At 51.8% G+C, this 57,671-nt stretch carries 45 protein-coding genes, 1 tRNA gene and 2 pseudogenes (1 of these 48 running past the window's edge); 32 read left to right on the forward strand and 16 right to left on the reverse strand.

Annotated elements, in window-relative coordinates:
* Positions 1-107: 107 nt before the first annotated feature.
* Positions 108-464, reverse strand: coding sequence for a UPF0489 family protein (locus WG891_RS18015; RefSeq protein ID WP_337263987.1), 357 nt, complete (start codon positions 462-464; stop codon positions 108-110).
* A gap of 654 nt (positions 465-1,118) precedes the next feature.
* Between WG891_RS18015 and WG891_RS18020 the strand changes: the two genes are divergently transcribed.
* The 4 genes from WG891_RS18020 (at position 1,119) to WG891_RS18035 (ending at position 5,233) form a co-directional block, all read left to right on the forward strand.
* Positions 1,119-2,231 (forward strand): amidinotransferase, encoded by a 1,113-nt coding sequence (locus WG891_RS18020; RefSeq protein WP_337263988.1) that lies wholly within the window; start codon positions 1,119-1,121, stop codon positions 2,229-2,231.
* A gap of 11 nt (positions 2,232-2,242) precedes the next feature.
* Positions 2,243-3,208: a fatty acid desaturase family protein gene (locus WG891_RS18025; RefSeq protein WP_337263989.1), complete on the forward strand. Its 966-nt coding sequence runs from the start codon at positions 2,243-2,245 to the stop codon at positions 3,206-3,208.
* Positions 3,209-3,218: 10 nt separating this feature from the next.
* The gene (locus WG891_RS18030) at positions 3,219-4,070 is read left to right on the forward strand and encodes a hypothetical protein (protein ID WP_337263990.1); all 852 of its coding nucleotides are present in this window, start codon (positions 3,219-3,221) and stop codon (positions 4,068-4,070) included.
* Positions 4,071-4,357: 287 nt separating this feature from the next.
* A complete protein-coding gene (locus tag WG891_RS18035; protein WP_443006174.1) occupies positions 4,358-5,233 on the forward strand; it encodes a DMT family transporter in 876 nt (291 codons plus the stop codon).
* Between the two features lie 12 nt (positions 5,234-5,245).
* Here WG891_RS18035 and WG891_RS27075 read toward each other — a convergent pair whose 3' ends face one another.
* Together WG891_RS27075 and WG891_RS18050 are read right to left on the reverse strand one after the other, a co-directional pair.
* Complete coding sequence (locus tag WG891_RS27075; protein WP_443006173.1) at positions 5,246-6,232, reverse strand: phage integrase central domain-containing protein; 987 nt, start codon at positions 6,230-6,232, stop codon at positions 5,246-5,248.
* Positions 6,233-6,737: 505 nt separating this feature from the next.
* Positions 6,738-7,022: pseudogene (locus tag WG891_RS18050) on the reverse strand (tyrosine-type recombinase/integrase); the annotation flags it as partial.
* On the opposite strand from WG891_RS18050, the pseudogene WG891_RS18055 reads away from it, so the two are divergent.
* Positions 7,019-7,438: pseudogene (locus tag WG891_RS18055) on the forward strand (integrase core domain-containing protein); the annotation flags it as partial. The pseudogenes WG891_RS18050 and WG891_RS18055 sit on opposite strands and share 4 nt — an antisense overlap.
* A 266-nt stretch (positions 7,439-7,704) precedes the next feature.
* Here WG891_RS18055 and WG891_RS18060 read toward each other — a convergent pair.
* Positions 7,705-7,780, reverse strand: a tRNA-Asn gene (locus WG891_RS18060).
* Positions 7,781-8,136: 356 nt separating this feature from the next.
* On the opposite strand from WG891_RS18060, the gene WG891_RS18065 reads away from it, so the two are divergent.
* Together WG891_RS18065 and WG891_RS18070 are read left to right on the forward strand one after the other, a co-directional pair.
* A complete protein-coding gene (locus WG891_RS18065; protein ID WP_337263991.1) occupies positions 8,137-8,550 on the forward strand; it encodes a hypothetical protein in 414 nt (137 codons plus the stop codon).
* 227 nt (positions 8,551-8,777) lie between these two features.
* The gene (locus tag WG891_RS18070) at positions 8,778-9,965 is read left to right on the forward strand and encodes a sugar transporter (protein WP_337263992.1); all 1,188 of its coding nucleotides are present in this window, start codon (positions 8,778-8,780) and stop codon (positions 9,963-9,965) included.
* A 37-nt stretch (positions 9,966-10,002) separates the two neighbouring features.
* On the opposite strand, the gene WG891_RS18075 is transcribed toward WG891_RS18070, so the two are convergent.
* From WG891_RS18075 to WG891_RS18100, 6 genes are read right to left on the reverse strand one after another with little or no spacing between them, the layout of a single operon-like run.
* The gene (locus WG891_RS18075; protein WP_337263993.1) at positions 10,003-10,731 is read right to left on the reverse strand and encodes a fimbrial biogenesis chaperone; all 729 of its coding nucleotides are present in this window, start codon (positions 10,729-10,731) and stop codon (positions 10,003-10,005) included.
* Positions 10,731-12,125 carry a fimbrial protein gene (locus tag WG891_RS18080; protein ID WP_337263994.1) on the reverse strand — a complete coding sequence of 465 codons (1,395 nt, stop codon included), beginning with the start codon at positions 12,123-12,125 and terminating at the stop codon, positions 10,731-10,733. The genes WG891_RS18075 and WG891_RS18080 overlap by 1 nt, the downstream gene beginning before the upstream one ends.
* The gene (locus WG891_RS18085) at positions 12,110-14,050 is read right to left on the reverse strand and encodes a fimbria/pilus outer membrane usher protein (protein ID WP_337264061.1); all 1,941 of its coding nucleotides are present in this window, start codon (positions 14,048-14,050) and stop codon (positions 12,110-12,112) included. Before WG891_RS18085 ends, WG891_RS18080 begins: the two co-directional genes overlap by 16 nt.
* A complete protein-coding gene (locus WG891_RS18090) occupies positions 13,933-14,724 on the reverse strand; it encodes a FimD/PapC N-terminal domain-containing protein (protein ID WP_337263995.1) in 792 nt (263 codons plus the stop codon). The genes WG891_RS18085 and WG891_RS18090 overlap by 118 nt, the downstream gene beginning before the upstream one ends.
* 52 nt (positions 14,725-14,776) lie before the next feature.
* Entirely contained in the window at positions 14,777-15,517 is a 741-nt protein-coding gene (locus tag WG891_RS18095) for a fimbrial biogenesis chaperone (protein WP_337263996.1), read from the reverse strand.
* Between the two features lie 53 nt (positions 15,518-15,570).
* Positions 15,571-16,092, reverse strand: a complete 522-nt coding sequence (locus WG891_RS18100) for a fimbrial protein (RefSeq protein ID WP_337264062.1) — start codon at positions 16,090-16,092, stop codon at positions 15,571-15,573.
* 872 nt (positions 16,093-16,964) lie between these two features.
* On the opposite strand from WG891_RS18100, the gene WG891_RS18105 reads away from it, so the two are divergent.
* The 4 genes from WG891_RS18105 (at position 16,965) to WG891_RS18120 (ending at position 21,292) form a co-directional block, all read left to right on the forward strand.
* Positions 16,965-17,267, forward strand: coding sequence for a monooxygenase (locus tag WG891_RS18105; protein WP_337263997.1), 303 nt, complete (start codon positions 16,965-16,967; stop codon positions 17,265-17,267).
* A gap of 226 nt (positions 17,268-17,493) precedes the next feature.
* Positions 17,494-17,703, forward strand: coding sequence for a hypothetical protein (locus WG891_RS18110; protein WP_337263998.1), 210 nt, complete (start codon positions 17,494-17,496; stop codon positions 17,701-17,703).
* A 191-nt stretch (positions 17,704-17,894) separates the two neighbouring features.
* Positions 17,895-18,635 carry a fimbrial biogenesis chaperone gene (locus WG891_RS18115; protein ID WP_337263999.1) on the forward strand — a complete coding sequence of 247 codons (741 nt, stop codon included), beginning with the start codon at positions 17,895-17,897 and terminating at the stop codon, positions 18,633-18,635.
* Positions 18,636-18,694: 59 nt separating this feature from the next.
* Positions 18,695-21,292 (forward strand): fimbria/pilus outer membrane usher protein, encoded by a 2,598-nt coding sequence (locus WG891_RS18120; RefSeq protein WP_337264000.1) that lies wholly within the window; start codon positions 18,695-18,697, stop codon positions 21,290-21,292.
* Between the two features lie 79 nt (positions 21,293-21,371).
* Here the strand turns inward: WG891_RS18120 and pflA are convergent, their stop codons facing one another.
* The 4 genes from pflA to ycaO all read right to left on the reverse strand — a co-directional run bounded on the left by pflA (position 21,372) and on the right by ycaO (position 27,950).
* Positions 21,372-22,112: a pyruvate formate lyase 1-activating protein gene (gene pflA / locus WG891_RS18125; RefSeq protein WP_337264001.1), complete on the reverse strand. Its 741-nt coding sequence runs from the start codon at positions 22,110-22,112 to the stop codon at positions 21,372-21,374.
* A 337-nt stretch (positions 22,113-22,449) separates the two neighbouring features.
* Positions 22,450-24,732 carry a formate C-acetyltransferase gene (gene pflB, locus WG891_RS18130; RefSeq protein ID WP_337264002.1) on the reverse strand — a complete coding sequence of 761 codons (2,283 nt, stop codon included), beginning with the start codon at positions 24,730-24,732 and terminating at the stop codon, positions 22,450-22,452.
* A gap of 60 nt (positions 24,733-24,792) precedes the next feature.
* Positions 24,793-25,653, reverse strand: a complete 861-nt coding sequence (gene focA, locus WG891_RS18135; RefSeq protein WP_337264003.1) for a formate transporter FocA — start codon at positions 25,651-25,653, stop codon at positions 24,793-24,795.
* Positions 25,654-26,192: 539 nt separating this feature from the next.
* Positions 26,193-27,950 (reverse strand): 30S ribosomal protein S12 methylthiotransferase accessory factor YcaO, encoded by a 1,758-nt coding sequence (gene ycaO, locus WG891_RS18140; protein ID WP_337264004.1) that lies wholly within the window; start codon positions 27,948-27,950, stop codon positions 26,193-26,195.
* 149 nt (positions 27,951-28,099) lie between these two features.
* Here ycaO and ansB point away from each other — a divergent pair, with 149 nt between their 5' ends.
* From ansB to lpxK, 9 genes are all read left to right on the forward strand, one after another.
* On the forward strand, positions 28,100-29,146 hold the full coding sequence (gene ansB, locus WG891_RS18145) for an L-asparaginase 2 (protein WP_076942240.1): 1,047 nt from the start codon (positions 28,100-28,102) through the stop codon (positions 29,144-29,146).
* A 284-nt stretch (positions 29,147-29,430) separates the two neighbouring features.
* Entirely contained in the window at positions 29,431-30,516 is a 1,086-nt protein-coding gene (gene serC, locus WG891_RS18150) for a 3-phosphoserine/phosphohydroxythreonine transaminase (RefSeq protein ID WP_337264005.1), read from the forward strand.
* Between the two features lie 109 nt (positions 30,517-30,625).
* Positions 30,626-31,912 carry a 3-phosphoshikimate 1-carboxyvinyltransferase gene (aroA, locus tag WG891_RS18155; RefSeq protein WP_337264006.1) on the forward strand — a complete coding sequence of 429 codons (1,287 nt, stop codon included), beginning with the start codon at positions 30,626-30,628 and terminating at the stop codon, positions 31,910-31,912.
* Between the two features lie 1,001 nt (positions 31,913-32,913).
* Positions 32,914-33,603 (forward strand): (d)CMP kinase, encoded by a 690-nt coding sequence (cmk, locus tag WG891_RS18160; RefSeq protein WP_076942237.1) that lies wholly within the window; start codon positions 32,914-32,916, stop codon positions 33,601-33,603.
* Positions 33,604-33,796: 193 nt separating this feature from the next.
* Positions 33,797-35,473 (forward strand): 30S ribosomal protein S1, encoded by a 1,677-nt coding sequence (rpsA, locus tag WG891_RS18165; RefSeq protein WP_076942236.1) that lies wholly within the window; start codon positions 33,797-33,799, stop codon positions 35,471-35,473.
* Positions 35,474-35,535: 62 nt separating this feature from the next.
* Positions 35,536-35,820, forward strand: coding sequence for an integration host factor subunit beta (gene ihfB / locus WG891_RS18170; RefSeq protein ID WP_004928264.1), 285 nt, complete (start codon positions 35,536-35,538; stop codon positions 35,818-35,820).
* 248 nt (positions 35,821-36,068) lie between these two features.
* Positions 36,069-38,351 (forward strand): ComEC family protein, encoded by a 2,283-nt coding sequence (locus tag WG891_RS18175; protein WP_337264007.1) that lies wholly within the window; start codon positions 36,069-36,071, stop codon positions 38,349-38,351.
* 35 nt (positions 38,352-38,386) lie between these two features.
* Positions 38,387-40,135, forward strand: a complete 1,749-nt coding sequence (gene msbA, locus WG891_RS18180) for a lipid A ABC transporter ATP-binding protein/permease MsbA (protein ID WP_076942234.1) — start codon at positions 38,387-38,389, stop codon at positions 40,133-40,135.
* Positions 40,135-41,112: a tetraacyldisaccharide 4'-kinase gene (lpxK, locus tag WG891_RS18185; protein ID WP_337264008.1), complete on the forward strand. Its 978-nt coding sequence runs from the start codon at positions 40,135-40,137 to the stop codon at positions 41,110-41,112. Before msbA ends, lpxK begins: the two co-directional genes overlap by 1 nt.
* A gap of 1 nt (position 41,113) precedes the next feature.
* Here the strand turns inward: lpxK and hglS are convergent, their stop codons facing one another.
* Positions 41,114-42,520, reverse strand: coding sequence for a 2-oxoadipate dioxygenase/decarboxylase HglS (hglS, locus tag WG891_RS18190; protein WP_337264009.1), 1,407 nt, complete (start codon positions 42,518-42,520; stop codon positions 41,114-41,116).
* Positions 42,521-43,086: 566 nt separating this feature from the next.
* On the opposite strand from hglS, the gene cspE reads away from it, so the two are divergent.
* The 6 genes from cspE (at position 43,087) to WG891_RS18220 (ending at position 47,171) form a co-directional block, all read left to right on the forward strand.
* Entirely contained in the window at positions 43,087-43,296 is a 210-nt protein-coding gene (gene cspE / locus WG891_RS18195) for a transcription antiterminator/RNA stability regulator CspE (RefSeq protein ID WP_037393997.1), read from the forward strand.
* Between the two features lie 224 nt (positions 43,297-43,520).
* Positions 43,521-43,742: a cold-shock protein gene (locus tag WG891_RS18200; protein ID WP_076942230.1), complete on the forward strand. Its 222-nt coding sequence runs from the start codon at positions 43,521-43,523 to the stop codon at positions 43,740-43,742.
* Positions 43,743-43,852: 110 nt separating this feature from the next.
* Complete coding sequence (locus WG891_RS18205; protein WP_337264010.1) at positions 43,853-45,079, forward strand: winged helix-turn-helix domain-containing protein; 1,227 nt, start codon at positions 43,853-43,855, stop codon at positions 45,077-45,079.
* Positions 45,080-45,197: 118 nt separating this feature from the next.
* Entirely contained in the window at positions 45,198-45,380 is a 183-nt protein-coding gene (locus WG891_RS18210) for a Trm112 family protein (RefSeq protein WP_337264011.1), read from the forward strand.
* Positions 45,377-46,126, forward strand: a complete 750-nt coding sequence (kdsB, locus tag WG891_RS18215) for a 3-deoxy-manno-octulosonate cytidylyltransferase (protein WP_337264012.1) — start codon at positions 45,377-45,379, stop codon at positions 46,124-46,126. The genes WG891_RS18210 and kdsB overlap by 4 nt, the downstream gene beginning before the upstream one ends.
* 148 nt (positions 46,127-46,274) lie before the next feature.
* Entirely contained in the window at positions 46,275-47,171 is an 897-nt protein-coding gene (locus WG891_RS18220; protein WP_337264013.1) for a YcbJ family phosphotransferase, read from the forward strand.
* On the opposite strand, the gene elyC is transcribed toward WG891_RS18220, so the two are convergent.
* Positions 47,172-47,951 (reverse strand): envelope biogenesis factor ElyC, encoded by a 780-nt coding sequence (elyC, locus tag WG891_RS18225; RefSeq protein ID WP_337264063.1) that lies wholly within the window; start codon positions 47,949-47,951, stop codon positions 47,172-47,174.
* 151 nt (positions 47,952-48,102) lie between these two features.
* On the opposite strand from elyC, the gene cmoM reads away from it, so the two are divergent.
* The 6 genes from cmoM to WG891_RS18255 all read left to right on the forward strand — a co-directional run.
* A complete protein-coding gene (gene cmoM, locus WG891_RS18230; RefSeq protein ID WP_337264014.1) occupies positions 48,103-48,888 on the forward strand; it encodes a tRNA uridine 5-oxyacetic acid(34) methyltransferase CmoM in 786 nt (261 codons plus the stop codon).
* Positions 48,885-50,207, forward strand: coding sequence for a chromosome partition protein MukF (gene mukF / locus WG891_RS18235; protein WP_076942224.1), 1,323 nt, complete (start codon positions 48,885-48,887; stop codon positions 50,205-50,207). The genes cmoM and mukF overlap by 4 nt, the downstream gene beginning before the upstream one ends.
* Positions 50,188-50,916, forward strand: coding sequence for a chromosome partition protein MukE (gene mukE / locus WG891_RS18240; RefSeq protein WP_337264015.1), 729 nt, complete (start codon positions 50,188-50,190; stop codon positions 50,914-50,916). The genes mukF and mukE overlap by 20 nt, the downstream gene beginning before the upstream one ends.
* The gene (mukB, locus tag WG891_RS18245) at positions 50,913-55,367 is read left to right on the forward strand and encodes a chromosome partition protein MukB (RefSeq protein ID WP_337264016.1); all 4,455 of its coding nucleotides are present in this window, start codon (positions 50,913-50,915) and stop codon (positions 55,365-55,367) included. The genes mukE and mukB overlap by 4 nt, the downstream gene beginning before the upstream one ends.
* Before the next feature lie 272 nt (positions 55,368-55,639).
* Complete coding sequence (ldtD, locus tag WG891_RS18250; protein WP_337264017.1) at positions 55,640-57,487, forward strand: L,D-transpeptidase; 1,848 nt, start codon at positions 55,640-55,642, stop codon at positions 57,485-57,487.
* 180 nt (positions 57,488-57,667) lie between these two features.
* Positions 57,668-57,671: the beginning of a YcbK family protein gene (locus WG891_RS18255; RefSeq protein ID WP_337264018.1), read on the forward strand. It continues 545 nt past the right edge of the window; only the first 4 of its 549 coding nucleotides appear in the window; the start codon lies at positions 57,668-57,670; its stop codon lies beyond the right edge, outside the window.

A 57,671-nucleotide genomic window follows, 5' to 3' on the forward strand; every position in this document is an offset into this window, starting at 1 on the left:
CGAACAGCCGGATCAGCGAGCTATTACCCTACGCCGAAAACAGCTTCAGTTAATGTCTGCTAGCTTATTACATTATTTTAATCACACAACGCGAGTTCGCCGTTCGGTTACGCATGGTCACGTCCCACTGCATCTTCGAAGTGTTCGATGCTTGATTCATTCTGTTTCTGTACTACATGAATATCGTCGATGATGTTTAAATAAGCCGCAGCTAGAATATGACCATCGTTGAAGCTATGTAGTCTGTCCCAGCAGAAAAATGCTACTTCCCGGAAATTATCTGTATTAAGCCCTTTCAGCCAATCGCATTCAAGGCCACATGGGGCTGCGAGATCCTGATGCCAATCGAGTGAAATCAATGTTACAGGTAAGATCAGACTATCTTTCGTCTTTGCCCATTTGAGCCAGTAAAAGAAGGCGAAGCGGTGGTCCTGACCGATGGCGACTTCAACTGACTGCTTCATATTACTTGGGTGTGAAACGATATCCTAACGAGACACCGTGTCATCATGTTGAAGCGGTTTTACGACACGCACCCGTATGAGAATCCAAGACAAGGTGAATGGGCGCATGACTGAAGGATGTTATGGACAGACGATGAGCGCTGTTTGAGTGTGTGAAAATACCTATTAGGGATAGCCCCCATCAGGTCGTCGTCATTAAATTATTTTATTAATGATAATTAATTGTTAATAATTTGTATCAAAATTGAGTAGATGCTTCTATACTAAAATTGAGGAATATCTAATTGCCAAACGACAGACTCGATGAGCAGATTTTCTGATTGCCGAGTGGGGGAGGGCAATAGGGTGAATTGCTTGTGTCAGGATTTTGTCATTCACTGCCATTTTCCTACACACTTTTTCGGCATCAATCACGGGGTGCCAACAGTATCCGATTCCTGAGACGTCATTGTTTATCAATATTCACGCTATTTAGATAATTCCTTGTTCTGGCTTGAATTTTGTAATCAGTTTCACCTTTGTCATTGACCGCGTTCGTCCCGCTGTAAATTTTCTGACATTCCAAGCGTCTGTTCCTTCATCAGAGCAGATAGCGCAGTCAATGGTGTAGACAATCATTGCATAACGCATGCATATTCGACTCAAGGAAGAAACATGAATCCATTTCTGGCTGCTCAAACTCACCCGTCAAGCTTGGCAATCCCACCTTCCCCGGTCTGCTCCTATACCGAATGGGACCCTTTGGAAGAAGTCATTGTCGGTGTCGTCGATTGCGCACGTTTCCCGCCTTGGCATACCGCACTGGAACCTGTTCTGCCTGAAGGCCAGCACCAGAACTTTCAACGTCTGGCGGGGCGTCCTTTCCCGGCTGAACTGGTTGAAAGTGCCCGAAGGGAACTGGAAGAATTCGTGCATATTCTTCAAGGTGAGGGAGTTATCGTTCGCCGTCCGACCCCGCAGGATCAATCTCAGGTTTTTGGTGCGCCAGGCTGGACGAGTACAGGGTTGTATTGCGCCATGCCACGGGATGTCCTGCTCGTGGTCGGGGAGGAGATCATCGAGTGCCCGCTGGCCTGGCGTTCTCGCTACTTCGAGACGTCGGCCTATAAATCCTTGCTGAAAGAATATTTTCACAAGGGCGCACGATGGAGTGCTGGCCCCAAACCGCAATTGACTGACGAACAGTTTGATCCCCATTGGGAAAAAAATGCCTTACCTGGCACAACCCCCCTGGTAGTCACTGAGTTCGAGCCGACATTTGATGCGGCCGATTTTACCCGCTGTGGGCGAGACATCATTGCACAAAAAAGCCATGTGACAAATTCGTTTGGGATTGAATGGCTCAGACGTCATCTTGGTAAGGACTATCGCATCCACGTTCTGGAGTTCAACGACTCGCACCCTATGCACATTGATGCGACATTGGTGCCTCTGGCTCCGGGCAAGCTGCTTGTGAATCCAGAGCGGGTGCTTGAGAAACCTGCCATTTTTAAGGGCTGGGATATGTTCAAGGCACCCACCCCGATCATTCCAGACTCGCATCCACTGTATATGACCAGTAAGTGGATAAACATGAATATCCTGATGCTTGACGAACAGCGTGTCATTGTTGAAGCGCAGGATGAACCGATGATGGCCAGGATGAAGTCCTGGGGTTTCAAGCCCATCCCATGTAATTTCAGGAACTTCAACAGCTTCGGTGGCTCCTTCCATTGCGCCACAGTGGATGTTCGCCGCCGTGGCACCCTCCAGTCCTATCTGTTATAGGAGGCCGGGTCATGAAAATCTGGAAATATTCAAGATGGGATGTGCTCATGCTGATGATGAGTCTGAGCCAGTTTGTTGTGACAATCTGGCTGGCCGTTCAGTGGGGGGAAGCAAGTTGGGGGGCCTGGATTTTGAATGTGATGTTGCTCGTCCTGATGACGACATACAATATCATTGTCATCTCCCATTTCTTCACCCATACACCCTGGTTTTCATCTGCCGCGTTAAACGCGGCCGTATCGGTGCTTAACTCCATCAACATCGGGCAGTCAGTGCAGGCCTATCACCTGACTCATGTGCGCAATCACCATCGCTACAATAACGATCAAGGCAAACAGACTCAGCCACCGCAAGACACCTCCTCCACTTATCTGGAGGGGGAAAATGGCGAGCATATCAGTCTGATGAGCTACACCGTTCGCGGTGCTCTGGGCACGTGGTGGCGTAGCTGGGTCGCGTGTGGCAAAGCCCTCTGTTTTTGGAAGTGCCATAGTGAGGCTGTGGAGCCAGCGCTGTACTACTCACGTTCAGAGGCGGCCAGCGCGCGTGAGAGAGCCCAGTTACGTTGGGATCGTGTGGCACAGGGGGCGATCCTTATCCTGCTGCTTTTTCTGGCATGGGATTGGGTCTTGCTGTGTTACCTGCCCTCGCTTTACCTGGCCTTTGTGCTGGTGAATGTCCAAAACTATTACGAGCACTATGGCGCGAATCCAGACGATCGATTCGCCAATTCAGTGAGCTACTATGGCCGGTTCTACAACTTTATGGCATTCAATGACGGCTATCATCAGGAACATCACCTGGCTCCGTCAGTCCACTGGCGAAAATTACCCCAAACACATCTGCAATACGCCCGGCAATTGACTGAACATCCACGCATTGTCAGCCCGGTTCCCGCCATAGTGGGCTTCCTGCACCGACAGCGTCCGTTGCTTCACACAAGGATAGACACTGGATATGTACTCCAGAGCGACTAAGGAGGTTTCTATGTTGTTAGATGATCTAACCATTACGGGTGTCAAGCTGCCCAGGGATCAATTCAGGGTCCAGGAGTCAAATGGGGTATTGGACGTGAGTTGGGTCAATCAAATGTTTGCAGGCCAATTGGCTGCTTATCGAGTGCGAGGTTTTCTGTCTGAGCGAGATTGCAGTCGGATAGTGAAAAATTTCTGGGGTTCGACAGCCCGGACGCCTCGGTATGGGGAGGGGGAAAGCGGGGTGGAAGGCTACTTTGTCGGGGCCTCGCATATAGAAAAAACAACACAGGCGTATCTTGACCAGGTACAGCACTACAGGCAGTCGGTAGAAGCCCTGTACCAAGACTCTACAGATCCTCTGGGGCGGATGCGCGATGAATTTACACATCTTTCACTCAATGCTCGGGCTGCTACCCATGCGGGACGAGTAGCCGGGGATGCCAAAGCCGTCTATTGGAATAATACGGGAGAGTTTCTGCTACTGCCGCACGATGATCTGGCGCAATTAAGTGATCCTCGCCAGAGTGGTTTTGAAATTCAGCAAATCGAGCGTGTCATCGCTGCGAATTTTTATGCAGAGATGCCACCGACGGGGGGCCAACTGAAGGTGTGGAACATCGAGCCGGATAACCGTTCCCGGCAACGATTGGGGCTTGCACACAGCGGTTTTCCTTACCCCGCAGGGCTCTTGCATGACCACGACAGTCTGGTGCTCGACGTGGCGGCAGGGGATCTGGTCTTGCTCAATGGAAATCTTATCCATGCGGTGCTGGGTGGGAAGGGAACCTCCGCACAGCGGCGTTTGCTGGTCACGTGTTTCACGGGGCGATTACCCTTGGGAGAAATTGTCTGGTGGACTTGATGCGATGCGTTTTCCCTGGTTTGACTTTGAAAAGACAAGGGCATAAATTCAATGCAAATACATTATCCAGTGATACGCTCATGAACCAGAACGCCCAGACCCGCAGAATGGGGGCTGACCAATTGCCAGCCCGTTCTGCTGTGCGCGCTTTCAGCGTGTCACCGCCGCCGCCCAATAGCCCGTCAAAGTAACCGTTCCGCTACTTGCGTCCGATATTCACCATCCTGCCATCTGGTCTGAATGGTTTGTCTGGACGTCGTTCAACGACAACGATTTAGACAGGTTAAATGATGATATTTACAAAAAATGCCTGGGCTTCCTACGGCTCAACCACACTTTTCGTTCTGCTCTGGGGCAGTGGTGCCATCTTTTCACGCTGGGGGCTCGACCACAGTTCAGCGTTTGCCATTCTCACCTTGCGCTTTGCACTGGCCTTATCTGCACTGGTCGGCATTGCGCTCCTGAGTGGCCGTTTGCTGCCTCGTCCAGGGACGCGCTGGCAGGTGGCGCTGGCAGGCATCCTGTTTATTGGGGGGTACTCGATCTGCTACTTCCTGGCTCTGGAGCATGGCATCACACCGGGTGTGCTCGCTACCGTGCTGGGCGCTCAGCCGATTCTGACACTGGTCCTGGTGGAACGCCGTTTCTCGCTGAGCCGCCTGTTCGGTTTATTACTGGCGCTGTGCGGTTTGATACTGGTGGTGTTTCAGGGGCTGACTTTTGCCAGTGCCTCGATGCTGGGCATTGTTTTTGCGTTATTGGCACTGATCAGTATGACCGCCGGTGCCCTTCTGCAAAAACGTGTGCAACAGTCGCCCCAGGATGTGCTGCCGCTTCAGTACCTGGTCAGCTTGATACTCTGCCTGCTGTTTGTCCCTTTCAAGCCTTTCGAGCTGGAATGGCGTGTCGGGTTTATCCTGCCTCTGCTGTGGCTGGGACTGGTCATCTCTGTCGGGGCGCAACTGCTGCTGTATCGGCTGATCCGGGCGGGAAATCTGGTCAATGTGACCAGCCTCTTCTACCTGGTGCCTGTCGTGACGGCTATTATGGATTATCTGTTTCTGGGTAACGTTTTGCCGATGCTCAGCCTGTTGGGGATGGTGGCTATTCTGACCGGTCTGATGCTGGTTTTTCACTTCGGACAGCAACGTCAGTTGGCCTGAATTCAGGAGGCTTTAACCATCGCTTGAGAGGTGGCGTGCCAGTTCTGCTTGCGATACGGCCCGACCCAACTCCTGTTCATAAAGATTACGGGCTCTCTCAATGCCCAGTGCGCGTTCGATAAATGTCAGACGGCTATGCAGTTCACCTTCGGCCAGATGCCCGGTCAGCGCGACAATCTCGCCCTGTTCAGGCCAGGGATGGAAAATGCACAGCAGGCGGAAAAAGCGCTCATCCCGTGTCTCGCTCCACAGCTCACGCAGGATCGCCAGTCGGGTAGTAGTGTGTATGATCTGGCCGCTGGTCGTGCGGTCTAGCATCTTGAGAAAATCGGGAAGTTCAGGCTCAAGTAGATGTGGATAGGGTTTAATGTCAGGCATTGGAAGTGCAATGGACTTAAGCTCAGAAGCCACATTGTTTTCGCAACGGCCTTTAGCAATGGCATAACTAAAGATTTCGCTGAGATACTGGCGAACTATTCTGGATATGCTAAGTGCGCCGCGGTTTTCTACGCGTTCTTGAATCTCTGCACAGTCAGCACGAGATATGCTTGTTAGGCTTTTATCACCAAGCAATGACAGAATATCTCTATCCAGATAAGTTCTTATCTTGCTGAGAGTTTTTTCTGTTCGCCCGGCTTTAATCTTGCTTTGATACCACTCCTCGGCAGTTACACGAAATGTGTTGGTTTGATTCTCAATGATTTTGAGTTTGTCCTGTTTCCTTTTTTGTCTGGGATCTATGTCCCGAGCGAGGAGTGCGCGTGCTTCAGCAGCGCGCTCACGAGCCAGTTGAAGAGACATACTTGGGTATGATCCCAATGAAATACGATGTTGTCCTAGATTAAAGCTGAATCTGAAGTGCCAGTATTTGTGTCCGTTGGTGTTTATCCACAAGAATAGCCCCCTCCATCGGCTAGGCCATAAGGTTTGGCTCGGGGTTTTGAATTGATTATTTCTCGGGAGGTTAACATGGTAGTACACCTTTCGACTAACGATCATTGATGTACTAAAAATTGTACTAGATTGCTACTGGCTTGTGGTGGGAGTGACTAGAAGTTAATGGAAGCAAAAACTTAAGTTTTGTTATATTAATTTATATTATTCAATGTATTAAATACAAAATTGGATTTCTTTGGATGTGTTTGGATGAATAAGTGGTCGAACATGACGTTCTTCCTTATTTTTAAATAAATAATTGAAATTTAATGAAAATTTATTTGGATATAATTTTAATGTACTAATTCATGTACTACTTTTATCTGAGCAACAACATGTGCTTATTCAATAAAGGCTACAGACTTCCATTGAATTGCAGGAAGGTTTTAGTTGAACTGAATTTTTTTAAGAAGATCAGCAAGAAAAGAATTGAATTCAACCAATCATGGGATCTTCTGGAAAGTGATAAAGCCGGGACGTTGTTTCTCTATACTCATTGAACATCAGATATGCCCAATTATGTAACATTTCGCATAATTGGGCATAAATAGGTATTTGTCATTAATGCCTAACACGGAAGGAGGTGTTTGATACTTTTCTTTCTCTGCAGCTTTTGAAAGAAATGGTAGGGAGCAACATATGCTGACTGATTCTCATCGAGATAATCAGCCCACCATTGCATCATCTGGTATCTGACCTCAAGATGCTCAGCCAGATGGTTGTAGGCCGCTCTGACCGAGTTTCTTTCCTGATGGCTCATCTGAAGTTCAATGGCATCCCGCGACCACCTTCCTGACTCGATGAGGGCACTGCAGGCCATGGCTCGGATGCCATGCGCACATATTTCAGTGCGGGCGGCGGTTTAGATTATTTAACGTCGTCGATGATTTTAATCGGGAAGTACTGGCCATAGAAGCTGACTTGAATGTACCGGCTCATCGTGTTGTTCGCATACTGGAACGACTCAGTGTAGAAAGAGGTTATCCCGCTTTTATACGAAGTGATAAGGGACCAGAACTCACGGCAACAGCCTTAGGCGAATGGGCAGAACGCCACGGCGTGATACTTGATTTTATTCAGCCTGGCAAACCGATGCAGAATGGATTTATTGAGCGATTTAACAAAACTTTGCGAACAGAGATACTTGATATGTATCTGTTTCGAACGCTTTCAGAAGTGCGAGAGTTAACAGAAAACTGGCGAACAGAATATAACGAGGAACGCCCGCATAGAATGTGCCGCCAGTTATCTATGCGAGGCAAAAACTGAACGGAGATCCTCATTGGCGGTGGTACTAAAAACTGGAGGGACTACAAAATGAAGGCTGGTGCATAATGAACATGTTGCCCGCGGGAACACGTATCTGGATCGTGGTACCAAGGATATAAACCTTGCCGATTCGAGTCCTTGTGAAGCCCCCAAAAATGCTGGATGCCAGTATACTAATATGGAACAGAGTGTAATTTGAACTGCAAGAAGGGGATTTTACTTTGAGACACCATGGACAATAGTGGCTATCCATGGTGTTAAATTTATGGCTCCTCTGACTGGACTCGAACCAGTGACATACGGATTAACAGTCCGCCGTTCTACCGACTGAACTACAGAGGAATCGTGTGAACGGGGCGCATGATAGCGATGGACTATGGGTTTGTCAAAGCACTAAAGTGAGAAAAAAGTGTGTTTGCTGGCAGATTGAACATCTTGGCTCGTTTTTCAGCACTTTTCATCGGTTAACCCTTTTTTAACGTGATGATATTTATCAATACAATGGTGCGGCTCTTTGTATTTTGAATGGATTATTTCTTAAGATTATTCTATGCTAGCGTAGAGAGTGTTTGGTGGTAGGCATGGTCTTGGGGTGTTGGCGGGCCTTGTCAAGGTTGTATTTATTACTCTATGCTACGCAAAGTCATTTTTATAGCGGTAAACTACACCGTTCCTTTGTTTTCCGGAGTTTCTCAGTAATGAAAAAAGCAATCGCGGTAGCCGCACTGTGTGTGTTGTTGGCAGGGTGTCAAAATATAAACAATCGTCCTAAAGCCAAAACAACCCCGGTGGTAACGCCGCGCACGACCACCACGGTGACTCAACCGGCACCTCGGCCAGTGATTTCTGAAAGCACGGAGACGGTGATGCAATCCTGCATGAAAGAATTGAATGCCTTGCAGCAGGTTAATCAGGCGATGTACCAGACTCGCAGCCTCGAATTGAACCATATCGTGTCGGAAGCTAAATTGTATATGCGGGTTCGTGACAACGTGAGTACCGATATCCACCAAATCATGGATGCCGCTTACCAATTCCGGATTTCAAAAACCTGCAACCAGATTCGTACCGACCTGACCAAGGCTCTGGTTGAACGCGTTGTTGGTGCGTAAAACCTCGCTCTAGGGTTAACCGCGCGTATTCATATAACCGTGAATACGTGGCGCTACAGCAAAACGCTCTCATTTGGGGGCGTTTTTGTTTTTTATCTGCCACATTATGCAGTTACCGCTAAAACCTACGGTTGAAGAGGTAGTAAATTAAAATGTGATCTGCATCGCATTTTATTCGTCGATTGGATAATATATCGCCATCACCAGCCCTGTAATGGATCATCTTAATGGAAGAAACCACACCTTCCCGTTCAACCGCTTGGATGCGCGTTGTTGTGCTCGCCGTTTCGGCATTTATCTTTAATACCACCGAGTTTATACCGGTCGGATTATTGAGCGATATTGCCCAAAGCTTTGAGATGCAAACCGAGCAGGTCGGCCTGATCATCACCATTTATGCCTGGATCGTTGCCACTGCATCGCTGATCTGTATGTTGCTGACCAGCAAGATTGAGCGGCGCAAATTGCTGATCGGCGTATTTGCCCTGTTTATTGCCAGCCATGTGCTCACGGCAGTGGCATGGAACTTCACGACGTTGGTTATTTCCCGTGCGGGGGTGGCGCTTGCGCACTCGGTGTTCTGGTCGATTACCGCATCGTTGGCGATCCGCGTTGCTCCCGCAGGCAAAAAGGCTCAGGCATTGAGTATGCTGGCGGGAGGCACCGCGTTGGCGATGGTGCTCGGGTTGCCGTTAGGCCGAGTGGTTGGGCAACTGCTTGGCTGGCGTATGACCTTTATCGGTATCGCCATTTGTGCCACCTTGGCGCTGATAATGTTGTGGCGCTTACTGCCGGTACTGAAAAGCGAGCATTCTGGCTCGTTCTCCAGCGTACCGCTGCTGTTCAAGCGCCCTGCGTTGGTCAGCCTGTATATGCTGACGATCGTGGTGGTGACGGCGCACTTTACCGCCTACAGCTATATCGAACCCTTTATTCAGAATGTGGCAGCGCTGGCGGCAAACTTTACCACTTTGATGCTGCTGTTATTTGGGGCGGCGGGGATTCTCGGCAGCCTGCTGTTTAGCCGCTACAGCGAACGTTTCCCATCAGGTTTCTTTATTGGCGCGATTGGCTTGCTGGCCGTGAGCCTGCTGTTATTGTTGCCTGCTTCGGGCAGTGAAACGTCGTTGACGCTGCTGTGCATCGTGTGGGGCATGGCGATTATGGCGATTGGCCTTTCCATGCAGGCTAAAGTATTGCATCTGGCACCGGATGCGACCGATGTGGCCATGTCAATTTATTCCGGCCTATATAACTTTGGTATCGGGGCGGGGGCGCTGTTGGGGAATCAGGTCAGCCTGCATCTTGGGATGCCGAATATTGGTTTTGTCGGTGCGCCGTTGGCACTGATCGCATTAGGCTGGTGTGTGCTGAGTTTTTACCGCAGCGAGCGTTTGCAGCAGCAACGGGTTTGATAAAGGCGACGTAGCCCCGCCTTGGGGCTACACGGGTTTATTGCCGCTTGAGTGACTTTTTGCCTTCGACACCATTACCATCATCATTGACCAAAATATAACTGATGCTATCGGGTTGCCAGTTGGCTTCGCCACCGATCTCCAGCGTTTTACTGGAGAAGGGGGCCAGCATACCAATGTCTGCCAGAGAGGATTTACCCCCGCCCGTGAGTTTGGCTGCACTGAAAGTGGCGTAGTAAGGTGAAGCATTTTCAACTTTGAGTTTCAATACACCGGGTAGCCTGATCAGGCTGAATTGCTGCTGTGCAGTCAGTTGATCGACATCTATTTTCAGGTGCTGCGGGCGATAGAAGGTCTTCAACTGCAGGCGCACCGCGACTTTCACCGCTGAAACCCCTGGCGGCAGTTTGGCATCGGTAGGGGGGATCTCGTAAATATTCAGCCAATACAAGGATTCACGATCCTGTGGCTGCTTTATCTGCGTGGCCAGCAGGCGCAGGTTCTTCTTTTCCCCCGGCTCCAACCGGAAAAGCCCCGGGAGGGGCAGTACCGGGACGTCTCCCGCAGTTTCTGGCGTTCCTTCCGGTGACCCATCATCAATCCAGGCCTGCACAATGACCGGATAAGGATTACCGTTCGACAACATCAGTGAGCGTTCGCGATCGGCAGCGGAAAACACCACGCGCGATGATTCTACAATCACGCCTGCCTGCGCCCAACTGCTGAGTAATAACCCGCCAAGACATAATCCGATTAATTTTCGCATCATTGCACCTGAATAATCACCTGCGCCGTCGCGCTCACTTTGCCCGCGGTAACCGTTTTGCCAGGCAGGGCTTTTAGCGTCGCATTAAGGGTTTTAGTATAGGTTGTCACACCGTTCACAACTCCCCCTGAAACGGCATCATCCAATACCGGGTACCAACCCGCGTTATTGCCGCCCAATACGGTGCCGCTCAACGTACTGAGCAAGTTCATAACCGTGCCGTTAGTGCGCGAAATCTGAATGCCCACGCCGCTGGCGACATTAGGATCGGTGCCATAGCCGTCTGACAGCAGATAGCTGACGCCGGAACCGGCGGTGCCAAACCCGGCTGATACTGCCGCTGCCGCGTTGGCGGGGTTGACCAGGATCCCCATCGCAGTCTGGTTAGCGGCGACACCACTGGCAATGGCCGTTACGCCGGTATTGGCTGGGGCTCCTGTCTGGCAGGCAAACTGGATGGTAATTGGCCGTTGACGCGTTACTCCAGATTTCAGCTCTGCTACCGTGATAATCGGGAAGATCACCATCGGTGTCACGTTAGTAACCGAGCAGGTGGCTGAACGACGGATATAAATGCGGTTATACAGGTTGACCGCACCTGGCCATTGATCGGCCCAGCCGTTGAAGTAATAGGCCGAATCTGCACCAACAGTGAGATTCGGCGCGTTGGTACTGCTTTTAAAAGCGATGTAGGTGGCAGGCTGTGCCTCTGGGTAAATCCCTGCAGTTGTCCGCGGGCCATTAGCGTTGGTCAGTCTGAATAATTCTACCTTGGTATCGCTGAAATTCTTGGCCTTGACTAATATCCACCCTTGCGAATCTGTATCCAGATTGGTCAACGGGCGGGCCTTCCAGTAGCGGGAGTAGTATTCGCCCGTGACCAGATTGGTTGCCCGCAGGGCCATGCCGTTGATATAAGTCCGGTAAGACTCTGGTAAACCATAGGCAGCCCCGACCTCGTAATTCCCCGCGTAAGCTGAGTCACCGTTGGTCGCGTAATATTCATACAGCTTACCTGCTTCATCAGCGGTACAGCGGAACAGAATCTGGTCAGGGGTATAGGTTGCGGAGCCAGCTTGGAGGAAGCTGACGATACCGCTGGCAATCAAGGTGCCATTTGGCTGGAAGGTGGTGTTGTTGATGTTGACCACTGTTGGTAAGGTGCCTGCGGAACCTGTCGTGTCGCCTGCTCCACTCCAGGCAGCTGCAGTACCTTTGCCTGCTTCAGTATAATAGTTTGAGCTGGGTGTATTGGTGATCGTAGTGATTCTGTAACATGACGCCCAACTGGGCGTTGCCAGCGTGACACCCGCCAACGCCAGCAATGCAGCAGAAAAAGTTTTGCTCATGGTTGTTATCTCACGTTGTGCGTTGAGCATCAGTGGCTGTTGCATGGTAACTCCAGACGATACAATGACTGCGTCATGTCCTGACCGCGTAAATCGTAATTCAGCGTGCATTGCTCGCTGGCAGACTCACCCCACTTCACCTGCAATGTTCCTTGCTTGCCTGAAGCGCGGGCATAAATCTGGTTGCCTTGGCCCACTAGACCGATAACGGTGTTATTGCTGTCATACACGTTGCTGCCCAACGGCAGATTGCCACTTTGTGTGCCCAACAGCTTGATCAGCAAAGCATAGCCTTCCAGCGTTTTGAAGCGGACTTTGACTACCGAACCGGCATAAGGCGCTATGCGCTGCTGGTTCTCGGTGAGTTCGGCACTGGCGTTTTCGATCCCCTTGGCATCGAGGCTGATATCGTTGTAACGATAAGGTACCAGTGAGGGGACAATGGCATAACCGGAATTATTGATTTTTGCTCCCATACCGTTAATGACTTCCGCGCCTTTAACGCCATCGGCTTCAACCAGGGCAAAGGTATCGCCCAGATAAGGGCCCAATGTGACGCCGCCACTGTGCAACACCGCGGCACCACGTACGCTGGCGCCACCTTGGGTATAACTCCTGCCTTGTGAGAAGCTGCCACCGAAGGTAGCCAGCGACGTCTGTTTGGTCACGTTGGTACCAAAGCTGGCCCCTGAACCACTGGAGTCGAAAGCACCATTAACAGTATAGCTTAAGCTTTGGTCTTCCCCGAGAGTCCCGGCTAATGCGCTCTGGTAGTTGGTATTGCCGTTCTTACCATTGGTGTGGCTTACACCAGACGACAGGAGCGGCGAGCGTGAACCGGCACCTAACGGAATGGATACCGAGAACATGACAACATTCTGTGAACTGCCGTTGGTGGTATCTCCCGCCGACTGGACACCCGAGCGTATGCTGCCCGTCTGCTGGCGGCTGAGCGACAGGTTATAGCTGATATTTTTATAACTGTTCGAATAGGCCATCTGATACTGAGTATCTCGCCCACGGCCACCGCGGTAGCTGCTGGTTGAGCCGGAGAAATAGAGCTGGCCATACTCCCCCAGGCTTTGGCTGACGGTAGCGACAAACTGGTTGCTTTGCTGGTAAGTGCTGGATGACCAGACGTTATTGTTATCATACGCATCGCGTAACCCCAAAACGTCGCTCAAATCGCGATAGCCCTGGGTAGAATAACGGTAACCTGCCAGCGCCAGCGTGGTTGCCGTTGGGGTAAAGGTACGGCTGTACGTGGTGCCCAGACGCCAGCCGTCAAGCGTATCACCCCACATGTCTGCCCGTGAATACACCGCATTAACGCCCACCGCCCCAAGCCGACTGCTGAATACCGCCCCACCGAGTAACGCCTGATAGCCGTCAGAAACGCGGATACCCGAATTGGCGGTGATGGCATTGGTTAAGCCAGCCTGATAGGTCAAATCGGCAAAGGCTGCATTGCTGTTACCAATGTTGCGCACCTGCCCGGCAGCGATGCCCAGGTTCGAATGCCCAGGCCGCATCGAGTCTGGAACGGCAGAGAACGGTACGGTAAAGGAAGAAACGCGGCCGTCGGCTTCCTGCACTTCCACCACCAGGTCGCCCTGGAAACTGGTGGGATATAGATCATCAATGATGAACGCACCGGGGGCGACGGTGGTCTGATAAATCTGTACGCCCGACTGGCGCACGCTGACCTTGGCGGTGGTGGATGCCACGCCACGAATGGTAGGTGCATAACCACGCTGCGACTCTGGCAACATACGATCGTCAGTTTCAAACAAGATACCGCGAAAGCCCAGGCTGCTGAACAAGCTGCCTGAGGTGAAACTTTCACCCAGCGTTAACTGCCCCCTGACTGATGGCAGTGGGCGTTGTACATAGGTACGTATCGAGTTCCATTGGCTGCTGCTGGTGCCTTGGTCGCTGTTATACCGGGTAAAGCTCGACTGTTGGCGCAGTTGCCACAGGCCAGGTTGAGACCTGAATTCAGGCCTAAAAAGGTGGAGTCTGTGGTGTTACCCGACGCTCTGGTTCGGTAATAGTTGGTGTCGTAGTTGGCAAATGCCACGGTTTCACCGGCCGAGAGATCGCTGAGCGGCACGGAGCCGCGCGCTTCACGCTTCATCAAGAGCTGCGGAACGGAGAGTTCGAGGCGTAGACGGGCAAAATCAAAACGGCTTGAAGCCCCATCAACCTGTTGTTCCAGACTCAGGCAATTGGCGGCCTCATCGGCCTTGGTTTTTATCGCACTGGGTAAAATACCGGCGTCAAGCAACATCTCGCGTGACAGACAGGCGGAGACATGCCCTTGCTCTCCGGCGGCGAACACCAGTGATTTGCGGCTAAAGAAATCACCGTTGATAAAGATATCAACTTGATAAGTGCCGGGTTCGATAGCATTCGCCTGATTAAAACGGGCGATGCTTTTCTGTTCTTTGGCGCTGCCGACCAGCATGCTGTCATCGAATTCAAATTGACCGTTGGTCGTGGCGGCGAAGGCTTGCGGGATCAGTAACCCCAACAAGAGCGCCAATGGCTTGAGGCGAGCCCCGTTTATCGGCGAATTGACCAACACTGCCTTCCTTTGGCGAATATCGGAATAGCGTGGGGAAATGGTTATTTTTGCGTGCATTCCTTTAGTCCCTAAAACGCGAAATCCTGGTACTGCAAATGAATACGGTCGATCAGTTCAGACGGCTTTCTTGGTTGGTATGGCCACCGTAATCGTTGATCAGCGTAAATTTAATCTTCTGTGCACCTGCAGGGGACTGGGTATTTTTTTCCAACTTCCAGCTTGCCTGAGATTTTGGTGCAATCATCTCCGTTTTGAACGGTATTTCTTTATCGCCCACCACGGCGACTGCTTTGATAACGGAAGCGTGATAGCCGGAATCGTTATCCACGTTCAACACCCATTGCCCGGCTTGCTGTTTCAGTGAGAAGCGAAGTTGTTCTGCGACTTTATCTGGGCTACCGACAATATTCTTAGGGCGATAGAAAATTTTGAGCCGGTTACGCAGCACCACCAGCATCTGGTTTTCTGCATTATTGGCCACGTTCTTCGGTGGGATCTGCACACTGTTCAGGTAAAACACCGATTCACGATCCTGCGGCAGATCCTTACCGGTAAAGACCAAGCGTACCGATTGGCCGGTTTTAGGCTCAACACGGAACAGTGCGGGCACGACGACAAAGGGCCCATCCGCATTGTCAGGCGTTGAGGCAGGATTGTTGATGTCTGACCACATCTGCATCACATACGGAATAGTGTCATTATTGGTGAGCTGTACCGTTTGTGATTGTACATCCGCTGGGTAGATGATCCTGGTGTTGAGCATGACTACGCTGGCGGTCAGAGGGGCAGAAAGCACCATAAGAAAAGCGGAGAACGCGCCAAGCACGATCCCTGGATATTTGATCGTCACAGGAGTATCCTCTCGGAATCCCCCTTCCACCGCAGTGGAAGGGGAAACAGGCATTACTGATAAGATACGGCGTATTGCACGCTGCCCAGTACAGAACCGGCTTCAGCGGCGTCTTCAGCAAAGTAGCGCACGGCAAAATCGTGAGATGCAGAAGTTGCACCGTTAGCCAGCGACAGGCCAGCAGCACCGTTTTGGCCAGTCAAATCCAGCGGAGTAGCTGGTGCTGCAGGGTCAACCAACTGCAGAGACACATTTTTAGCGGTGCCGGTGTTACCCATATTGCCGGTTGCAGTCAGGTTGTTACCTACGAACACGGTTTTAATCGCGGTGGTGCCCACAGAAGCGGCGCAACCAGTCAGGCTGATGGTGAACGGCGTTTGGCCTGCACTAGCACCGGTGGTAGCCAGTGAGCTAGCGGCAACGGTTGGCAGCAGGATCAGTGGTGTTGAGGCGTTGCCATTGATGCTGATATCACAAGTCTGATCGGCCACTTCACCCTGGAACTTAATGGTGTTGTCAGCCAGTGCAGCGGTGGATAAAACCAGGCCGGCAGCAACGATCGCGATTTTGTTCATTTTCATGTTAGAGATTTCCCTTAGGTTAAGTCGTTGGCGAAAAACTTACTGACTTCGCCGTTTCCTGTGTTTACAGCACTACGTTTTTTATTGACCTGATTCTCAGATGTTTCTTGCAATCAACAAGCAGTAAAAAAGAAGCTTATATTATTTACTTGAGAACATTCTGATCACACTGTCTCCATGTGTCAGCCAGGCAATCTATGAAAATGCGCTAAATGCGTTTACTGATTAGCCCGTTGTTGACGAGAGATATTCTACATACCCCGGCTTACATTGGAATCATTAACTATTAAATGATGGATCTTAAGTTTTTTATTCTTAATTTAATGTTTTTAAAAATGAATTTAATGATAAAGTAGCGATGTGTCTCATGTGGCAGGATATTTCACTAAGTATTTTCCTAGTGCGATAACCTGAGAATCATCCTAATTTGAGTGAGGAAGGGATAGTGATAATGAGCAACTATTTTATTGGTGGTGTTGCAGATGTTTCTTAGTGGGTTATTTTGAGTCGGCATTGCCTTTGCTAAAAATACGTTTTTTCGGGTTACACTAAGCCATAGCGCGAAAAACTGTCTTGGTATCTTTAGGCCTTTACAAGACATCATTACGATAGTTGATGCCCATTTTTTCAAAGAGATAGCGTATTTCGTGCGATTTATCCGTCCAATGCGGGCTGGATAGTTTCTGTGATTTCAGGTTAATGAGGGAGAACGTCAAATACCCTGTCAACAAAGCCTATTACTCGTTTGGAGAGGTGGCTGTTGCTTGGATAGATGATGCTGAGTTGCCTGGGAGGAAAGCTACATTCTGGCAAAACGGGGAGCCGTTTGCTTGATCTCGTTTAGATAAGCTTCCGGAGGATTACTGATGTATTACATTCTTCAAGTCGATTTTCCCTACTCAGGGCCATGGGGAGAGGCAATGTATCCCGCGATGGAGGAACTTGCGCGCTCGATTTCTGCCGAGCCCGGTTTTATCTGGAAATACTGGACTGAGAACCAGGAAAACAGTGAAGCGGGGGGTATTTATCTCTTTAGTGACGAGAGCGCTGCGGCTGCGTATCTGAAAAAACATACCAGCAGGCTAAAAAGCTTCGGTATCCCCAGGGTCAATGGCAAGATTTTCGCGGTTAACGAAGCCTTGTCACGGCTCAATCACTGCTCTTTTTAGTGAGGGGGCGGTGAGATAAGGGGCCTTTTCTCGTTCACCTCAAGATGACTTCCATGTGTTTTACTGGGAATTATCTTGGGGTGCTATCTTGTCTCAGTAGACATCCTAGATTTTCATCATTAAATCAAGCCATTAAAGCATTTTCCTTAGATTTTAATCCTTAATTATAGTCATTTTCAGGATGTGCGGAGTGCCATAGTGCTATGGCATCAAAGTATCCTGATGGTTGGAATATGCCCGTGCTAGTGGGTTGAGTATAAATAGTGAAGATGGGATTTTTCTTATTAAAAGAGAGTTGATATCCTTTGGGTTGAGAAAAAATCTGGTAATGAAATCAAAAGTAAAACCTATTAACGCTGTCGTGGGTGAAGAGAAACGCTGGATTAAACAATTCGCCTATACTGAATTTGAAGGTAAATACAGCGTAGGAAAATGAACAAAGCTGTGCGTATGGTGACGAGGTTGGCTTGGTCTACTGTTGCCAGCGCGGGTACAGCGATAACACCAGGATCGTTAGTTCTGTGATGGAGAGCGTGCAGTACTCTGTGTCTCATCAGTAATAAGGCATCCCCCTCCTGTGGCGATGGAGAGGGGATTCAGTCAAGGCATTAAACGAGGATGTTTCGTGTGAAAACCAAATGTTCCGGTATCATAACTAGCGCTTTATCTCTTCTGTTGTTGTTCATCTCTGAGCAGGCGTTAGCCAGCGTGGTTATGCTCAATACTCGGGTGATTTATCCGTCAGGCTCGCAATCGCAAACTGTCCAACTCACCAATAATGACACTATTCCGTATGTGATGCAGATGTGGTCAGACATCAACAATCCTGCCTCAACGCCTGACAAGGCGGATGGGCCCTTTGTCGTGGTGCCAGCCTTATTCCGTATTGAGCCCAAAACCGGCCAGTCCGTCCGCCTGGTCTTTACCGGCAAGGATTTGCCGCAGGATCGCGAATCGGTGTTTTACCTGAATAGCGTACAAATCCCGCCCAAAAATGTGGCGGGTTCAGCAGAAAACCAGATGCTGGTGGTGCTGCGTAACCGGATAAAAATTTTCTATCGCCCTAAAGGGCTTGTGGGTGGGCCTGAAAAAATAGCCGAGCAACTGCATTTTTCCCTGAAACAGCAGGCTGGGCAATGGGTGCTGACGGCGAAAAATGATTCCCCTTTTTATGCATCCATTATTAAAGCTGCCGCTGTGGTGGGCAATAAAGAAGTGCCATTCAACGCGGATATGGTGGCACCAAAATCTCAGGCAAGCTGGAAATTAGAGAAAGGGGCTTCGTCGCCTGCGGGTGCACAGAAAGTGACATTTACTTTGGTCAATGACTATGGCGGACATACGCGTGCCGAAGCCAGTTTGAATTGACCGGGAAGCTGTATTCGTTGGCAGTCAGTATCCCTCAGTAAGGGACTGAAAGAATGCTTATGAACATCACTTCAAACGTATCAGGCCATCGCCAGCGAATGGTGGAGACCGGCAGCCTACCAGTAAGCATTGTGCGCTTAAAGGCGCTGGCGGTGTTGCTATGGTTGCTTGTTCCGCAGGTTTACGCAGATGCGACCAAAAATGCGTTTGAATTTGATGACAGCATGCTGGTTGGCAGCGCCAAGGAACAAAAGAGTATTGCGCGGTTTAACCAGGCTAACGCCGTAGAACCCGGTACTTATCAGGTTGATATCTTTATCAACGGTGATTTCCTTTCCCGGCAGTCACTGGCGTTTGCCGCCGGGGAACGCGGTGTGATTGCTGCCTGTTTGTCACGGGAAAGCTTGCTTGATTACGGGGTTTTACCGTCCGCCATCAAAGCAAAGGCTGATGATGAAACACAGTGTCTGAGCTTAGAGGAGCGGGTTGACGGGGCCTCCAGCCGCTTCGATTTTGCCCGGCTGCGCCTTGACCTGTTTGTTCCACAAGCCTTGATGCAACGTCAGGCGCGTGGCGCGGTGTCCGCCAGCGATCTCTCGGCCGGTGAAACCGTGGCGTTTGTCAATTACGACACCAACTATTATCGGACACAGGCTTCCGGTAATACCACGGAATCCACTTACTTTGGGCTTAACTCTGGCCTTAATCTGGGGCTGTGGCAGTTTCGTCAGCAATCCACTTTTACCCGTTACAACAGTAACTCCAGCCCGAGTAATAGCCAATGGAACTCAATTCGTAATTATGTGCAGCGCCCGTTGCCGTCGATCGGCAGCCAATTAACGCTGGGTGACAGCTTTACCTCGGGCAGCCTGTTCAGCAGCCTGGGTTTTCGCGGTATCCAGTTGGAAACTGACGAGCGCATGCTGCCGGAATCGCAGCGTGGTTACGCACCCACCATCCGTGGCGTGGCGGCGACGACGGCCAAAGTCAGCGTGCGTCAGTCGGGTGTGCAGATTTATCAGACCACGGTGGCACCTGGGGCATTTGTTATCGACGATCTGTATCCCACCAGTTTCCAGGGCGACCTGGTGGTGGAAGTGCAAGAAGCCGATGGCCGCATCTCCTCTTTTACCGTGCCGTTTTCTGCTGTGTCTGATTCGATGCGCCCTGGGCATGCGCGCCTGAGTTTTTCTGCCGGACAAGTGCGCAATATCGGCAACAGCGATGCCTTGTTCACCGATCTCACCTATCAGGCCGGGGTGACCAATGCCATTACGGCCAATACAGGGGTACGTATTTCTGACGGCTATCAGGCGCTGCTGGGCGGGGCCGTACTGGCCAGCGGGTTTGGTGCCTTGGGGGTGAATGCGACCTATTCACGGGCGGATATGTGGGGAAAGAATCTTAATGGATGGCGCGTCGGAGCGACTTACAGCCGCACTTTCACACCCACCGCCACCACGCTGGCGCTGGCGGGCTACCGTTATTCTACCCAGGGTTACCGCGATCTGAGCGATGTGTTAGGCCTGCGCGAAGCTCACGATAGCAACGAGTTATGGTTATCCAACACCTATCAGCAGAGTAATCAGCTGGTTGCTACTGTTAGCCAGAGTTTGGGGGAATATGGCCAGATCTATTTCTCCGGCTCAACCAGCACTTACCACGGTGGCCGTGGGCGAGATACGCAATACCAGATGGCGTATTCGCACAGTTATAAAGGTGTTAGCTATAACCTGTCGCTTGGCCGACAGCAGACGGGGCGCACTCCAACAGGGGTGGTGGCAGAAGACGAGGTGAATACCGGGCGTACGCAGAACATCATTATGTTTTCGCTCTCTTTCCCATGGGGAGCCGGGTCACGTTCGCCGCTCATCTCTGCGGGTGTCACCCATGAAACCGGTGGCAATACGAATTACCAGACGGCACTGGCCGGTACTCTTGGAGAAAACCAGAGCCTGAGTTATACCGTTAATGGCGCTTTCAATTCCGGCGGTGAGGGAGCCAGTGCCGGGGTAAACGTGACTAAGCAACTGCCGGTGGTTACGCTGGGGGGTAGCTTTTCGCAAGGCAGGAATTATACCCAAGGTGGCGCCAGCGCTCGTGGTGCCGTGGTGCTGCACGGTGGTGGTGTAACATTCGGGCCTTATCTGGGGGATACCTTTGGGCTCATCGAGGCTAAAGGAGTCAAAGGGGCGGAGGTGATGAACGGAACCGGAGCGAAAGTGAACCGCTTTGGTTATGCCATCATCCCCTCATTGGTACCTTATCGTTATAACGATATCAGCCTGAACGCCAAGGGCATCGAGAATGCGAGTGCTGAACTCACCGAGAACCAGCAGCGTGTGGCACCTTATGCCGGCTCTGTGGTAAAAGTGCGTTTTAACACGCTGGAAGGTTATGCGTTGCTGATTAAGGTACGGGATGAGCCGAATGGCGGATTACCGCTGGGCAGCAATGTTTATGACAGCAATAACACCGTTGTAGGCCTGGTTGGCCAGGGGAACCAGGTCTATGTTCGTGCGAGTGGGATGCAGGGGCAATTGCAGGTGAAATGGGGGGATTCTGCCAACGAACAGTGTCTCCTGAGCTATGACTTACGCGGCCAGGATAGGAAACAATCGCTGCACCGTCTGGAGTTGCCCTGTGGTAAGCTGTGACACCAAACCAAATCGCCATGGGTTGCCATGGCGCTGAGTTTGACGGTTTTGCATAAAGGAACGTAGCAATTCAGGGTGATTAATAGATCACTTTATGGCCGTAACTTTCTAGGATCCCTTTCACGCGATCCATGGTGTCGGCTTTGGGGGGATGGACGCCATCGAGCTTGTACTCTTCCCCCATTGCTACCCATTTATGCTTGCCTAACTCATGGTAAGGCAGCAACTCGATCTTCTCGATATTGCTCATCTCTTTGGTGAACTCACCGAGCAGATGTGCGGATTGATCATCGTCTGACCAACCTGGAACGACCACGTAACGGATCCAGGTACGTTGATTGCGCTTGGCCAGATAGCGGGCAAACTCCAGCGTGCGATGGTTGGAAACGCCCACCAGAATCTGATGTATTTCATCGTTCATCTGTTTCAGATCGAGCATCACCAGATCGGTAGCATCCAGAAGCTCATCGATCACCGGGTCGTAACGGCGTACAAAGCCGTTGGTGTCCAGGCAGGTGCTGATGCCTTCCTGGTGGCAGGCGCGGAACCAGTCACGGACGAACTCCGCCTGTAAAATGGCCTCGCCGCCGGAGGCTGTCACACCGCCGCCGGAAGCGTTCATAAAATGACGATAAGCGACGGTGTCTTTCATCAGTTCTTCTACGGTCACTTCTTTCCCGCCGTGCGTATCCCAGGTATCGCGGTTATGGCAATACAGGCAACGCATCAGGCAACCCTGGAAGAAAACAATAAAGCGGATACCAGGGCCATCAACGGTGCCACAGGATTCGAAAGAGTGGATGCGGCCTTTTAACGACATTGCGGGGGGTTCTCCAATAGTGACTGTCAAACGCAGTCTAAAATTAGGCTGCTAACCGCCAGACAGGGATCAGCGATGCGGCAACAGGGCAAACCCGGCACCGGAGTGAAACGATTCCTGTTGGCCAGTTATTGCGCCGGATAACTGTTTTGCGAGATATCCATCAGTATACCCCTTCCGTCAGCAAGCGGCATGCGCTTGAGGTTATGGGGGGAGATATCTGGCAAAACAGACTCACACTCAGAGTCAGGCCGAACGTGATATTAAAAAGGCCGGAATATCCGGCCTGGGTCTGTTTCCAGTGGGCAGGGGTGACCCGGCCCACTGGCAATCTGGATTACATCGTCTGAGTGAAAGTACGGGTAATCACATCTTGTTGCTGTTCTTTCGTCAGCGAGTTGAAACGCACTGCATAACCGGAAACGCGGATGGTCAACTGCGGGTATTTCTCAGGGTGTTCCATCGCGTCCAGCAGCATTTCACGGTTCATCACGTTAACGTTCAGATGCTGACCCCCCTCGATAGAGGCTTCGTGGTGGAAGTAACCGTCCATCAGGCCTGCCAGGTTGGCCTTACGTACATCGTCATCTTTACCCAGCGCGTTAGGCACGATAGAGAAGGTGTAAGAGATACCATCTTTCGCGTAGGCAAACGGCAGCTTGGCGACGGAAGTCAGGGAAGCAACTGCCCCTTTCTGATCGCGGCCATGCATTGGGTTAGCACCCGGGCCGAATGGAGCACCTGCACGGCGGCCATCTGGGGTGTTACCGGTTTTCTTACCATAAACCACGTTTGAGGTGATGGTCAGCACTGACTGAGTTGGCACCGCATTACGGTAGGTACGCAGTTTCTGAATTTTCTTCATGAAACGTTCTACCAGATCGCAAGCGATGTCATCAACGCGCGAGTCGTTGTTACCGAACTGTGGATATTCGCCTTCGATCTTGAAGTCGACCGCCAGGCCGTCTTCGTCACGAATGGTGGTGACTTTGGCATACTTGATGGCAGACAGGGAGTCGGCGGCCACAGACAGGCCAGCGATACCACACGCCATGGTGCGGTAAACGTCACGGTCATGCAGTGCCATCAGCGCAGCTTCATAGCTGTACTTGTCATGCATGTAGTGAATGATATTCAGCGAGGTCACATACTGCATGGCCAGCCAGTCCATAAAGTGGTCCATGCGATCCATGACTTTGTCATAGTCCAGCACGTCGTCCATCATTGGCGCTTCTTTCGGGCCAACCTGGATTTTCAGTTTCTCATCAACGCCGCCGTTGATGGCGTACAACATGGTTTTTGCCAGGTTGGCACGCGCACCGAAGAACTGCATTTGCTTACCGACCACCATTGGGCTGACGCAACAGGCGATGGCATAGTCATCGTTGTTGAAGTCTGGGCGCATCAGATCGTCGTTTTCATACTGCAGGGAAGAGGTATCAATAGACACTTTCGCAGCGAACTTTTTGAAGTTCAACGGCAGTTTTTCAGACCACAGAATGGTCATGTTTGGTTCTGGTGACGGCCCCATGGTGTACAGGGTGTTCAGGAAACGGAAGCTATTTTTGGTTACCAGCGTACGGCCATCAACGCCCATACCTGCCAGGGATTCGGTTGCCCAGATTGGGTCGCCGGAGAACAGCTCATCGTATTCTGGGGTACGCAGGAAGCGCACCATACGCAGTTTCATCACCAGGTGGTCGATCAGTTCCTGCGCCTGTGCTTCGCTCAGTTTACCGGCCTTGATGTCGCGCTCGATGAAGATATCCAGGAAGGTGGATACGCGGCCAAAGGACATGGCGGCACCGTTCTGGGATTTCACTGCGGCCAGATAGCCGAAGTAGGTCCACTGTACGGCTTCTTGTGCGGTTTTCGCTGGAGCAGAAATGTCATAGCCGTATTTGGCCGCCATTTCTTTCATCTGGCCCAGTGCGCGGTGTTGTTCAGCAATCTCTTCGCGCAGCTGGATGGTCATTTCCAGGTCTTCGCCTTTTTCCAGACGGCTCTGCAGCGATTTGAACTGGTTCAGCTTGTCGGCCATCAGGAAGTCGATGCCGTACAGCGCAACGCGGCGGTAGTCACCGATGATACGGCCACGGCCATAAGCATCTGGCAGGCCAGTCAGCACGCCAGATTTACGGCAGTTCAGGATGTCTTTGGTGTAAACATCGAATACGCCCTGGTTATGGGTTTTACGGTATTCGGTGAACACTTTTTTGATTTGTGGATCCAGTTCACGGCCATAAACTTTGCATGAACCTTCAACCATCTTGATGCCACCGAAGGGGATCAGTGCGCGTTTCAGAGGGGCATCGGTCTGCAAACCGACGATGGTTTCCAGATCTTTATCGATATAGCCCGCATCATGAGAAGTTACGGTAGATACAACGTTGGTATCGAAATCAACTGGCGCATGGGTGCGGTTCTCCAGTTTGATCCCTTCCATAACCTTATCCCACAGGGTGGTAGTCGCCTGACTTGCGCCAGCCAGGAAGGATTCATCACCCTCGTAAGGAGTGTAGTTTTTCTGGATAAAGTCACGCACGTTGACTTCTTTCTGCCAGTCACCTTCGCTGAAACCTTGCCAAGCGTTAGCTAACTTCTCGTTGAGTTCGGTCATTATACACCTACCTTCTAATGTGGATTTCTTTGTAAACCCGGCGCGCGCCAGCGAACAGAATCAGTGCTTCTGATCGCCATCACGCAGATAAATTACCCAATAAGTCAACCCAACCAGCAGACCACCACCAATGATGTTGCCAATGGTAACGGGAATCAGGTTGTCGATGATGAAGTTGCTTACGGTCAGATGAGCAAATTGCTCAGGAGCGACCCCTACGGCTTGCCAAAACTCTGGCGCGGCAAAGTGTTTGACCACAATACCCATAGGGATCATAAACATATTGGCGATGCTGTGTTCGAAACCGCTGGCAACAAACATGGCTACCGGCAGGATCATGGCGAACATCTTGTCCATCAGACTACGGCCGGAGTAGCTCATCCAGACGGCCAGACAGACCATCAGGTTAGCCAGAATGCCGAGGCATACGGCTTCAACAAAAGTGTGATGCAGTTTATGGTCGGCGGTTTGCAAAACATTCAGGCCCCACAGGCCATTGGCTGCCATATATTGGCCAGAGAACCAGATCAGGGTGACAAAAATCAGCGCGCCGAACAGGTTGCCAACATAAACATTCAGCCAGTTGATCGCTAATTGCTGCCAGGTGATGCGCCCACTGGCTTTGGCAACCACGGTCAGTACGGTGGAAGTGAACAGGTCTGCACCGCAGACCACAACCAGCATTAACCCCATGGAGAAGCAAATCCCCCCCACCAGTTTGGCCAAGCCAAAAGGAACGGCAGCGGTGCCGGTGGTGGCGGTGATATAGAAAACAAAGGCGATAGAAATGAACACACCGGCAGTGATCGCCAAATAAAAGGTCTTCAGCGGATGCTTGGTGGCTTTATATACCCCCGCATCTTCGGCGATTTTCGCCATTGCGGCAGGTAACAGCATATCGAAGGGGTTGTCAGCTCTCACACTAACTCTCACTTTTAAGGGTTAAGACAATGCAATGAGATACTAGCAAAGCAGTATAGGGTAAAAATTGACTTGGATCATGGCGCGGGGAAGTAGAAGGGCAAAAAACCGCAAAATTAACAGGGTTAATACGATTAATTTATTGATTTATAAAAGGAAAATAATTTTTAATCTTTGCAAAAAATTTTGAAACTATAACGATTTACCACCGCTTCAGAGTTAATTTTTTGTATTTATTGTCTATTTTTTATAAATAACACTTAATCTATGGTTAATTATTATTTTACCTTTACGTAACAATCATAAAATTATATACCCAAAATAATTCGAGTTGCTTGTAGGCGGCAACGGAGTGAAGCCCCAGGAGCTTACTTAAGTAAGTGACTGGGGTGAACGAAGGCAGCCAACACCCAAGCAACTTGAAGTATGACGGGTATATGTCAATTCCCTGAAAAGTGCCCATTAAGCGAAGTCAATAAACTGTGATGCAGCGTAATTAACGCTCAAAACTGACCGGGAAATGAAGGCGTGCTAACATCTTATGCCCAGTGGCGGCGCTTCGCTTTTTGCAGCTTTTCGTAAGCTGCCAGCAGTGCCTGATGAGCCGGTAACGCTTTCAAGTCGTCGTCGATGGCAAACAAACCGTTGAAGCGCTCTTCACCGCTCAGCGCGGCCGAAGCGGCATCGACCGCGTCCTGGCCGTACATCTTCACAAACGCAGTGTGATATTGAGCCGGATCGCGTTCTGGTTCCAATGCCAACAGCAGCAGCGTTTGCAGACAACGATAGTAGTTGCTGCGTTCTGGGGTAAAGATCGATGCATTAAACTCCTGCGTCCATTCAGCCCAGATCAGCGCTTGTTCGAGATCGCCACCCGCCAAGGCCAGCATCGACTTCAGTTCACCCACGCGCAGGGTATACCAGGCGTTATCTTTACCAGAGGCGATACCCAGCAGTTCGCGTACGCGGGTAAAATCATCCAGGCCTTCGTCATCCAATTGCTGAATCAGCGCCAGATACGCTTCAGGCTCCCATTCGCTACCTGGCAACTGCAGCAGCGTTTCGCGCAGGTGTGCGCCCATGCTGTTATTGGCCAACAGCAGATCTTCTGCCGGATAAATATCCGACATCCCCGGTACGATGATGCGGCAGGCATAAACGTCCAAGTGCTCGTAATCTGCGATGTACACTTCAGCGCCTTCTTTATCGAAGATGCTCATCAAGGTAGCGAACTCTTCCTGCGTGCTGCCGCTGAAGCTCCAGTCCACAAACGGGTAGTCGGCATCCTGTTTGAACATGTCCCAGGAGATCAGACCACTGGAATCGATGAAGTGGGTTTCTAGGTTGGCATGTTCAGCCACTTCTTCATCATCGAAGGTGGGCGCGGTAAACACGTCCAGATCTTTCAGGCTACGGCCTTGCAGCAGTTCCGTCACGGTGCGTTCCAGCGCTACGCCGAAATCAGGGTGAGCACCGAACGAGGCAAAACAGGTGCCGTTGGCCGGATTGAACAGCACCACGCAGATCACCGGATAATTGCCGCCCAATGAGGCATCGTAAGAGAGGATCGGGAAACCTTCGGCTTCCAGTTTGGCGATAGCTTCAACCACGCCGGGGTAGCGGTTCAGCACGTCGGCCGGGATCTCCGGCAGGCTGATGGATTCGGCAATGATGCGGTTTTTCACATAACGTTCAAATACCTCAGAAAGGCCTTGCACCCGCGCTTCGTTAGCGGTGTTACCGGCGGACATACCGTTGGACACATACAGGTTGCCAATGATATTCATCGGAATATAAACGGTTTGCTGGTCAGACTGCCGGGAGAACGGCAGGGCACAGATGCCACGCTCACCGTTACCCGATTGCAGATCGATGAGATCGCTGGCGCTCAACTCTTGTTCCGGATCATAGAAGGCGTGCAGACGTTCATCGAGGATCCCCTGTGGCAAGCTGTTGTCTGCCGGGATCGGGAACCATTTCTCGTTCGGATAGTGTACAAAGTCGCCTTCGGCAATCTGTTTACCCAGATAGAAATCGGCAAAGAAATAGTTGGTGGACAGGCGCTCGAAATATTCACCCAGCGCAGATGCCAACGCCGCTTTTTTGCTGGCACCTTTACCGTTGGTAAAGCACAGCGGGCAATCGCGATCGCGAATATGCACCGACCAGACGTGCGGGACCGGATTCAGCCAGGAGGCCTCTTCGATATTGAACCCCAGGTCGGTTAATTTCTGCTGAAAACGGGCGATGGAGTCTTCCAGCGCAGCATCTTTGCCAGGAATAAAAGTTTGCGTCATTGTCTTCACTTATTTGGGCGTACTAAAAACGCGCAATGATACGGGGTTTTCCCTTTAAGCTCCACGTATTCCTAAAGTTGTGCAAATATCACAGTTTTTACAGGGATAAAGTCCATAATTCAGCAAGTTATCAATCGTGGAGAAACGTAATGAAATCAGTGAAACTCAGTGTACTGGCACTTCTGCTTGCCGGGGCGAGCGGTTCCGCCTTGGCTTTACCCTCGATCACGCTGCTGGCGACCGGTGGCACTATCGCGGGTGGAGGGGAATCAGCCACGCAGTCTAACTATACTGCCGGTAAATTGGGGGTAGAAGCCTTGGTCAAGGCGGTGCCAGAGCTGAAAAATGTGGCTAATGTGCAGGGCGAGCAGGTGGTGAATATTGGCTCGCAGGATATGAATGATGACGTATGGCTCAAGCTGGTAAAGAAAATTAATGCCGATTGTGGCAAAACCGACGGCTTCGTGATCACGCATGGCACCGATACGCTGGAAGAAACCGCCTATTTCCTCGATCTGACGGTCAAATGTGACAAGCCGGTGGTGATTGTCGGTGCTATGCGCCCGGCAACCGCCATGAGCGCCGATGGCCCGTTCAATCTGTACAATGCCGTTGTGGTGGCCGCAGACCCGCAGTCGGCCAAGCGTGGTGTGCTGGTGGCCATGAATGACACCGTGCTGGATGGCCGCGATGTGACCAAAACTAACACGACCGCTGTGCAAACCTTCCAGTCACCGAACTTTGGCCCGTTGGGGTACATCCATAACGGTAAGGTGGATTATCAACGTTCACCGCAGCGTAAACACACCACGGAGACGCCGTTCGACGTCAGTAAAATGAACGAACTGCCAAAAGTCGGCATCATCTATAACTACGCCAACGCTTCAGATGCGCCAGCCAAAGCGTTGATCGCGGAAGGGTACCAGGGCATCGTCAGCGCCGGTGTCGGCAATGGCAATCTGTACAAAACCGTGTTTGATACGCTGGCTACGGCTGCGCAGCAAGGGGTGGCGGTAGTGCGTTCTTCCCGTGTTCCAACCGGCTCTACAACCGAAGATGCGGAAGTGGATGATGTCAAATTCGGTTTTGTGGCTTCAGGCACGCTGAATCCGCAAAAAGCGAGAATTTTGCTGCAACTGGCTCTTACGCAAACCAAAGACGCCAAACAGATCCAGGCGATGTTTAATCAGTATTGATGACTGTTTACCAATGGGGGCCTGAAGCCCCCATAATTCAGCATAAAACCTCACGTTAACCCAGGTGAACAGCCCGTATCTCAGTGTTTTATCACAGAAAGAAACCCTGGATTGGCAGAGCCTGTTACTGATGCTCCAAGCCGTTTCCCGCTATTGGGCGAATAAGCATTGCAGGAGCGTTACGTGAGTGATAAAACCGATGGGGTTGGTTAACATTAACGTTAACTTCGGGCGTATTTCGACAGGCCGATCTCTGCGGCGAACAGTGAATGTGGTGAGGGGAAATGACTCAGGTTTATAATTTTAGCTCTGGCCCGGCGATGCTGCCGGTTGAAGTGTTGCGTCGTGCAGAACAGGAACTGTGTAACTGGCACGGCCTGGGGACTTCAGTGATGGAAATCAGCCATCGTAGTAAAGAATTCATTGCAGTTGCCGAACAGTCCGAACAGGATCTGCGCGATCTGCTGAAAGTACCCGCCAATTATAAAGTGCTGTTCTGCCACGGTGGTGCCCGTGCACAATTCGCCGCGCTGCCGCTGAACCTGCTGGGTGATCATACCACCGCTGATTATATTGACGGTGGCTATTGGGCGCACAGTGCTATTCTCGAAGCGGAGAAATACTGTAAGCCGAAGGCGATCGATGTAAAAACTACCGTGGATGGTTTAAACGGCATCAAGCCGATGAAAGAGTGGCAGTTGAGCGATAATGCGGCATATGTGCACTATTGCCCGAATGAAACCATCGACGGCGTGGCGATCGATGAAATGCCCGATTTCGGCGATAAAGTTGTTATTGGCGATTACTCCTCGACCATCCTTTCTCGCCCGATAGATGTCAGCCGTTTTGGCATGATCTACGCAGGCGCGCAGAAAAACATCGGCCCTGCAGGTTTGACGCTGGTGATCGTGCGTGATGATCTGCTGGGTAAAGCACGCCGCGAAGTGCCTTCGATCCTCGACTACACCGTGCTGGCAGAGAATGGCTCAATGTTCAATACTCCACCAACCTTTGCCTGGTATCTTTCCGGCCTGGTTTTCAAATGGCTGAAAGAGCAAGGTGGCCTGGTGGAAATGCAAAAACGCAATCAGGCGAAAGCCGAACTGCTGTATTCCACCATTGATAAATCCGATTTTTACCGCAGCCAAGTCGCGCTCGCCAACCGTTCTTGGATGAACGTGCCGTTCCAGCTTGCCGATCCGGCGCTGGACAAAGTCTTCCTCAGCGAAGCAGAAGCCATTGGCCTGCAGGCCCTGAAGGGGCACCGTGTGGTGGGGGGGATGCGTGCGTCTATCTACAATGCAATGCCGTTGATTGGGGTGAAAACCCTGACCGATTTTATGGTCGACTTTGAACGTCGCCATGGCTGATTGCCGTTGCCTGCGTTGAGCAGGTAACATGTCACTCAGTTGCTTCAAGCGGCTCCGGCCTTATCCCCGGAGCCGTTTCGTTTATCAGATTCTGGAGAATTTTATTCACATGGTGGATTCCCTGACGTTACAACCGGTGGCTTTGATCGATGGCACCGTCAATTTACCCGGCTCCAAGAGCGTTTCTAATCGTGCTCTGCTGCTGGCTGCGTTGGCCCAGGGGACGACCCGGCTTACCAATCTGCTGGATAGTGATGATGTGCGCCATATGTTGAATGCCTTACAGGCGTTAGGGGTCAGTTATCAACTGTCTGACGATCGTACAACCTGCAGCGTTGAAGGTGTGGCTGGTCCGCTGGTGGCCAAGCAGCCTTTGGAGTTGTTCCTCGGCAATGCGGGTACGGCAATGCGCCCTCTGGCGGCAGCGCTGTGTTTGGGCGCCGGTGATGTGGTATTGACCGGTGAACCGCGCATGAAAGAGCGCCCGATCGGCCATCTGGTGGATGCGTTACGCCAGGGGGGAGCCCAGATCGACTACCTAGAACAGACCGACTACCCGCCGGTGCGCCTGCACGGTGGTTTCTGCGGTGGTGACGTTAGCGTTGATGGCAGCGTTTCCAGCCAGTTCCTGACCGCATTACTGATGATGGCACCTTTGGCCCAGCAGGATACCGCTATCCATATTAAAGGTGAGCTGGTTTCCAAGCCTTATATCGATATCACGCTGCATCTGATGAAAACCTTCGGTGTTGAAGTGACGCATGACAATTATCGCGTGTTCCATATTCGTGGTCAGCAGACCTACCGTTCGCCGGGGGATTATCTGGTGGAAGGGGACGCTTCTTCTGCCTCTTATTTCCTGGCAGCGGCCGCAATTAAGGGCGGTAAAGTACGTGTAACGGGTATCGGTAAAAAAAGCGTACAGGGTGACACCAAGTTTGCTGACGTGTTGGAAAAAATGGGCGCGCACGTGACCTGGGGCGATGATTTTATCGAATGCAGCCGCGGCGAATTGCACGGCATTGATATGGACATGAACCATATTCCGGATGCGGCGATGACTATTGCCACTACCGCACTGTTTGCCTCTGGGCCAACCACCATCCGCAATATCTACAATTGGCGGGTGAAAGAAACCGATCGTTTGGCGGCGATGGCCACCGAGTTGCGTAAAGTCGGTGCCGAAGTAGAAGAGGGCGAAGATTACATTCACGTTGTGCCACCGAGCAAATTGCAGTTCGCTGAGATCGGTACCTATAACGATCACCGAATGGCAATGTGTTTTTCTCTGGTCGCCTTGTCCGATACGCCAGTCACTATCCTTGATCCGAAGTGTACGGCGAAAACGTTCCCAGATTATTTTGAACAATTTGCACGCATCAGTCAGTTGGCTTAAGTGCTGAAAACGTGGTGTTCAAGGCCCATGATTGGGCCTTTTTTGTGCGTTGTGTTTGACGATGGCCACTACAATGCTGCCGTATCTATAGATATTCCAGATGTTTTTTTCAAAAAATGTTCAGTATGAATATAAATTTTACATAAGATAAATATTAGACATTAGCTTTTTCATTGATTGATGGAATACCAATCTCGCTATTATTATTTTTAATAATAAAAAAATAAGATGAAAATGCTATTTTTATTAAATTTTAAGATCATTAATCTTTTTTTAATTGCTTTTGTTTCTTTTTATTTCTTGTTTTTGTTTTATTTATTTGTTTTTGTTGTGTTTTTTGCTTATTCTTTTTTGTGGTCGATATTAAATTATTAACGTTATTAATGTTTACTATAAGGGAGAGAGAATATCAGGAGGTAGGTGATGACGTTTATAGGGATTGTAGGAATATTGATGGCTGTTGTATATGTATCCATCGCTTTTGAAGTTGACAGGAGGCGAAGAAATTACCTTAGCCCAGGTAACAAGTATCTGTACAAAGGAAGGCGTATTAATATCAAAAAAAGATGCTCAAAGTTACTCAGGGTGCTGCTTTTCAATACATAACGTAACTGTTTCGCTTTTCTGTACTCTTTTGCTAATGAGTTCTTAGTGACTTTCGTCAATCAAATCTGCTGGCGTAATAATGAAGAAGTCCCGAAAAACCTCGGGGCTTTCTGTTTTCTTGGGCCAGGAAACACGCCACTGAAACGCTCCAGATTCGGAGGGGGCTTGCTATAAGCCCGTGGCGGTGTGGGTTTCCGCGACTGCATATGATCTGTTTTCTGCGCCTGAGTGGCCTTATTTTCAACAACCAGACCGTTCTGGGGTAACAGTAAATTGTCTACACGCGTATAATACGCCACCGAATCCGCCCTTGAGTGGGCAGATAGCAGGGATGTTTTACCCTCTGCCACTGGCAGGCGCATCCCGAAGAGGTTTTCTACCTGAAGGAGAGAGAAATGACGGCTATAGCCCCGGTGATAACCGTTGATGGGCCCAGTGGTGCAGGTAAAGGCACGCTGTGCAAAGCACTGGCCGAGTCCCTTGGTTGGCGTTTGCTGGATTCTGGCGCGATTTACCGTGTTTTGGCTCTAGCAGCGCTGCATCATCAGGTGGATATCACCTCTGAAGAGGCGCTGGTTCCCTTAGCCGCACATCTCGACGTCCGTTTTGTGGCTCTGGATGGCAAGCTGCAGGTTATTTTGGAAGGTGAGGATGTCAGCAATGAAATCCGTACCGAAACGGTCGGTAACACGGCTTCGCAGGCGGCGGCCTTTCCTCGCGTACGTGAGGCCTTGCTGCGTCGCCAGCGTGCATTCCGCGACATGCCGGGCCTGATTGCTGATGGCCGAGATATGGGGACTGTGGTGTTCCCTGATGCTCCCGTTAAAATTTTCCTTGACGCCAGCGCTGAGGAGCGTGCGCATCGCCGCATGCTACAGTTGCAGGAAAAGGGCTTTAATGTTAACTTTGAACGTCTTTTAGCCGAGATAAAGGAACGGGATGACCGTGACCGTAATCGGGCTATTGCGCCACTGGTGCCTGCTCTCGATGCTCTGGTGCTGGACTCTACCAGCATGTCGATCGACGAAGTCATCCAGCGGGCGTTGGCATATGCACATGAAGTTTTAGCGTTGCCGCAGCAATAAGCGCGGCGGCGTTATTATTTTTTTGTCCTATTTGTCATCGCATTGCATAGCAGTATCTGAATATATCGGGTAAAATTTTGCCCCTGTAACCTAAACCCTGTCGGCATGGAGCCAATGGCGGGGTATGTGAAACAACCCCATTCGGCGGGATGCTAAATGGACGTTAAACTAAAGAACCCTGAAGATTAACAACATGACTGAATCTTTCGCTCAACTCTTTGAAGAATCCCTGAAAACAATCGAAACCCGTCCGGGTTCCATCGTTCGTGGCGTTGTTGTTGCTATCGATAAAGATGTCGTACTGGTTGACGCCGGTCTGAAATCTGAATCTGCCATTCCGGCTGAGCAATTCAAAAACGCACAGGGCGAACTGGAAATCCAGGTGGGTGACGAAGTTGACGTTGCGCTGGACGCTGTTGAAGATGGCTTCGGTGAAACTCTGCTGTCCCGTGAGAAGGCTAAGCGTCACGAAGCTTGGATCACGCTGGAAAAAGCTTACGAAGAAGCTGAAACTGTCGTCGGTATCATCAACGGCAAAGTGAAGGGTGGCTTCACTGTAGAGCTGAACGGTATTCGTGCGTTCCTGCCAGGTTCACTGGTTGACGTGCGTCCGGTTCGCGACACTCTGCACCTGGAAGGCAAAGAGCTTGAGTTCAAAGTCATCAAGCTGGATCAGAAGCGCAACAACGTTGTTGTTTCTCGTCGTGCAGTCATCGAGTCCGAGAACAGCGCAGAGCGCGATCAACTGCTGGAAAACCTGCAGGAAGGCATGGAAGTTAAAGGTATCGTTAAGAACCTCACTGACTACGGTGCATTCGTTGATCTGGGCGGCGTTGACGGCCTGCTGCACATCACTGACATGGCTTGGAAACGCGTTAAGCATCCAAGCGAAATCGTCAATGTGGGCGACGAAATCACTGTTAAAGTGCTGAAGTTCGACCGCGAGCGTACTCGTGTTTCTCTGGGCCTGAAGCAACTGGGCGAAGATCCATGGGTTGCTATCGCTAAACGTTACCCAGAAGGCACCAAGCTGACTGGTCGTGTAACCAACCTGACTGATTACGGCTGCTTCGTAGAAATCGAAGAAGGCGTTGAAGGTCTGGTACACGTTTCTGAAATGGATTGGACCAACAAAAACATCCATCCGTCCAAAGTTGTTAACGTGGGCGATGTAGTGGAAGTGATGGTTCTGGACATCGATGAAGAACGTCGTCGTATTTCCCTGGGTCTGAAGCAGTGCAAAAACAACCCATGGCAGCAGTTTGCAGAAACCCACAACAAGGGCGACCGCGTTGAAGGTAAAATCAAGTCTATCACTGACTTCGGTATCTTCATCGGCCTGGACGGCGGCATCGACGGCCTGGTTCACCTGTCTGACATCTCCTGGAACGTTGCAGGCGAAGAAGCAGTGCGTGAATACAAGAAAGGCGACGAAATCGCAGCGGTTGTTCTGCAGGTTGACGCAGAGCGCGAGCGTATCTCCCTGGGCGTGAAGCAACTGGCTGAAGATCCGTTCAATAACTACCTGTCTATGAACAAGAAAGGTACTATTGTTACGGGTAAAGTCACTGCAGTTGACGCCAAAGGTGCTACAGTTGAATTAGCAGGCGGCGTAGAAGGTTACCTGCGTGCATCTGAAGCCTCTCGCGACCGCATTGAAGATGCAACTCTGGTTCTGAACGTTGGTGATGAAGTTGAAGCTAAGTTCACCGGTGTTGACCGTAAGAACCGCGTTGTAAGCCTGTCCGTACGTGCGAAGGACGAAGCTGACGAGAAAGATGCTATTGCTACGGTTAACAACAGCAAACCGGAAGAAAGCAACTTCTCTAACGCTATGGCTGAAGCTTTCAAAGCGGCTAAAGGCGAGTAATGACGGGGGGCGGTTTCTGGCCGCCCCGATACGGTAGTTTAGCTGCAAAGCTTGGAGGTACTATGACCAAGTCTGAACTTATTGAAAGACTTGCTGGCCAGCAATCTCATATTCCGGCGAAAGCCGTTGAGGATGCCGTGAAAGAGATGCTTGAACACATGGCTGCTACGTTAGCCGAGGGTGAACGCATTGAGATCCGCGGATTCGGCAGTTTTTCTCTTCACTACCGTGCTCCGCGCGTTGGTCGTAACCCTAAAACGGGTGACAAAGTTGAGTTGGACGGTAAGTACGTTCCTCACTTCAAACCAGGTAAAGAGTTGCGTGACCGCGCCAATATCTATGGTTAGTCTCTGACCGCCCATAGCGTTGTTGCTTGTAAAGAATATGAAACGGTGCCTTAAGGGTGCCGTTTTTTTTATGGTATCCCCCTTATTTCCCCTCTCCCTGGTTCACCCAAATTGCGATCTAACATCGAGCAAACTTGTAAATGCAATGCTTGAAAGCAATAAATTACGTGCTGTTTCCACGCCTTGATATCTGCTGCTGGCGGTTATTCCCCAAATAATTAACCTCTAGCCTAGGGCTACGCTGGCGAATGGGGATAGCTATCAGGATTTCAATTGATATTGCAGCAATAGCGTTGGTACTGGGGATGTTGCCTCTGCTTTTTTTACCGCAGTTGCCGTCTTCGCAGCTGCTGATCGCACTCGCTGTTCTGGCATTGTTGCTGTGGCGGCAAACGCAGCGGCAGTGGTGTCAGTGGCTTGCTTGGCTATTGCTCGGGTTTGTTTTTGCTGCTTTCAGCGCCAATGGCATGGTAAAGCAAATGACGCTGCTGGCGGCCAGCAAAGATGTTGAGATTGTCGCCTCGGTAAATAGCGTAAAGCTGGAAGGGATGGGAATGCCGAAAGTGCTCTTACGCATTGAGCAGGTTAAAGGAAGCATATTATTCCCTGCGCTCTTTTTTACCGCCAATTGGCAGGGAGAAACCCTGTGTGCAGGCCAGCGGTTAGCAATGAAGGTACGATTTCGGCCGATACACAGCAGCTTGAATGAGGGGGGATTTGATAGCCAGCGCTGGGCTTTTGCTAACAGGCAACCGCTCAGCGGCTATATTAAGTCGGCAAAGCTCATCAATGGGCGTTGTGGCTGGCGGCAGCAGGTTATCAGCCGGGCAGATGAGCAAATAGGTGCATTGCCACATCGCGATATTTTACTGGCTCTGGCGTTTGGCGAGCGGGCATTAATCAGCCATGAAACCCGCGATCTGTTTATTAAAACCGGGATCGCACATTTAATGGCGATTTCTGGCCTGCATATTTCCATGTCTGCAATCCTGCTGTGGAGTTTGGTACGTTTGGTACAGTACCCACTCCTCGCGCACAATATCGGCTATCGCCTGCCTTTACTGATTAGCTGGGTTGCTATGCTGATCTATGTTTGGTTAGCCGGGGCACAGCCCCCAGCACTGCGTACGGCTATCGCACTATCTTTATGGCTGGTGCTGCGCCTGCGTGGTGTAACCTGTTCTTCTTGGCAAATATTGCTGTGGTGTATTTGTCTGATTTTGTTAAGCGATCCTCTGGCGGTGTTATCAGACAGTTTCTGGCTTTCCGTGCTGGCGGTTGCGGCGTTGGTTTTCTGGTTCGAATGGGCACCTTTGCCTCAGCGTTTTAATTCACCTTGGTTTTGGGCACCGCTGCGTTGGCTGCATATTCAATTAGGTATGACGCTGCTGCTGTTGCCGTTACAGTTCGGCCTTTTTCACGGTGCCACCTGGACTTCGCTGCCAGCCAATTTGTGGGCTGTGCCGATTATTTCCTTACTGTCTGTTCCACTGATTCTGCTGGCCTTGATGTTTAGTTTTATTCCAGTACTGAGCGCCTTTTTATGGTGGTTGGCTGATATCACTATCGATTGGGCACTCTGGCCTCTACCCTGGTTGCAGAGCGGGTGGGTGCAAGTGGGGGCTACGTTGATGCAGTTCAGCGCCATCGGCTGGTTGACGGTTGCCTGTTGGCGTTTTTACTGGTGGAACCGTTTTCCTGTGGGGTGCGTGGCCGTGTTGCTGTGCGGCCTCTTGTGGCGTGAGCGGCAATCAGATTATCGCTGGCGGGTAGATATGATTGATGTTGGCCATGGCTTGGCTGTGCTCATTGAGCGTGGAGGCAAGGCTGTTATTTATGACAGCGGAGATGCGTGGGAGAAAACCAGCGCGGCAGAACGCTTTATTCTGCCTTATCTGCGCTGGCGACAGATTCTTGTGGAGCAGATCATTATTAGCCACAGTCATCAGGATCATAGGGGTGGGTTATCGGTATTACAGACTACATTCCCGCGCGCCAGCGTCCGCTCGCCATTAATCCATCAGGGTCATTTATCTTGTATCCAAGGGCAGCGCTGGCAGTGGAATGGGTTACTTTTTCAGGTGCTGTGGCCACCGCAGCAGAAAAAGCATGCGAATAATGACGATTCCTGCATTGTTCGGGTCGATGATGGCAAATACAGCATTCTGCTAACTGGCGATCTGGAACTGCGTGGGGAACAGGAATTACTCAAACAACGTTCTTCTTTGCCTGCTACTATTTTGCAAGTGCCACATCATGGTAGCAAGACCTCCTCATTCCCAGCGTTTTTGCGAGCGGTGGCTCCGCAACTGGCTGTTGCGTCTGCTTCGCGCTATAACGCCTGGCGGCTACCGGCGGAAAAAATCATTCAACGTTACCGTCAAAACAACATTGCGTGGCGAGATACGGCGCACTCAGGGCAGTTGAGTGTGCTATTTTTCGACAATAACTGGCAAATTAAAGGGTTTCGTGAACAATTAATGCCTCGTTGGTACCATCAGCGGTTTGGCGTAGAGGGTGATAATGAGTAGAATGGGCCGCTATTTCTTCCGATGCTGGTATCTGCATGATGAATGATAAAGATCTCTCCACTTGGCAGACATTCCGTCGCCTCTGGCCGATGATCACTCCTTTTAAAACCGGGCTGATAGTGGCAGCCATTGCGTTGATTTTAAACGCAGCCGGGGACACGTTGATGTTGTCCTTGCTCAAGCCGCTTTTGGATGATGGTTTTGGTAAAACTGATAGTCGTGTTTTGGTCTGGATGCCTCTGGTCGTTATTGGCCTGATGCTGATGCGCGGCGTGACCAGTTTTATTTCCAGCTATTGCATTTCATGGGTGTCGGGCATGGTAGTGATGCATATGCGTCGTCGCTTATTCGGCCATATGATGAGAATGCCGGTGGCATTTTTTGACCAGCAATCGACCGGCACTTTGTTGTCACGTATCACCTATGATTCTGAACAGGTCGCTTCGTCATCTTCCAGCGCACTGGTGACCGTTGTGCGTGAAGGGGCGTCGATTATCGGCCTGTTCATCATGATGTTCTATTACAGTTGGCAGCTTTCGGTCATTCTGATTGTATTGGCACCGATAGTGTCTTTTGCTATCCGTATGGTGTCTAAACGCTTCCGTAATATCAGCAAGAACATGCAAAACACCATGGGGCAGGTGACCACCAGCGCCGAGCAAATGCTGAAAGGGCACAAAGAGGTTCTGATCTTTGGTGGCCAGCAGGTAGAGACTGAGCGTTTCAACTCTGTCAGCAACCGCATGCGTCAGCAGGGGATGAAGTTGGTTTCTGCTTCCTCTATTTCTGATCCGATCATTCAGTTGATCGCCTCGCTGGCCTTGGCGTTTGTCCTGTTTGCCGCCAGCTTCCCGAGCGTGATGGAGACGTTGACTGCAGGGACCATTACCGTGGTGTTCTCATCAATGATCGCCTTGATGCGTCCGCTGAAATCGTTGACCAACGTTAACGCCCAGTTCCAGCGCGGTATGGCAGCATGCCAGACCCTGTTCTCGATTCTGGATATGGAGCAGGAAAAGGATACCGGTACTCGCCAGGTAGCACGTGCTAAAGGGGATATCGAATTCCGTAACGTGACCTTCTGTTACCCCGGGCGCGACATTCCGGCGCTGCGCGATATCAACCTGAGCATCGCTGAAGGGAAAACGGTGGCATTGGTTGGGCGTTCTGGTTCAGGCAAGTCAACCATTGCCAACCTGCTGACGCGTTTTTATGACGTTCAGCAAGGCGAAATCCTGATGGATGGTCATGACCTGCGCGAATATACCTTGGCTTCATTGCGCGATCAGGTGGCGCTGGTGTCGCAGAATGTCCATCTGTTCAACGATACCATTGCTAACAATATCGCCTATGCGCGTGAGCAGCGTTACAGCCGTGAAGAGATCGAGAAAGCGGCACGCATGGCTTATGCCATGGACTTTATCGACAAAATGGAAAATGGCCTGGATACGGTTATTGGTGAGAATGGCGTGATGCTCTCCGGTGGGCAGCGTCAGCGTATCGCTATTGCTCGTGCGTTACTGCGTGATTGCCCAATTCTGATCCTTGATGAAGCCACCTCCGCGCTCGACACTGAATCCGAGCGTGCCATTCAGGCAGCATTGGATGAGTTGCAGAAGAACCGTACCTCGCTGGTGATTGCACACCGTCTGTCTACCATCGAGAAAGCGGATGAAATCCTGGTTGTTGAGGATGGCCAGATCGTCGAGCGTGGCAAGCACGCGGCACTGATCGAACGGCGAGGTGTTTACGCTCAGCTTCACCGCATGCAGTTTGGTCAGTAATGATAGAACGTATCTGGTCCGGTAGCTCACCGATTTATCTGCTGTTGCTGCCGCTTTCCTGGCTGTATGGCCTGGTCAGCGGCGTTATTCGACTTAGTTATCGCATGGGGTGGCGTAAAAGCTGGCGTGCCCCGGTGCCGATAGTGGTGGTGGGGAACCTGACGGCTGGCGGCAACGGCAAAACCCCGATGGTGATCTGGCTGGTGGAGCATCTTCAGCAGCGAGGTTATCGTGTGGGGGTGGTTTCCAGAGGGTATGGCGGCAAGTCAACGGTATATCCTTTGGTGCTGAACGCTCAAACCACGACGCAGCAGGCGGGTGATGAACCGGTGCTGATCTATCAGCGTACGGGCGCGCCGCTGGCGATCTCCCCTAAACGCGCTGAAGCGGTGCAGGCCTTGCTGCAACAGGGCGCGCTTGACGTAGTGATTACCGACGATGGCCTGCAGCACTATGCGTTGCAGCGTGACTTTGAACTGGTGGTGATTGACGGAGTTCGCCGCTTTGGCAATGGTTGGTGGTTACCGGCAGGGCCGATGCGTGAACGCGCTGCCCGCTTGAATACGGTGGATGCCTGCGTTGCCAATGGCGGTGTCGCGCAACCGGGTGAAATCGCCATGAAACTGCAAGCGCAGGAGGCGGTGAACGTGGCAAGTGGCGAGCGCCGCCCTGTCACCGAGCTGTCGCATGTGGTGGCAATGGCAGGGATTGGTCATCCGCCACGATTTTTCGCCACGCTGGAAAAACTGGATGTTGAAGTCGAAGGTGAAGTCCCCTTTGCCGATCATCAGGATTACACCCATGCACAGTTAGCGGCGCTGACGAAAAAAGGGCAAACGCTGTTGATGACGGAAAAAGATGCGGTGAAATGCCGGGCTTTTGCCCAACCTGACTGGTGGTATTTACCGGTTGATGCGGTACTTCCTGCCGATCAGGCTGAACGGTTATTGCAGGATATTGAGAAACGGCTCAAGTAACTCAGGCTTCCAGTTTGTATACCCCTAATGCTTCCGCACAGGCCTGTAACGAACGCTGTTGCGTCTGCTGATACAGTTCTAACTCATCAATCACATCTGCGCCTAATGCCTGTTCAAATGTGGTGCGGCTTGATGCCATGCCGTATTGCGTATGGCGGCTATCACCGAGGTTGGACTGGAAAATGCCAGCAGCACTGACGGGCAGAAAATCCTCATAAACCAAGGGTTGGAAACGGACGTAATCAAGCGCGATAAGCTGATCCAGAGAGCTGTGCTTATCCAGAGTCTCTTTAGCGGCCAGGCCGCATTCTGTCGGGAAATAACGAAACCAGGCCAAGCGTTGCTCGCGCAGTGCAGCATAATCATCGGGAAATGCCTGAAAATGCTCAGCCAGTAATTGATTGTATTGCGCCGCATTCTTCTCAGTGGCAGGGGCCTGCAATGCATCGTGAGTAGCCTGTAGCAGCCGATCGTAAAGCGCGCGCCCTTTTGGGGTAAGCGCAATTCCTCGTTGCTCGATTTCACCAAAGCGTGCTGTATGATGCCCAGCGACTTCGTGGCCATCATGTTCAATAAAGGCAACATCTTCTTCTAACGCCTTGAAACTGGTCTGGCGCAGCAGAATAGGGCAGTTGCGTGGTGGCGGGCCTTCAATCACCGCTTTTGGAGTAATGCCGCGCTGTGGCATCGCCAGTTGCACACGATCGATATCCAACGTACGCGGCGTCAGATGATTGATGTGCGGGCCTTTAAAAGCGACTACGTCGGCGATCAGGCGGTGTTGATCGTGTAACTGCTGATATTCACCGGCGCTTACCGTCGCCTGACTGTGCCAGCGGAAGGTTTCTAGCGCTTGTACAATAAATTCTTGTGCCTGCTCTTCATCCAAACCGCCTTGCGCCTCATGCAGCGTAATCAACTCCAAAGCGCGCTCAGTAAAAATACGGCGGCGGGCTAACAGCTGTTGAGCCAACTCACGTAGCTGCACATTCTCGATCAGTTCCAGCCGTAACAAAGAGGTAAATACCCGAAATGGGCTAAGCTGCAGTGCAGTTTCATGCACGGCACGGAACGCGGTTGAGTGAACAGGCACACCGGCAACGGCCAGGTCATAGTAACCTACGGGGGACATCCCCATAACCGCAAACAGACGCCGTAATGTCTTCAGCTCTTCCGCCGTACCTACGCGGATAGCGCCATGACGCTCCATGGCCAGGCGATTGATTTCCCCGGTGATTTGTAACTGGTTGGCCAGTGCGGCGTCTTCACTCAGAACTTGCCGATTAGTCTCCGCCACGAGTTCGACCAGTGCGCCATACAATGGCACTTCTTTTTGATACATGATCGACATTGCCTTGGAAAATCTGGCACGGATCTCATTCGATGAGACGAACTGCTGGGCAGTCATGCGCATAACTCCTTCGATAAGTTAAAGCCTGAATAATGTGGTTTGCTATTGGTTATACCCAAAATAATTCGAGTTGTTTGTAGGCGGCAAGCAGCGAAGGCCCCAGGAGCATAGTCCACTCTGTGACTGGGGCGACGGTGCGCGGCCAACACCCAAGCAACGTGAAGAATGAAGGGTATAGAGGGGCACTTACCTTGTTTTCACCCAAAGTTTAGCCAGCTTGATCGGGATTTGTTATAGATTGGCTAACGATATTAGAGTTTTATGCGTCAGCTCTCATTTGATTTTGCCGATGATGGAGTAGAAGGGGGGAGCATCTGCAGGTTGTGAGAAAATATTGTGATAAACCTCTTGTATTGATGTTGATTTTATGAGTAAATACAACTCGGCCTGTGATGCAGACCTATTTATGTTCGAGTTTAGAGTAAAGCAGTTCCTCCCAAAACGTTATCATCTGATTCCGCTTCAAAGACGAACCTTCTAAGTACCTCCCATAAGTAATGATTCTGAAAACGGCCAAATTGCCTTATGGCAGATTGTGTAAATATATTTAAAAGGTAATAGTAATGTCTAAGAAAATGGGTCAGGTTAAGTGGTTCAACGAAAGCAAAGGTTTTGGTTTCATTGAGCAACAAGACGGCGGTAAAGATGTGTTCGTACACTTCTCCGCTATTATGACCGATGGTTTCAAGACCCTGGCAGAAGGCCAGCGTGTTGAATACACCATTCAGGACAGCCCGCGTGGGCCGGCTGCCGCTAACGTTGTTGCTCTGTAAATCCACAGGGAATAACGTATAGAGAACGAAATACAACCATAACGATGCATGTATGCTGAGTTATTGCGGAAGATATTGAGTTCAAACAAGCCCGCCAACGTGCGGGTTTTTTATTTTTTTGCTCACGAGAGGTTTGTTACGAGAAACTTTAGGATGGGCTTATAGCATCCAGACAATAATAAAAATGACCTTGTCAGGGATGCTCAAGTGAAAGGAACTAAATGATGTTTAAAAATACTGTGTTAAAAATGGGCCGTGTGAAATGGTTTAATCAGAGCGAAGGCTATGGTGTTATTTCCCCGGTTGATGGTAGTGACGAAATTTATGTTAGCCGCCGTGCTATCGCCAATACCAAGAATAAATCGTTAAATGAAGGTCAGAACGTCGAGTTCTCGATCTATCGTAGCTCTCACGGGCTGTCTGCGGCAGACGTTATCGCGTTCTGACCCACCTCTTCCTCGCCAGTGCCGGTGCCGCCACCCCCATGCACTGGCGAAGAAAAATTCTCTAATATCCTTTATTATCTGGCGATTGTTCAATCACCCGAGATATCAGGATGCCAACCCCGGTTATTCCACTCTCCTCTGCCCGCGCGCTTCATCTTGCCGCTCAAGGGCTGCTGTCCACCGTTAAACGCAAAGCCAGACCCGCAGATGTGATCAGCGCCATAGAGCGTATGGGGTTGCTGCAAATCGATACGATCAGCGTCGTTGCGCGTAGCCCTTATCTGGTGCTGTTCAGCCGCCTGGGTGATTATCAGCCAGAATGGTTGGAACAGGCTTTAGCCGCTCGCCAACTGTTTGAGTATTGGGCACATGAGGCCTGTTTCCTCCCCATTGATGATTTCGGGTTGCTGCGTCACCGCATGCTGGATCCGCAGGGGATGGGGTGGAAGCATTCGCAAGAGTGGGTGAACAAACACCATGCTGCCATTGAAGCGCTGTTGCAATACGTTGCGGCCCAAGGCCCGGTGCGCTCGGCAGATTTTACGGCCGAAAAGAGAGGCGCTAGTGGCTGGTGGGACTGGAAGCCGGAAAAACGTCATCTTGAGATCCTGTTCACCACCGGCAAGCTGATGGTGGCCGAGCGCCGTAACTTTCATCGCGTCTACGATCTTACCCAACGGTTACTGCCTGACTGGGATGACAATGCCCACGCTTTACCACAGGCCGCAGCGCAGCAGGAAATGTTGCGCCGTAGTTGTCGCTATCTGGGCATTTTTAGAGCCGAATGGCTGGCGGATTATTATCGCTTAAAGCGAGTTGCCCCTAAAAAGTTGCTGGAAACCCTGGTACAGCAAGAGGAAATTTCGCCGGTCAACATCGATGGGCTGGACGGCGAATTCTATGTGCATCAGTCGTTGGCCGCCGAGTTGGCATTGGCTGAACAAGGGAAACTGAAGTCCAGCGTGACCAGCTTACTTTCTCCTTTTGATCCCGTGGTGTGGGATCGCCGCCGTGCGCTGGAGCTGTTTGACTTTGATTACCGGCTGGAATGTTACACGCCAAAAGAAAAACGCCAGTATGGCTACTTCACGCTGCCGTTGTTGCAGCGTGGCGAACTGATAGGCCGGGTTGATGCAAAAATGCACCGCAAGCAGGGCGTGTTTGAGATCATCAGTTTTCACCTGCAGCCAAAAACCAAGCTGAATAAACAGCGTTGCCAGGATATCCGGCAGGTTATCACCCGCACGGCGAAGTGGCATGGCGCGCAACAGGTCAGCCTGGGGGACATCCCGGCCCCGTTGGCAGCGGAATGGGCGACAGGCTGGCAGGTGGCATAACGGATTTAAACCGCCACTTGCGATCTTCGCCTGGTAAATCAGGCGGTGATTAACCTGACCTATAGCGTTATGCTATCCTCACGCACTTTCCTTGATGCCTATATCCCTTGGAGGAAGCATGGATCACCGTTTACTCGAAATCGTTGCCTGCCCGGTCTGCAACGGTAAGCTCTATTTCAATAAAGAAAACCAGGAACTGGTCTGCAAAGTGGACGGCCTGGCTTATCCACTGCGTGATGGTATTCCGGTGTTGCTGGAAAACGAAGCGCGTTCCCTGTCAATGGATGAGAAACACGCATGAGTTTTATCGCTATTATTCCTGCTCGTTATGCCTCAACCCGTTTGCCAGGTAAACCGCTTGCCGATATTCACGGTAAACCGATGGTGGTACACGTGATGGAACGCGCGCGTGAATCCGGTGCTTCTCGCGTGATTGTTGCCACCGATCATCCTGAGGTTGCCAAAGCGGTGGAAGCCGCGGGCGGCGAAGTCTGCATGACCAGCCCGGATCATCATTCAGGTACTGAGCGCTTGGCGGAAGTGATCGAGAAATGCGGCTTTACTGACGATCAAATCATCGTCAACGTGCAGGGCGACGAACCGTTGATACCGCCGGTGATCGTCCGCCAGGTGGCCGAGAACCTGGCGTCTTGCGAGGCCGGCATGGCAACGCTGGCTGTGCCGATCGAAACCGCGGAAGAGGCGTTTAACCCCAATGCGGTCAAAGTAGTGATGGATGCGCAGGGCTATGCGCTCTATTTCTCGCGCGCCACCATTCCATGGGATCGCGAACGCTTTGCCCAATCGAAAGCAAGCATCGGTGACGGCCTGCTGCGCCATATCGGCATTTATGCCTACCGTGCCGGGTTTGTGCGTCGTTACGTGAGCTGGCAGCCCAGTCAGCTGGAGCAGATCGAACTGTTGGAGCAGCTCCGCGTGCTGTGGTACGGCGAAAAAATTCACGTTGCGGTGGCAAAAGCCATTCCAAGCGTGGGCGTAGATACGCCAGAAGATTTGCAGCGCGTGCGAGACAGCATTAAAAACTGATTTTTGCGGCTATTTTGTCGGCCAGATCACTCTGGCCGCTTTACCTCATGTTTTTTTATCTCCATTTTATTGATCTGCATTGAAGAATTTCGTTGTCTACCGTTCAATCATGTAGGGCGCTTTTCCTTAACCTAGAGGTTTTTGCCCAATGGAGCAGTTGCGTGCTGAATTGAGTGTGGTGCTGGGTGAATCGATCGGTCGCCTGGAACGTGTCAGTGAGCAGCCTTATGCACATATGTATTCGCTGTATGATCAACAGGATCATGCGATTCCGTTGATGGCGAAAAGCTTTGTCTGTGAGGGGATCGCGCAGCAGGAGGCCTATAAGCTTTCCATGCTGGCACGCGAAGGGGATATCCGTCTGCCGACGGTTTACGGCATGGTGTACAGCCACCAATCCCCCTATAAAGAGATTCTACTGATTGAGCGTCTGCGCGGCGTTTCGGTTGAGGCACCAACCCGAACTCCCGATCGCTGGGACATGCTGATGGACCAGATTATTGATGGTGTGCTGGCTTGGCATCGTATTGATAGCCATGGCTGCGTCGGCACGGTGGACAGCACACAGGAAAACGACTGGTTTTGCTGGTATCAGCAGCGTGTCGAAGTGCTGTGGTCAACGCTCAGTAATCTCAATTCGCCGCTGTTTACCATGGCCGATCGTCGTCTGCTTTACCGCACGCGTGAAGCGTTACCTCATTTTTTTGCCGATTTTGACGATCCCTGCGTGCTGGTGCACGGCAACCTTTCGTTACGCAGCATGCTGAAAGATGCCAAAACCGATCAACTGCTGGCGATGCTCAATCCGGGCATGATGCTGTGGGCACCGCGAGAGTACGAGCTGTTCAGGCTGTGCGAAGCCGGGATGCCGGATCGGTTGCTGTTTCGCTATCTGCAACGCGCACCGGTGGCTGAACAGTTCCTGGTGCGCCGCTGGTTGTATGTGGTGTGGGAGGCGGTGGGTCGGATGATTCACACCGGCAAGCTGGATCGCCAGCTGTTCGATCAGGCGGCCAAACAGCTGCTGCCCTGGCTTGCCGATTGATTACTGCGAGTCTGGCGTTGCTTCACGATCCCCTTTCAATTGCTGCCACAGGCTGCCAAGGGTTTCATACACCGCGCGTTCACTGTGGCCGAGGAACATTGCGGATGGCATAACCCGATCCCAAATATTTAACGGCGAAGCGATCGCCAGTTGGTTGGCCGGTGCCGGGATCGGGTGCAAGCCTTGGGCTGTAAAGAAGCGCATCGCACGCGGCAGATGATTGGCAGAGGTCACCAGAATAAATGGTTTCTCTCCCACTAAATTAGCCACTTGCGCGGCTTCCTGTTCCGTATCCAACGGGCGATCCAGAATCACAATATCGCTGTGCGGCACCCCCAGGCTTTCTGCCACCCGTGCTGCGGTTTCGGCATTGCTCAAGGTTTTGGCCCCGCGCGCGCCGGTAAACACCATCTTGCTACCGGGATGAGAGAGGTATAGCCTGACACCTTCCGTGACCCGAGGCAGGCTGTTGCCGAGCAGATTTGAGCTGGGAGCCCAGTCTGGGTTGAAGGTGTAACCGCCGCCCAGCACGACAATATAGTCAACCCGATCGCTGCCGCGGTAAGTCGCGTAGGTGGATTCGAGTGGCCGCAGTAAACGATCGGCTACCGGCTGCAGGCTTAAAAGCAGTAAAAACAGCCAACTCAGGCTCAAAATGGCTTTGCCGCTTTTTTGCCAGCGGGTAAACCACAGCAGCAGTAGCGCCAATCCCATCAACAAAAGCAAGGCGGGTAACGGCATTAACAGGTTGCCGATGAACTTTTTCAGGTTAAACAGCATCAAAAATCAGGTCCTTTTGGGCGAAAAAACGACATCTGGGCGCAATCATGCCGCTAGAAGATTCATTCTAAGCCAGTCTGTGCCAAAATAGCAGGTTTGAATGGGCAAGTGCTTGCCTCAGGCCAAGATGAAATCAGCGGAGCCGTTGTCCATGCAGGATCGCAATTTTGACGATATTGCGGAGAAGTTTGCGCGTAATATTTACGGCACGACCAAGGGGAAAATCCGCCAGGCGGTGGTTTGGCAGGATCTGACCACACTGTTGGCACAATTGCCGCAGCGGCCACTGCGCATTCTGGATGCTGGTGGTGGTGAAGGCCATATGGCCTGCCAGTTGGCCGAATTAGGACATCAGGTGTTGTTGTGCGATCTTTCTGGTGAGATGATCCAACGCGCTGTCTTGTTGGCAGAGCAGAAAGGTGTGAGCCAGAACATGCAATTTATACAAAGTTCGGCACAAGACATCGGGCAACACTTGGAACAGCCGGTTGATCTGATATTGTTCCATGCTGTTTTGGAGTGGATCGCCGAGCCGCAGGCGGCATTGGCGGCGTTATTTAACTGCCTGTTGCCGGGAGGGGCGCTTTCGCTGATGTTCTTCAATGCTAACGGCCTTTTGATGCGCAACGTGGTGCTGGGGAATTTCCAACTGGTGGATCCCGAGGTCCGCAGGCGCCGCAAGCGTTCTTTATCGCCACAATATCCGCATAGCCCGCCTCAGGTGTACGCGTGGTTGGAACAGCTGGGGATGCAGATTTCAGGGAAAACCGGCGTGAGGGTTTTCCATGACTATCTGCAAAGCAGACAATTGCAGACACAGAAATTTGAAGAGTTACTGGCGCTTGAACAGCTTTATTGCCGGCAGGAGCCGTATGTGAGTTTGGGGCGTTATATTCACGTGATGGCGCATAAACCAAACCTGAAGGACGAACTATGAGTGAATTTTCCCAGACAGTACCCGAACTGGTTGCCTGGGCACGGAAAAATGATTTCTCTATTTCGCTCCCCACTGAGCGTCTTGCATTCTTGCTGGCTATTGCCACGTTAAATGGCGAGCGGCTGGACGGTGAGATGAGTGAAGGTGAGCTGGTTGATGCATTTCGCCATGTCAGTAAAGGTTTTGAGCAGACCCATGAAACGGTCGCCATGCGTGCGAACAATGCGATCAACGATATGGTGCGCCAGCGCCTGTTGAACCGTTTTGTCAGCGAACTGGCGGATGGCAATGCCATCTATCGCCTGACCCCGCTGGGCATCGGTATTACTGACTATTACATCCGTCAGCGTGAGTTTTCGACCCTGCGCCTTTCCATGCAACTGTCTATCGTGGCGGAAGAGCTCAAACGCGCCGCCGATGCCGCCGAAGAGGGCGGTGATGATTTCCACTGGCACCGTAACGTGTTTGCTCCCCTGAAGTATTCGGTGGCTGAGATCTTTGACAGTATCGATCTGACGCAGCGCCTGATGGATGAACAGCAGCAGAGCGTAAAAGAAGACATTGCCGCTCTGCTGAACAAGGATTGGCGCGCGGCGATCTCCAGCTGCGAGATGCTGCTGTCAGAAACCTCGGGAACCTTGCGTGAACTGCAGGATACGCTGGAAGCCGCAGGTGATAAGCTGCAGGCTAATCTGCTGCGCATTCAGGACGCAACGCAGGGCGGAATGGAGCTGGGCTTCGTCGATAAGCTGGTATTTGACCTGCAAAGCAAGTTGGACCGTATTATCAGTTGGGGCCAACAGGCGATTGATCTGTGGATCGGTTATGATCGCCACGTTCACAAATTTATTCGTACCGCCATCGATATGGATAAAAACCGCGTATTCGCCCAGCGTTTGCGCCAGTCGGTGCAAAACTACTTCGACAACCCTTGGACGCTGACCCACGCTAATGCCGATCGTCTGTTCGATATGCGCGACGAAGAGTTGGCGTTGCGCAGTGAAGAAGTCACCGGGGAACTGCCGCCCGATCTGGAGTATGAAGAGTTCAGCGAAATTCGTGAGCAACTGGCAGCGATGATCGAACAGGCACTGCAGGTCTATAAAGAGCAGAAAATGCCGCTCAACTTAGGGGCGGTAATGCGCGATTATCTGGCGCAATATCCGCGTGCACGTCACTTCGACGTCGCTCGCATAGTGGTCGACCAGGCAGTGCGCCTTGGTGTGGCTGAAGCTGATTTTTCAGGGTTGCCAGCACAGTGGCAGGCAATCAATGATTACGGAGCCAAGGTACAGGCCCATGTCATCGACAAATATTGAACAAGTAATGCCAGTCAAGCTGGCCAAGGCACTGTCGAACACGCTGTTTCCGGCACTCGACAGCCAACTGCGTGCTGGGCGCCACATCGGTATCGATGAGCTGGACAACCACGCTTTCTTAATGGACTTCCAGGACGAGCTGGAAGAATTCTATGCCCGTTACAGCGTTGAGCTGATTCGCGCGCCGGAAGGTTTCTTCTATCTGCGCCCGCGCTCCACCACGCTGATCCCGCGCTCGGTGCTTTCCGAGCTGGATATGATGGTCGGCAAGATCCTGTGTTATCTCTACCTCAGCCCGGAGCGCCTGGCGCACGAAGGCATCTTCAGCCAGCAAGAGCTGTACGAAGAGCTATTGAGCCTGGCTGATGAGAATAAACTGCTGAAGTTCGTTAACCAGCGTTCAACCGGTTCGGATTTGGATCGGCAAAAGCTGCATGAAAAAGTGCGTTCATCGCTGAACCGCCTGCGCCGCCTCGGCATGGTGTATTTCATGGGTAACGACAGCAGCAAGTTCCGCATTACTGAAGCGGTATTCCGCTTTGGTGCCGACGTGCGCAGCGGTGACGATCCGCGCGAAGCCCAGTTGCGGATGATCCGTGACGGTGAAGCGATGTCGGTGGAAAACAGCCTGTCGCTGAATGATGAGATCGAGGCGGAAGACGCGCAGACAGATAACGCCATAGACAGTGCAGAGGATGAACAGGAATGATTGAACGCGGTAAATTTCGCTCACTGACGCTGGTTAACTGGAACGGTTTCTTCGCTCGAACCTTTGATCTGGATGAGTTGGTCACCACCCTGTCTGGGGGCAACGGGGCGGGTAAATCCACCACCATGGCGGCGTTCGTTACCGCGCTGATCCCCGATCTGACGTTGCTGCACTTCCGTAACACCACCGAGGCGGGGGCCACCAGTGGTTCACGTGACAAAGGGTTGCACGGTAAGCTGCGCGCCGGCGTCTGTTATTCCACGCTGGACGTGGTGAACTCACGCCATCAACGAGTGTTGGTGGGGGTGCGCCTGCAGCAGGTGGCGGGGCGCGATCGTAAGGTCGATATCAAGCCATTCACCATTCAGGGCCTGCCGACGGCGGTACAGCCCACCGAATTGCTGACCCAGACCGTGGGTGAGCGCCAGGCGCGCGTGCTGTCGTTGCAGGAGCTGAAAGAGCGCGTCGAAGAGATGGAAGGGGTGCAGTTCAAGCAGTTCAACTCCATCACCGATTACCACTCATTGATGTTTGACCTGGGGGTGATCCCGAAACGCCTGCGTTCTTCAGCCGATCGCAGCAAGTTTTATCGCCTGATCGAAGCCTCGCTCTATGGTGGCATTTCCAGCGCCATTACCCGCTCTCTGCGTGACTACCTGTTGCCGGAAAACAGCGGGGTGCGCAAAGCGTTCCAGGATATGGAAGCCGCGCTGCGTGAGAACCGCATGACGCTGGAGGCGATCCGCGTTACTCAGTCAGACCGCGATCTGTTCAAACATTTAATCTCTGAGGCGACATCTTACGTTGCCGCCGACTATATGCGTCACGCCAATGAACGCCGTATCCATTTGGATAGCGCGCTGGTGTTACGCAGCGATTTGCTGGGCAGCCGCAAACAACTGGCCAGTGAACAGTTCCGCCATGTTGAAATGGCGCGCGAACTGGCCGAGCAAAGCGGTGCCGAATCGGATCTGGAAACCGATTATCAGGCAGCCAGCGATCACCTTAATCTGGTGCAGACGGCGATGCGCCAGCAGGAAAAGATCGAGCGCTATGAAGCCGATCTGGAAGAGCTGACCTACCGCCTGGAAGAACAGAATGAAGTGGTGGCGGAAGCCGGTGAGCAGCAGGCGGAAAATGAAGCACGAGCCGAAGCTGCCGAGCTGGAAGTGGATGAGCTGAAAAGCCAGCTTGCCGATTATCAGCAGGCTCTGGACGTGCAGCAGACCCGTGCGATCCAATACCAGCAGGCATTGCAGGCGCTGGAGCGCGCCCGTGCGCTGTGCCAGGTGCCGGAACTGACCGCCGAAAACGCGGAAGAGTGGCTGGAGACCTTCCAGGCGCGCGAGCAGGAAGCCACTGAAGCCCTGCTGCTGCTGGAGCAGAAATTGAGCGTGGCGGATGCCGCCCACAGCCAGTTCGAACAAGCCTATCAGCTGGTGGGTAAAATTGCCGGGGAAGTGAGCCGCAGTGAAGCCTGGCAAACCGCCCGTGAGCTGTTGCGCGACTGGCCATCACAGCAGCACCAGGCTGAACGTGTGCAGCCGCTGCGTATGCGTTTGAACGAACTGGAACAACGCCTGCGTTCACAACAGGATGCCGAGCGTTTGCTGCAGGAGTTCTGTAAGCGCCATGGGCAGGAATATCAGCCAGACGAACTCGATGCCGTGCAGCAAGAGCTGGAAGAGCGCCTGGAGTCGCTGTCACAGAGCGTCAGCGAAGCCGGTGAGCGCCGGATGGAAATGCGCCAAGAACTGGAGCAAATCCAACAGCGTATCAAAGAGCTGACCACCCGTGCGCCAATCTGGTTAGGTGCACAGGATGCCCTGAGCCAACTCAGCGAGCAAAGTGGCGAAACCTTCGCAGATGGCCAGCAAGTCACCGAATACATGCAGCAATTGCTGGAGCGCGAACGTGAAACTACCGTTGAGCGCGACGAAGTGGCTGCGCGCAAACGTGAGATTGAGGCGCAAATTGAACGCCTCAGCCAGCCAAGCGGTGCCGAAGATCAGCGGCTGGTGACGCTGGCCGAGCGTTTCGGCGGCGTCCTGCTGTCAGAGATTTATGACGATGTGACCATCGACGACGCGCCGTATTTCTCCGCGCTGTATGGTCCGTCACGCCATGCGATCGTGGTACCAGATCTGTCTCTGGTGCGCGAGATGCTGCAAGGGCTGGATGATTGCCCGGAAGATCTCTACCTGATTGAAGGGGATCCGCAGTCGTTCGATGACAGCGTATTCGCCGTTGAAGAACATGAAAAAGCGGTGGTGGTGAAGATCGCCGATCGCCAGTGGCGTTACTCGCGTTACCCCGAAGTGCCGTTGTTTGGCCGTGCGGCGCGTGAAAATCGCCTGGAAGTATTATATGCCGAACGCGATAGTTTGGCAGAGCGCTACGCCACGCTGTCGTTTGACGTGCAGAAAACCCAGCGTTCTCACCAGGCTTTCAGCCGCTTTATCGGTTCCCATCTGGCGGTGGCGTTTGATGCCGATCCTGAGGCGGAAATCCGCACCATGAACGGCCGCCGTGGTGAGATTGAGCGTTCGCTTAACAACCACGAGGCACAGAATCAGCAGCAGCGTCAGCAGTATGAACAGGCGAAAGAGGGCATTTCAGCGCTGAATCGCCTGATGCCGCTGGTTTCGCTGCTGAATGACGATACGTTGCTGGATCGCGTTGAAGAGATCCGCGAAGAGCTGGAAGAAGCGCAGGATGCTGCGCGTTATATTCAACAGCATGGGGTTGCGCTGACCAAGCTCGAGCCGCTGCTATCAGTGCTGCAAAGCGATCCAGAACAGCATGAACAACTGCAACTGGATTACGCACAGGCGCAGGCAACGCAGCGTCAGGCCAAGCAGCAAGCCTTTGCGTTGATCGAAGTGGTACAGCGCCGCGCACACTTCAGCTATACCGACTCCGCCGGTATGCAAAATGCTGATAACGACCTTAACGAGAAGCTGCGTCAACGCTTGGAACATGCGGAAGCGGAGCGGACTCGCGCCCGTGAGCAACTGCGCCAGTATCAGACTCAGTTTACCCAGTACAGCCAAGTGCTGGCATCGCTGAAAAGTTCCTATGACGCCAAACGCGACATGTTGAAAGAGCTGAGCCAGGAACTGGTGGATATCGGGGTGCAGGCGGATGCCAATGCCGAAGCGCGTGCTCGCCAGCGCCGTGATGAACTGCATGCGGCACTGAGCACCAATCGCACGCGCCGTAATCAGTTGGAAAAGCAACTGACCTTCTGCGAAGCGGAAATGGACGGCTTGCAGAAAAAACTGCGCAAGCTGGAGCGTGATTATTACCAACTGCGTGAGCAGGTGGTGACCGCCAAGGCGGGTTGGTGTGCCGTAATGCGCCTGGTGAAAGACAACGGTGTTGAACGCCGCCTGCATCGCCGTGAATTGGCCTATATGGACGCTGATGAGCTGCGTTCCATGTCGGATAAGGCACTGGGGGCGCTGCGTTTGGCGGTGGCGGATAATGAGCACTTGCGCGACGTATTGCGCCTGTCGGAGGATCCTAAACGGCCTGAGCGCAAAATCCAGTTCTACATCGCGGTTTATCAGCATCTGCGTGAGCGTATCCGTCAGGATATTATCCGCACTGACGATCCGGTCGAAGCTATCGAGCAGATGGAGATCGAGTTGGGCCGTCTGACGGAGGAATTGACCGCGCGTGAACAGAAGCTGGCGATCAGTTCGAAGAGCGTGGCCAATATCATCCGTAAGACCATCCAGCGTGAGCAGAACCGCATTCGTATGCTCAACCAGGGTTTGCAGGCGGTGTCTTTCGGCCAGGTGAAGAGCGTGCGTTTGAACGTCAACGTGCGGGAAGCCCATGCTACCTTGCTGACCGTGTTGTCTGAGCAGCAGGAACAGCATCAGGATCTGTTCAACAGTAACCGCCTGACTTTCTCGGAGGCCTTGGCAAAACTGTATCAGCGTCTGAATCCACAAATCGACATGGGGCAGCGTACGCCGCAGACCATTGGTGAAGAACTGCTGGATTACCGTAATTACCTGGAGCTGGAAGTGGAAGTCTTCCGCGGTTCCGACGGTTGGTTACGTGCGGAAAGTGGCGCCTTGTCCACCGGGGAAGCGATCGGTACCGGCATGTCGATTCTGGTGATGGTGGTGCAGAGTTGGGAAGAAGAGTCACGTCGTCTGCGCGGTAAAGATATCTCGCCTTGTCGCCTGTTGTTCCTGGATGAAGCGGCGCGCTTGGATGCTAAATCTATCGCCACTCTGTTTGAGCTGTGCGATCGTTTGGAAATGCAGTTGATCATTGCTGCACCAGAAAATATCAGCCCGGAAAAAGGCACGACCTATAAACTGGTGCGTAAAGTGTTCCAAAACCATGAGCATGTGCACGTGGTTGGTTTACGCGGTTTTGCACCGGAACAACCCGCGTTGGCCCAGACGGTAGCAGAAACGTCTCAAACTTGAGTAAAAGTGCCCTAAAAGTCTGAAAATAGTCACCTTTAGGTGGCTATTTTTTTGTGCTGCGAGGATGATAGATGGGTTTTTTTACCGATAAAGCCAAGTGGCTAACAGTAATTCTGCGGTGCCGAGAGCAAATGGGCCGTTCTGTTTGTATAATGAAACTAATGTCCCTCCAATAGGTCGAGTTGCAGGAGTGCAAACGCATCGGCTGCTTGACGTTGTCTGGGGATAAATAATCTTTGTTGTATTTTTTGTGAGCACACAGGGGGCAAGGGATGTTGCTTAAAAAAGGAAACTCAGTACGACGTCTGGCATTGAGTTGCGCAATTGCGTGTGGTTTTGCCATGTCGTTACCCGCATGGGCTGCCGTGCAGGCGTTTCCGTCGGCGGCGCCATCTGGTATGTCTGCTGCGCAAAGCCGCAGTGAAATATTGGCGGCACTGCCTAAAGGCGTGATGCCGTATTATCTTCCTACCCTTGTCCAACTGTATGCCTCCAACCAGATGCAGCCAATGTGGCAGGATCGCGAAACGGTATTGCAGTTCCAGCAACAGCTTGCTGAACTCGCCATTTCCGGGGTACAGCCACAGTTCACCCAGTGGGTGAAATTGCTCACCGATCCGGCGATCACCGACATGGCTCGCGATATTGTGCTGTCTGACGCCATGCTGGGCTATCTGCAGTTTGTTTCGTCAATCGGGGTAAATGGTAACAACTGGCTGTACAGCAATGTCCCTTACAAGCTGGGCTTGCCGGCGAATACCGTCATCAACCAGTGGCAGTTGGCGTTACAGCAGGGCAAAACCCTGGCGTATATCCATTCGCTGGCACCTCAGCATCCGCAGTATGAAAAAATGCATCAAGCGTTGCGCGACCTGTTAGCAGATAGCCGGCCTTGGCCACAAATGGCGAATGGGGCAAGTTTGCGCCCTGGCCAGCTCAGCGATGATATTCCGGCATTGCGAGAAATTCTTACGCGTACTGGTATGTTAACGGCTGCGCCGATAGCTACGCCGCATTCGCAGGAGCCCGCCGCGACCCAGGCGGCCGCAACGGCACCGGTAGTGGAGGACGATCTGTCGGTCGATGAAGAGAAAAATCGCAGCACTGCTGGGGCGGTAGTCAGCCCGGCAGCGGCACCGATCAAAGATCTTTCTTCCGCTCCCGAAGCTCCAGCGGTGCAACAGCCCGTCAACCCGGTTTCGGTGAGAGATAATCGCTATACCGACGATTTAGTGGAAGCGGTTAAACGTTTCCAGATATGGCAAGGGCTGACACCAGACGGTGTTATTGGTGCCCGGACACGCGAATGGCTGAACGTCTCACCGCAAATGCGTGCTTCTTTGCTGGCGTTGAACATTCAGCGTCTGCGCATTCTGCCTGGGCATGTTGATACCGGCATTATGGTCAACATTCCGAATTACTCACTGATCTATTACCTGAACGGCAATGAAGTGTTGTCTTCACGGGTGATTGTGGGCCGCCCAAGCCGTAAAACGCCATTAATGAGCAGTGCACTGAATAATGTGGTGGTCAACCCGCCGTGGAACGTGCCAACTAAGCTGATTCGTGAAGATATTGCGCCTAAAGCGATGCATGACGCGGCTTATTTCCAGAAGCATGGCTATCGGGTGTTCTCTGGTTGGAGCAATGAGTCTGAGGCGATCGATCCGTCAATGATTGATTGGAGCGTGATTTCGCCGCGCAACTTCCCTTACCGCGTCCAACAGGCACCTGGGGCCAGTAATTCACTGGGGCGTTTCAAGTTTAATATGCCAAGTTCAGAAGCGATCTATCTGCACGATACCCCTAACCACGGCTTGTTCCAGAAAGATATTCGGGCTTTAAGCTCGGGTTGTGTACGCGTGAATAAAGCGTCTGATCTGGCGAACATGCTACTGCAGGACGCTGGTTGGAATAACACACGTGTCTCCTCCACGCTGAAAGCGGGGAATACCACCTACGTAAACATTCGTCAGCATATCCCGGTCCAGCTGTATTATCTGACGGCGTGGGTTGCTGATGACGGTAAACCGCAGTTCCGTACAGATATTTACAATTATGATGTGACGGTGAGATCGGGCGCACAAATTTTGGCTCAGGCTGAAAAATTGATGCAATAAATGCAGTAATTCTAAGGAAATGACGGTCTGAATGTCTGGTGATCCACAAGCACTCTTTTTGTGGGTGCTTGTAAACCTAAGCCTATATCGGGTTGACTCCGTATACGCTGGCGGTTATGGTTCGGGCTGTGCGCAGCTTTGTGCATTTATTTTGACATTCTTGCCGAGTTTAAAAGAGTCATGG

It is taken from the genome of Serratia sp. MMO-28 (genome assembly GCF_037199905.1).
Classification (GTDB): Bacteria; Pseudomonadota; Gammaproteobacteria; order Enterobacterales; family Enterobacteriaceae; genus Chania; species Chania oryzae.

Coding starts and splice junctions, on each gene's coding strand:
- WG891_RS18015 (WP_337263987.1), bottom strand. CDS start 464: ATGAAGCAGTCAGTTGAAGTCGCCATCGGTCAGGACCACCGCTTCGCC.
- WG891_RS18020 (WP_337263988.1), top strand. CDS start 1,119: ATGAATCCATTTCTGGCTGCTCAAACTCACCCGTCAAGCTTGGCAATC.
- WG891_RS18025 (WP_337263989.1), top strand. CDS start 2,243: ATGAAAATCTGGAAATATTCAAGATGGGATGTGCTCATGCTGATGATG.
- WG891_RS18030 (WP_337263990.1), top strand. CDS start 3,219: ATGTTGTTAGATGATCTAACCATTACGGGTGTCAAGCTGCCCAGGGAT.
- WG891_RS18035 (WP_443006174.1), top strand. CDS start 4,358: ATGATGATATTTACAAAAAATGCCTGGGCTTCCTACGGCTCAACCACA.
- WG891_RS27075 (WP_443006173.1), bottom strand. CDS start 6,232: ATGATCGTTAGTCGAAAGGTGTACTACCATGTTAACCTCCCGAGAAAT.
- WG891_RS18065 (WP_337263991.1), top strand. CDS start 8,137: ATGAAAAAAGCAATCGCGGTAGCCGCACTGTGTGTGTTGTTGGCAGGG.
- WG891_RS18070 (WP_337263992.1), top strand. CDS start 8,778: ATGGAAGAAACCACACCTTCCCGTTCAACCGCTTGGATGCGCGTTGTT.
- WG891_RS18075 (WP_337263993.1), bottom strand. CDS start 10,731: ATGCGAAAATTAATCGGATTATGTCTTGGCGGGTTATTACTCAGCAGT.
- WG891_RS18080 (WP_337263994.1), bottom strand. CDS start 12,125: ATGCAACAGCCACTGATGCTCAACGCACAACGTGAGATAACAACCATG.
- WG891_RS18090 (WP_337263995.1), bottom strand. CDS start 14,724: ATGCACGCAAAAATAACCATTTCCCCACGCTATTCCGATATTCGCCAA.
- WG891_RS18100 (WP_337264062.1), bottom strand. CDS start 16,092: ATGAACAAAATCGCGATCGTTGCTGCCGGCCTGGTTTTATCCACCGCT.
- WG891_RS18105 (WP_337263997.1), top strand. CDS start 16,965: ATGTATTACATTCTTCAAGTCGATTTTCCCTACTCAGGGCCATGGGGA.
- WG891_RS18120 (WP_337264000.1), top strand. CDS start 18,695: ATGAACATCACTTCAAACGTATCAGGCCATCGCCAGCGAATGGTGGAG.
- pflA (WP_337264001.1), bottom strand. CDS start 22,112: ATGTCGTTAAAAGGCCGCATCCACTCTTTCGAATCCTGTGGCACCGTT.
- pflB (WP_337264002.1), bottom strand. CDS start 24,732: ATGACCGAACTCAACGAGAAGTTAGCTAACGCTTGGCAAGGTTTCAGC.
- ycaO (WP_337264004.1), bottom strand. CDS start 27,950: ATGACGCAAACTTTTATTCCTGGCAAAGATGCTGCGCTGGAAGACTCC.
- ansB (WP_076942240.1), top strand. CDS start 28,100: ATGAAATCAGTGAAACTCAGTGTACTGGCACTTCTGCTTGCCGGGGCG.
- serC (WP_337264005.1), top strand. CDS start 29,431: ATGACTCAGGTTTATAATTTTAGCTCTGGCCCGGCGATGCTGCCGGTT.
- aroA (WP_337264006.1), top strand. CDS start 30,626: ATGGTGGATTCCCTGACGTTACAACCGGTGGCTTTGATCGATGGCACC.
- cmk (WP_076942237.1), top strand. CDS start 32,914: ATGACGGCTATAGCCCCGGTGATAACCGTTGATGGGCCCAGTGGTGCA.
- rpsA (WP_076942236.1), top strand. CDS start 33,797: ATGACTGAATCTTTCGCTCAACTCTTTGAAGAATCCCTGAAAACAATC.
- ihfB (WP_004928264.1), top strand. CDS start 35,536: ATGACCAAGTCTGAACTTATTGAAAGACTTGCTGGCCAGCAATCTCAT.
- WG891_RS18175 (WP_337264007.1), top strand. CDS start 36,069: ATGGGGATAGCTATCAGGATTTCAATTGATATTGCAGCAATAGCGTTG.
- msbA (WP_076942234.1), top strand. CDS start 38,387: ATGATGAATGATAAAGATCTCTCCACTTGGCAGACATTCCGTCGCCTC.
- lpxK (WP_337264008.1), top strand. CDS start 40,135: ATGATAGAACGTATCTGGTCCGGTAGCTCACCGATTTATCTGCTGTTG.
- hglS (WP_337264009.1), bottom strand. CDS start 42,520: ATGACTGCCCAGCAGTTCGTCTCATCGAATGAGATCCGTGCCAGATTT.
- cspE (WP_037393997.1), top strand. CDS start 43,087: ATGTCTAAGAAAATGGGTCAGGTTAAGTGGTTCAACGAAAGCAAAGGT.
- WG891_RS18200 (WP_076942230.1), top strand. CDS start 43,521: ATGTTTAAAAATACTGTGTTAAAAATGGGCCGTGTGAAATGGTTTAAT.
- WG891_RS18205 (WP_337264010.1), top strand. CDS start 43,853: ATGCCAACCCCGGTTATTCCACTCTCCTCTGCCCGCGCGCTTCATCTT.
- WG891_RS18210 (WP_337264011.1), top strand. CDS start 45,198: ATGGATCACCGTTTACTCGAAATCGTTGCCTGCCCGGTCTGCAACGGT.
- kdsB (WP_337264012.1), top strand. CDS start 45,377: ATGAGTTTTATCGCTATTATTCCTGCTCGTTATGCCTCAACCCGTTTG.
- WG891_RS18220 (WP_337264013.1), top strand. CDS start 46,275: ATGGAGCAGTTGCGTGCTGAATTGAGTGTGGTGCTGGGTGAATCGATC.
- elyC (WP_337264063.1), bottom strand. CDS start 47,951: ATGCTGTTTAACCTGAAAAAGTTCATCGGCAACCTGTTAATGCCGTTA.
- cmoM (WP_337264014.1), top strand. CDS start 48,103: ATGCAGGATCGCAATTTTGACGATATTGCGGAGAAGTTTGCGCGTAAT.
- mukF (WP_076942224.1), top strand. CDS start 48,885: ATGAGTGAATTTTCCCAGACAGTACCCGAACTGGTTGCCTGGGCACGG.
- mukE (WP_337264015.1), top strand. CDS start 50,188: ATGTCATCGACAAATATTGAACAAGTAATGCCAGTCAAGCTGGCCAAG.
- mukB (WP_337264016.1), top strand. CDS start 50,913: ATGATTGAACGCGGTAAATTTCGCTCACTGACGCTGGTTAACTGGAAC.
- ldtD (WP_337264017.1), top strand. CDS start 55,640: ATGTTGCTTAAAAAAGGAAACTCAGTACGACGTCTGGCATTGAGTTGC.